The following is a 54,882-nucleotide window of genomic DNA, read 5'->3' on the forward strand; positions in this document are numbered from 1 at the left end:
GAATCCGAAGGAATTCGAGAGTGCAACATTGATTTCTCGCTGACGAGCCTTGTGCGGGACAAGATCGATCGCCGTTTCGCGCTCGGGATTATCGAGATTGAGCGTCGGCGGAGCGACATTGTCGCGGATCGCAAGCGTCGCGAAAATCGCCTCGATGGCACCGGCTGCGCCCAGCAGATGGCCGGTCGCCGACTTGGTCGAAGACATCGAAATCTTCGATGCCGCATTGCCGACCAGACGCTCGACGGCGCCAAGCTCGATCGTATCGGCCATGGTCGACGTGCCATGCGCGTTGATATAATCGACATCTGCAGCCGTCAGACCGGCGCGCTTCAGCGCCATGGCCATGCAGCGCTGCGCGCCGTCACCGTCTTCCGCCGGCGCGGTGATGTGGTAGGCGTCGCCCGAGAGGCCGTAGCCGACGATTTCGGCGTAGATCTTCGCGCCACGCGCCTTGGCGTGTTCCAGCTCTTCGAGAACGATGATACCGGCGCCTTCGCCCATGACGAAGCCGTCGCGGTCGCGATCGTAGGGACGCGATGCTTTCTCAGGATCGTCGTTGTGCTGCGTGGAAAGCGCCTTGCAGGCAGCAAAGCCCGCAAGCGAGATGCGGCTGACCGGCGATTCCGTACCGCCCGCGACCATGACATCGGCATCGCCGAGCGCGATCATACGGGCAGCATCGCCGATGGCGTGCGCGCCAGTCGAGCAGGCGGTGACGACCGAGTGGTTCGGCCCCCTAAGCTTGTGGCGAATCGAGACCTGGCCGGATACGAGGTTGATCAGGCGGCCGGGAATGAAGAAGGGCGAGATGCGGCGCGGGCCCTTATCGCGGAGCGTATAGCCCGCCTCGACGATACCCTCGATGCCGCCGATGCCGGAGCCGATCAGCACGCCGGTCGCGATCTGGTCCTCGTCGTTCTCAGGATGCCAGCCGGCGTCATTCAGCGCCATGTCGGCAGCGGCCATGCCGTAGATGATGAAGGGATCGACCTTGCGCTGTTCCTTCGGCTCCATCCAGTCATCCTGGTTGAATGTGCCCTCTGTGCCATCACCAACCGGAATGCGGCAGGCAATCTTGGCAGGGAGATCATCCACTTCGAATTCGGTGACAAGGCGGGCGCCGCTGCGGCCGGCGAGCAACCGCGACCACGTCACTTCAGTTCCGCATCCCAAGGGTGATACCATACCGGTACCGGTGATGACGACCCGTCTCATCGACAGCTTCCCCGCCTGTTCTTTCGCTAAAGCAATGCACAAACAAAAAGGGCGGACTCATGGCCCGCCCTTTGAAAATCACACAGGATTAAGCCTGGGCCTTTTCAATGAACTTTACTGCGTCGCCGACCGTGAGGATCGAGTCTGCTGCGTCGTCCGGAATTTCTACGCCGAATTCTTCTTCGAAGGCCATGACCAGTTCGACCGTGTCGAGCGAGTCAGCGCCCAGATCGTCGATAAAGCTGGCGCTCTCGACAACCTTCTCGGCATCGACGCCAAGATGATCAATAACAATTTTCTTTACGCGTTCTGCGATATCGCTCATGTCGGTTTCCTCGACCTTATATCCTGATGAGAATGCCTTCCGGCATCCCTACCCTGGTTCAGCCTTCGGCGCCCTCTCGGCACTTTCAGCAAACTCGTTAGCCCGGCTCTCTAAGATGTTCCCCGCTGGCAAAACGCCCGCTGGTCCGCCTTGTTTCCCGGAACGACTGTGACAGTCATGGCCCGCTTAACACGGTTTATGTCTGCCGCAAAGCCTGAAAATCAACCCTGTTCCATTGCTCAACACGCTATTCCGCCGAAAAACGCAAACAGGGCCAGTTTCTGTTTCAGATCATGGCCATGCCGCCGTTTACGTGCAGCGTCTGACCCGTCATATAGGCGGCTTCGGAGGAGGCGAGATAGGCAACGGCGGACGCCACTTCGCCACCCGTGCCCATGCGCTTCATCGGGATTGCGCCCATGATCGCTTCCTTCTGCTTGTCGTTCAGCTTGCCGGTCATGGCGGATTCGATGAAGCCCGGCGCGACGCAATTGACGGTCACGTTGCGGGTCGCGATCTCCTGGGCGAGCGACTTGGTGAAGCCGATCATGCCGGCCTTGGAGGCGCAGTAGTTCGCCTGACCCGGGTTACCGGTGACACCGACCACCGAGGTGATGTTGATGATGCGGCCGTAGCGACGGCGCATCATCGGATGCGTCAGCTCGCGCGTCAGGCGGAACATCGCTGTCAGGTTGACCTCGATGACGTTATCCCAGTCCTCGTCGCTCATCCGGACGAAGAGGCCGTCCTTGGTGATGCCTGCGTTGTTCACCAGAATATCGACGCCCTCGAGCTCGGCTTCGGCCTTGACGCCGAGTGCCTTGACCTCGTCACGGTCGGAGAGGTTCGCCGGGAATATCTTGACGCGGTCGCCAAGCTCGTTTGCCAGCGCTTCGAGCTTTTCGACGCGCGTGCCGTGAAGGCCGACGACGGCGCCCTGTTTGTGGAGAATGCGGGCGATTTCCTCGCCGATGCCGCCGGATGCACCGGTTACGAGCGCCTTGCGGCCGGAAAGATCGAGCATGGATGCGTTCCTTATATCTGGTGAAACCAATCAGGCCATGAGGGCGGCGACGGCCGCGTCGATATCGGCGGGCGTATTGACGGCAATGCCGTTCACCGTCTTGTCGATGCGGCGCGCAAGGCCGGTCAGCACCTTGCCGGAGCCGAGTTCATAAAGCGTCGTGACATTGTTTGCGGCAAACCATTCCACCGTTTCGCGCCAGCGGACCTGGCCGGTGACCTGCTCGACGAGGAGCCTGGCAATCTCATCGGCGTCTGTCACTGGCGCGGCGCGAACGTTGGCGATCAGTGGCACGACCGGGTTGGCCTTTGAAACGCCCGCGAGCGCTTCGCGCATCGCCTCGGCAGCCGGCGCCATCAGTGAGGAGTGGAAGGGAGCGGAAACCGGTAGAAGGATCGCACGCTTGGCGCCCTTCTCGGTTGCCAGTGCCGCGCCCTTTTCGACCGCGGCCTTTTCGCCGGAGATGACGATCTGGCCGCCGCCGTTATCGTTAGCGATCTGGCAGGCACCAGCGGCCGAAGCAGCTTCGCAAACGGCCACGACATCGGCATGTTCGAGCCCGATGATCGCCGCCATGGCACCAACGCCGACAGGAACGGCAGCCTGCATGGCGTTGCCACGAATACGCAGTAGACGCGCGGTTTCGGCGAGTGAGAAGGTGCCGGCGGCACAGAGTGCGGAATATTCGCCGAGCGAATGACCGGCAACATAGGACACCTTCGACTTGGGGTCGAGACCCTTCGCCTGAAGGACACGGACCACCGCAAGCGATACCGCCATCAGCGCCGGCTGGGCATTGGCCGTCAGCGTCAGCGTATCTTCCGGCCCTTCGAACATGATTGTTGAAAGCTTTTCGCCGAGCGCATCGTCAACCTCTTCGAAGACGGAACGGGCCTCGGAAAAATTTTCCGCGAGTTCCTTGCCCATGCCCACGGCCTGGCTTCCCTGGCCGGGAAATGTGAAAGCGACGGTCATCTAATGTCCCTTATTATGTCAATTTGGACTATTTCGCCTCCAATTGACGTTCTTGCGGGCAGAGTCAATAGCGCTGCCAGGGTCTCCAGAGCCGTTGCAGGCGCGAAAAGCCGCGATTTTTTCCTTGCGCTTGCGCAATTCGCGCCTAAATTTGCGCCGCCCTCCCCGGCTACCTCCGCTCATCTGTTTTCAAGGTTCCAATGAAGTTTAATAGATTAGGCCGCACCGATATTTCCGTTTCGCAAATCTGCCTCGGCACCATGACGTGGGGCACGCAGAACACCGAAACCGAAGCGCACGAGCAGATGGATTACGCCGTCGAGAAAGGCGTCAACTTCTTCGATACCGCCGAACTTTACCCGACAACTCCCCTTTCAGCGGAAACACAGGGGCGCACCGAGGATTATATCGGCAGCTGGTTCGCAACGACCGGCAAGCGCAACGACATCGTGCTGGCGACAAAGGTCGCGGGGCCTGGACGCTCCTATATCCGGGGCGGCGAAGGTGCCGACGCCAAGAATATCAAGCTTGCCGTCGAAGCGAGCCTCAAGCGGCTACAGACCGATTACATCGATCTCTACCAAATCCATTGGCCGAGCCGTGGGCATTTCCACTTCCGGCAGAACTGGCATTACGACCCCTTCAAGCAGGATCGGGCAAAGGCGGTCGCCAACATCACCGATATCCTCGAAACGATGGATATGCTCGTGAAGGAAGGCAAGGTGCGCGCCGTCGGCCTGTCCAATGAAACTGCATGGGGCACGCAGAAATACCTGACGCTCTCCGAGCACAAGGGCCTTCCACGTGTCGCCAGCATCCAGAACGAATACAGCCTGCTCTACCGCCACTTCGACCTGGACATGGCGGAACTGTCGCATCACGAGGATGTCGGCCTGCTCGCCTATTCACCGCTTGCGGCTGGCCTGCTCACCGGAAAATATCTCGATGGCGTCAGGCCAGAAGGATCGCGCGCTACGATCAACGGCGATCTCGGCGGCCGGTTGCAGCCGCTGCAGGAAGCGCCCACCAGGGCCTGTGTCGAGATTGCAGCGAGGCACGGGCTTGATCCGGCAGCCATGGCGCTTGCCTTCTGCCTCACCCGCCGCTTCATGACCTCCGTCATCATCGGCGCAACGACGATGGAGCAGCTGGAGGTCGATCTGAGCGCCGTCGAGGTGAAACTCTCGAGCGACGTCCTCTCCGAGATCGAAAAGGTCCACCGGCAGTATCCGATGCCGCTGTGACGAGCGCTACGGACTTCGGATAAACCAAGCCCGGAACATCTGTTTCCAGCGCTGCGGAGAATCAAAGGTCTATACCCTTGTGAGGACTGCGCCCTTCCTTGATGACCGCTTTCAGGTCGGTGTCTGTCGCATGCCTTTCGGCCAAGCGCTTATAGAAAGCCGGGCCGGGTCCCCGGCTCGCCTGTCGGATCTCATCGAATTCGAGAGCGCTCACGACTATATCGGCGATAGAACGGTTTTCACGGTGCGCAAGCCTGTGGACAAGATTATGGGCTTGGCGCTGCGAGCGAAAAGCCGAGGTTCGGCCGCGGATAACTCCTTTCTGGCATATGCAGAATTTGCCCTCAAGATGACTGTAAACGGCAAGATGGCCCTGCTTAATTGTATCCGAACGCTTGCCTTTCGCCGAAAAATCCGTATAAGCGCCCCTGTTCGCAAACCCGGTCTTCTGGCTGGTGGCTGAACGGAGGGCCGGTTTCTTTGGAAATCGTTCGGAACGGAAGCGTTCCAGCCTCCCGTGTCTCCGCTCTCGACCGTCTCGGAAACGCTTTTCTTGCCTGGGTTCAGCCCAATCAGGAGCAGTCGTTGAGGCTTAGCCGCCGAATATCGGGTTGAACCAACGCAAGAAAGGCAAAGCTGTCATGGCTCTTTATGAACATGTATTCCTTGCCCGGCAGGATATTTCCGCTCAGCAAGTCGATGCCCTCGTAGAACAGTACAAGGGCGTGATCGAAGCTAACGGCGGCAAAGTCGGGCGCATCGAAAACTGGGGTCTTAAGTCCCTCACCTACCGCATCAAGAAGAACCGCAAGGCTCACTACGCCCTGATGGACATCGATGCACCGCCAGCTGCCGTCCAAGAAATGGAACGCCAGATGCGCATCAGCGAAGATGTTCTGCGTTACATGACGCTCGCTGTCGAAAAGCACGAAGAAGGCCCGTCTGCCATGATGCAGAAGCGCGACCGCGACGACCGTGGCCCGCGTGACGGCGCCCGTGGCCCGCGCGAAGGCGGTTTCGACCGTGGCCCGCGCCCGCCGCGCGAAGGTGGCTTCGGCGACCGTGAAGACCGTCCGCGCCGTCCGCGCGAAGACCGCGTATAAGGAGATTTGAGATATGTCTGAAGCTTCCTCCGCTCCGGTCCGCCGCCCGTTCCATCGCCGCCGCAAGACCTGCCCGTTCTCGGGTGCGAATGCTCCGCGGATCGACTACAAGGACGTCCGTCTTCTGCAGCGTTACATTTCCGAGCGCGGCAAGATCGTTCCGTCCCGCATCACGGCTGTTTCGCAGAAGAAGCAGCGCGAACTCGCCCAGGCGATCAAGCGCGCCCGCTTCCTCGGCCTGCTGCCGTACGTCGTAGCCTAATTTGCTATCGCGACCCTCTGGTCCCGAACCAGAGGGTCGCATCCCTTCCGCGGTGGGCGCGGATCGGAACCCTGAAAACCCATGTTGAGGCGGGTTTTTCTGAATTTGATTCAGGAGACATCCTCTAACTGCTTGATGAAGCAGGACAGCGACGTGACCAAAATGAACTTCAAGAGGCTGCTGACCGGCGCGCTCGCCGGATTGACCGCCGCGCTCCTGGCGCTCGGCGCGAGCGTCCAGTTGTCGTTCAGCGCCCTGCTCTACGCCGCTTCCGCCCTGCCCATCCTTCTCGTGGGTCTTGGCTGGGGCAATGCCGCGGCAATCTCTGCCGTCGTCACCGCTGCCGCCTTCGGCGCTGTCGCCGCCTCTCCGGCTTTCGCGCTGATGATGACGCTGGTGACGCTGATTCCCGCCGGCTGGATCAGCCACCTGGCAAACCTTGCCCGCCCCGCCGCCGAGCTCGGCGGCCCGGAACACCTGACGGCCTGGTATCCGCTCTCCGACATCCTGCTGCATCTCTGCGGCCTGGTGACGCTCGCCGTCATCGTGACCGGCTACATGATCGGCTATGGCCCGGAACTTATCGGCCAGATGGTCGATGCACTTTTCGGTTCCTTTGCGCAACAACAGCCGGATTTCACATTCAATGACACGGCCACTGCGCAGACCAAGTCGCTGCTGCTCCTGATGCTGCCCGCCATTCAGGGCGCGATGTGGGTGCTGATGCTGTTTGCGGCCTACTATATCGCGGCACGCATCGTGAATGCGTCCGGCCGCGCGCTCCGCCCGCGCGAGGACATTCCGTCCGCGCTGCGCATGAACCGCAACGCGATCTTCGTCTTCCTCGCTGGTCTTGCCGCCACCTTCTTCGGCGGCGTTCCGGCGATGATCGGAGCAACTGTCGTCGGCACCTTTGGCGCCGGCTTCCTGCTTTCCGGCTTCGCCGCGCTGCATTTCCGCACGCGCGGCAAGGACTGGCGCCTGCCGGCGCTCGTCCTCTGCTACCTGGCATCGCTCGTTCTGATGCTGCCAGCTTTTTTCATTCTTGTCGTCGGTCTGTCCGATACGCGCAAGGCGATTGCCCTGACCCCGAACAAGAATGCCGATGCCCCTCAATCCACAGATAAGAAAACCTAGAGACACGAAAGGAAAACGAAGATGGAAGTCATTCTTCTCGAACGCATCTCCAAGCTCGGCCAGATGGGCGAAACCGTCAAGGTTCGTGACGGCTTTGCACGCAACTACCTCCTGCCGCTCGGCAAGGCACTGCGCGCCAACGCCGCCAACAAGGCCCGTTTCGAATCCGAACGCGCAACGCTCGAAGCCCGCAACCTCGAGCGCAAGTCGGAAGCCCAGAAGGTCGCCGACGTCCTTAACGGCAAGTCCTTCATCGTCGTTCGCTCTGCCGGCGAAACCGGCCAGCTCTACGGCTCGGTTGCTGCCCGCGACGTCGTTGAAATCCTGGCCGCCGAAGGCTTCAACATCGGCCGTAACCAGGTTCACCTGAACACGCCGATCAAGGCGATCGGTATCCACAAGGTCGAACTGCAGCTTCACGCCGAAGTCGAAATCCACGTCAATCTCAACGTTGCCCGCTCCGCCGACGAAGCCGAGCGCCAGGCAAAGGGCGAGACGCTCACCTCCGTCGACGCGATCTACGGCGTTGATGAAGACGCCCTTCGTGCGGAAGACTTCTTCGATCCGGATGCCGACGGCAACGCCGAAGACGAAGCATAAGCTTCGCACGCTTACTTCACAAAGCAGAAGCCCGGCTCCAGGCCGGGCTTCTTGCGTTTGTCAGTTGGCCGCGGTTCTCATTGCCCCCGAACTGCCAGCAGGTTTGCCTGCATGGCGCGGATGACGCTCAGCGTCGTCCTCAAGTCACTTTCGGAAATGCCGGCGACGACCCGGGCGCGCACGTCTGCGGCAAGATCCTCGACCTCGCCGGCGACGACCCTTCCCGCATCCGTCATGTAGATCTCCTTGGCGCGGCGATCGGAACCAGCGACACGGCGTTCCAGGAAGCCTTGCGCCTCCATTGCGTCCAGGATCCGGACCAGCGTCGGCGTTTCGAGTTCCAGCCGTTCGGCCAGTTCTCGCTGATTGATGCCGTCCTTCTTGTTGAGCGTAAAAAAGACTCGCGCGCGCGGCAGTGTCATGTTTCTCTCACGCACCAGGGAATCGAACGTCGCTCTCAATTTTCGGGTAAACGCAGCGATGTCCTCAATGAGTTGCCGCCTGAGAAGTATATTCCCCATAGATTCCCCATTATTTAGTTAGCGCACTAATTATATTTCCTCTGTCTAATTGAGTTCAGACGTCTTTTCAAGTGCCACGCTCAAGGCATTCAGGCTAAAATATTATCGGTTGGAATGAGTCGCGGTCTTCATGCCGTGTCCTCAAGGTGACATCGGCAATATTTTCTCCCTGGCGGCCATCAGCGCTGTGGAGAAGTCGAACAATGTGCAAAGCGTTACAGATTTCACGACAGGCCCAAGGCTGTTGCTGAGCTGCACTTGCATTTGCCCTGGCGAGCCTTCAAATCCGGGAACGGAAAAGACAGAACGGATCAAGATGAACGACGCCGCGCGAAAGATTGCCGCCGTTGCTCCAGCAGAGCAGCACTACCGCGAAGCACCCAACAACATCGAAGCCGAGCAGGCGCTTCTGGGTGCCATCCTAATGAACAACGACGCCTATTACCGGGTGTCCGACTTCCTGAAGCCGATCCATCTCTATGAACCGCTCCACCGCAAGATTTTCGAGGTCGCGGGCGACATCATCCGTATGGGCAAGATCGCCAATCCAGTGACGATCAAGACCTTCCTGAAGGCCGACGAGAAGGTCGGCGACATGACGGTCTCCGAATATCTCGCGCGCCTTGCCCGCGAAGCCGTGACAATCATCAACGCCGAGGACTACGGGCGCGCGATCTACGATCTGGCGCTGCGCCGGGCGCTGATCACCATCGGCGAGGACATGGTCAACATCGCCTACGACGCGCCGCTCGACATGCCGCCGCAGACGCAGATCGAAGATACCGAACGCCGCCTCTTCGAGCTTGCCGAAAACGGCCGCTACGACGGCGGCTTCCAGGCCTTCAACGACGCCGTGGCGCTGGCGATCGACATGGCGGCAGTCGCCAAGGAGCGCGACGGCGGCCTCTCGGGCATTTCGACCGGCATCCATTCGCTCGATTCGAAGATGGGCGGACTGCAGCGCTCCGACTTGATAATCCTTGCCGGACGTCCGGGCATGGGCAAGACCTCGCTTGCAACCAATATCGCCTACAATATCGCCGCCGCCTATGAGGGCGAAGTCCAATCCGACGGCAGCATGAAGGCGAAGAACGGTGGCGTCGTCGGCTTCTACTCGCTCGAAATGTCGTCGGAACAGCTCGCCACCCGCATCATCTCCGAGCAGACGGAAGTCTCCTCCTCGAAAATCCGCCGCGGCGACATTAACGACGCGGACTTCGAAAAACTCGTCGCCTGCTCGATGATGATGCAGAAGGTGCCGCTCTACATCGACCAGACCGGCGGCATCTCGATCGCCCAGCTTGCCGCCCGCGCACGGCGGCTCAAGCGCCAGCGCGGCCTCGACGTGCTGGTCGTCGACTACGTGCAGCTGATGACCGGCTCGGGTAAGTCGAACGAGAACCGCGTCCAGGAAATCACCCAGATCACCACCGGCCTGAAAGCCCTCGGCAAGGAACTGAACGTTCCGATCATCGCGCTCTCACAGCTTTCGCGTCAGGTCGAAAGCCGCGACGACAAGCGCCCGCAGCTCTCCGACCTGCGTGAATCGGGCTCGATCGAGCAGGACGCCGACGTCGTGCTCTTCGTTTTCCGCGAGGAATATTACGTCAAGAACATGGAACCCCGCGATCCTGCCGATCCGAAATATGCGGAGTGGGAAGCGCTGTTCGACAAGGTGAAGGGCACGGCGGACGTCATCATCGCCAAGCAGCGTCACGGACCGACCGGCACAGTAAAGCTTGCCTTCCAGGCGGAATTCACGCGCTTTGCCGACCTCGCCGACCCGTCCTTCATTCAGTACGAGGAACACTGAGCAGTTCCGATTTCTTGCTGCGGTGCGGGGCGGACTTCCTATTGACCAAATTGACCTTTAAACTGGCCGGAGACTCATCTCCGGCCATTTTTTTATGTGGATTCATGACTGAAATTTCCGCCGCCTCCGAAGAAGACAGGTTTGCTTCCGCCGGCGTGCGACTGACTGTCGACCTGACTGCGCTGACGGAAAACTGGCGGGACATGGCACGGCGCTCCAAAAGGGCGCGCGCATCCGCGGTCGTGAAGGCCGACGCCTATGGCATGGGCATCGAGGACGCTGGGGAAGCGCTCTACATCGCGGGTGCCCGCGACTTCTTCGTCGCAACGGTCGATGAAGGCGTGACGCTGCGCCTCTACGCGCCTGATGCGCGCATCTTCGTGCTCGCCGGCATCTGGCTAGGCACTGAACGACGTTTCTTTGAAAACGACCTCGTGCCGGTCATCTCCTCCGAGGAGCAGCTCGCCTTTTGGATGGCGGTGCTTTCGGAGTATGGCGATTACCCTTGCGCGCTGCATGTCGACACCGGCTTCAACCGGCTCGGCCTTCATATCGACGAAGCGCTTGCGCTGGCTGATGACGTCTCCCGCCCGGCCAGCTTCGCCCCGGTTCTGGTCATGAGCCATCTCGCCTGCGGCGACGATCCTTCATCGCAGATGAACAAGCAGCAGCTCGAATCATTCCGCAAGGTTAGCGCCGCATATGAAGGTATCGAATCAAGCCTCGCAGCATCCGGCGGCATCTTTCTTGGCGAGGATTATCATTTCGACCTGACGCGCCCCGGCATTGCCATCTACGGCGGCGAAGCGGTGAGCGGCATGGCGAACCCCATGCGGCCGGTTGCGACCGCGGAGGCCCGCGTGATCCAGGTCCGCACCGTGCGCGCTGGCGAATCCGTGAGTTATGGCCGGGCGCTGAAGCTTGACCGCGATAGCCGCCTCGCCATCGTTTCCGCCGGCTATGCCGACGGCTACATGCGCAGCCAGTCGAGCGGCGGCGTCCCGCTTCGCCAAGTCGTGCCGCAGGGCGGCCAAGGCTTCTTTGAGGGCTACACCGTGCCGGTCGCCGGGCGCATCACCATGGACCTTTCCATCTTCGATGTGACCGACCTACCGGAAAACCTCATCCGTGCCGGCGATTACATCGAGCTCTTCGGCAGGAACATCCCCGTTGACGATGCGGCACGGGCGGCAGGCACGATCAGCTACGAGATGCTGGCAAGCGTCGGGTTGCGGTATGAGCGAAAATACGCCAGCGAAGAATGAGGTCCGGCTCAGCGGCTTGTCAGGGCCAGCCGCACGCCGAGGGCAACGAACAGCGCGCCAAGCCCGCGATCGAGCCAGAGGCCGACCCTCCTGTTGCGTTTGATCAGATCGGCAAGCCGCCCTCCGGCTAGGATCAGCGGCGGCTCTATGAAGGCGGCCACGACGATAATCAGCCCACCGTGCACGGAAAGCTGTAGCCAGGCAGGCCCAGCGCCTTCGACGACGAACTGCGGCAGGAAGGCGAGAAAGAAGATCGCAACCTTCGGGTTAAGCAGCGAAACGAGCAAACCCTGCCGGTAGATCCGTCCTGAGTGCAGCCTTTCGCCTGTCGCCTTGACGAAGCCGCCCTCGCCGCTCGACCGCAGGGCCTGGATGCCGAGCCAGACGAGATAGATCGCACCAATCCACTTCGCTGCCGAGAAGGCAACGGCAGAGGCGGCAAGGACCGCCGAAAGGCCGAAGGCTGCGAGAAGCGCGTGCAGGCATGCGCCGGTCCAGATGCCGAAGACAGCCGAAAAGCCGGCACGCGTGCCGCTCTTGATCGTATGGCCGAGGATAAAGGCCATATCCGGACCCGGCGACAGGTTCAGAAGCACGGCGGCGGTGAAGAAGGCGATCCAGTGGGCGAGCGAATAATCGAGCATGGGCGATCCGTCGGATGATCCCGCCAGGCTGCCACTTGGGCGCCTGATGGGAAAATCATTAGTTTTGATCGGTCCCGCAGGCCATTATCTAGGGCAAATCTGATTCGGGCGCGCCGGCGCTCATGGACGAAAGCATCATTGATGGCCAAGGCCAGGACACAATTCATCTGCCAGAGCTGCGGCACGATCCACAACCGCTGGGCGGGCAAATGCGAAAACTGCGGCGAGTGGAACACCATCGTCGAAGAAGATCCGATGGGCGGGATTGGCGGCGGACCGGCAAGGACGCCGAAGAAGGGCCGCCCGGTGACGCTGACGGCGCTTTCCGGCGAGATCGAAGAAGCGCCGCGCATCCATACCGGCATCTCGGAACTCGACCGGGCGCTCGGCGGCGGTTTCGTGCGCGGCTCGGCGGTGCTCGTCGGCGGCGATCCCGGCATTGGCAAGTCGACGCTGCTGATGCAGGCGGCGGCAGCGCTTTCGCGCCGCGGCCACAAGATCATCTACGTCTCGGGCGAAGAGGCCGTGGCGCAGGTGCGGCTGCGCGCCCAGCGCCTGCGCGCGGCCGATACCGACGTCATGCTTGCCGCGGAGACCAATGTCGAGGATATCCTCGCGACGCTCGCCGACGGCAAGCGGCCGGACCTCGTCATCATCGACTCGATCCAGACGCTCTGGAGCGAACTGGCCGAATCGGCGCCCGGAACGGTCACGCAGGTGCGCACCGGCGTGCAGTCGATGATCCGCTTCGCCAAGCAGACGGGAGCGGCCATGGTTCTCGTCGGCCACGTCACCAAGGACGGCCAGATCGCCGGTCCGCGGGTGGTGGAACACATGGTCGACGCCGTGCTCTACTTCGAAGGTGACCGCGGCCATCACTACCGCATCCTGCGCACGGTCAAGAACCGCTTCGGGCCGACCGACGAGATCGGCGTCTTCGAAATGTCCGACGGCGGCCTGCGTGAGGTCGGCAATCCATCTGAACTTTTCCTCGGCGAGCGCAATGAAAAGTCGCCGGGAGCGGCGGTCTTCGCCGGCATGGAAGGAACGCGCCCGATCCTCGTCGAAGTGCAGGCGCTGGTGGCGCCGACATCGCTCGGAACGCCGCGCCGCGCCGTGGTCGGCTGGGATTCCGCCAGACTTTCGATGATCCTTGCGGTGCTCGAGGCCCATTGCGGCGTTCGGCTCGGCCAGCATGACGTCTATTTGAATGTCGCCGGCGGCTATCGTATCAGCGAGCCGGCCGCTGATCTCGCCGTCGCATCCGCATTGGTTTCCTCGCTTGCCGGTATTGCTCTGCCGGCCGATTGCGTCTATTTCGGCGAAGTCAGCCTGTCGGGGGCCGTCCGTCCGGTTGCGCATACCCCTCAGCGCCTCAAAGAAGCCGAGAAGCTGGGATTTTCTGCAGCGCTGCTTCCGTCAGCATCCGTCGATTTGCCGAAGGGTTCGGGCGGACGCTGGAGCGAGATCGACAGCCTGCCGGATCTGGTCGTGCGCATTGCCGGATCCAAAGGTGCGCTACGACGTGTGGAAGACGAGGTTTGATCCTTTCATTGCCATAAACGGTGATGATATAGGATGCACACGAATGAGGCCCGACCGAACCGCATCACCGCGGCGGTCCTGGAGTTGAATTTATATGCCCATCACGATTTTCGACGGTATTGTCATCGGCGTCGTCCTATTCTCCGCCGTTCTGGCGATGGTCCGCGGCTTTTCGCGCGAGGTGCTGTCGATCGCAAGCTGGGGCGGCTCGGCTGCCGCTGCCTACTACCTCTATCCGTACCTCGTGCCTTACGCGAAGAGGTACACCGATGATGACCGCATCGCGATCGTCGGCTCCGCCGCCGTCGTGTTCCTGATTGCGCTGATCGTCATCTCGTTCATCACCATGAAGATTGCCGATTTCATCATCGACAGCCGGATCGGCGCGCTCGACCGCACTTTGGGCTTCCTCTTCGGCGCGGCACGCGGCATACTGCTTCTCGTCGTGGCAGTGGCCTTCTGGAACTGGCTCGTCGATGCCGATCACCGGCCCTCTTGGGTGAACAACGCCAAGTCCAAGCCGTTCCTTGACTCGATGGTCGTAAAGCTGCAATCGGTCCTGCCTGAGGAATTCGCACAGATGGTGAAAGCCAGCGTGCTCGAGAAGGTTCAGCCGCCGGCCGAAGGCACGCAAGGCAGCAATGCACCGGCCGGCGAACAGGCCCCGGCGGATGATACAGCGCCTGCAGGTGGCGCAGCCCCATCGGGCGGCGCGCAGCCGCAGTCGAATTGACACAGTGTTCAACAGCTTGACCTGCCGCGTGGCAATTGCCATTTGAGCGGGACGTGACATAAGGGTCCGGCCGGGCATTTGCTCTGCCGGGCCGCCGCCGTTTAAAATGCCTGAATCCGGCATCATGCTATGGAAAAGCCGATCCATTCTTGTGAGAGCAAAGGCCCGCATCAATGAACCAGTCCCATTCCTCCACGCTCAACGATGAACTCGATGGAGATACACTCCACGAGGAATGCGGCGTCTTCGGCATTCTCGGCCATCCCGATGCAGCAACGCTGACGGCTCTCGGGCTTCACGCCCTCCAGCACCGTGGACAGGAAGCGGCCGGTATCGTCACCTTCGACGGCCGCCAGTTCCATACCGAAAAGCGCATGGGGCTCGTCGGCGACCACTACACCGATCCTGCAACGCTCGCGAAGCTGCCAGGCTTCATCTCCATCGGCCACACGCGCTATTCGACGACGGGTGAGGTGGCACTCCGCAACGTCCAGCCGCTCTTTGCCGAACTGGAAGTCGGTGGCATCGCTGTCGCCCATAACGGCAACTTCACCAACGGCCTGACGCTTCGCCGTCAACTGATTGCCGACGGCGCCATCTGTCAGTCGACCTCGGATACCGAAGTCGTCCTCCACCTGATCGCCCGCTCCAAACAGGTCTCCTCCTCCGACCGCTTCATCGATGCGATCCGCCAGATGGAAGGCGGTTATTCGATGCTGGCCATGACCCGCACGAAGCTGATCGCCGCGCGCGACCCGATCGGCATCCGTCCGCTCGTCATGGGCGAGCTCGACGGCAAGCCGATCTTCTGTTCGGAGACCTGTGCGCTCGACATCATCGGCGCCAAATACATCCGCGACGTCGAGAACGGCGAAGTCGTCATCTGCGAAATCCAGCCGGACGGCTCGATCACCATCGATGCCCGCAAGCCCGAAGCGCCGAAGCCGGAGCGTCTCTGCCTCTTCGAATTTGTTTACTTCGCTCGCCCTGACTCCGTCGTCGGCGGCCGCAGCATCTATGTCGCCCGCAAGAACATGGGCATCAATCTCGCCAAGGAAGCCCCGGTCGATGCCGATGTCGTCGTGCCGGTTCCCGACGGCGGTACGCCGGCAGCGCTCGGTTACGCTCAGCAGAGCGGCATTCCTTTCGAATACGGCATCATCCGCAACCACTATGTCGGCCGTACCTTCATCGAGCCGACGCAGCAGATCCGCGCCTTCGGCGTCAAACTGAAGCATTCGGCCAACCGGGCGATGATCCAAGGCAAGCGCGTCGTCCTCGTCGACGATTCGATCGTGCGCGGCACCACCTCGCTGAAGATCGTCCAGATGATCCGCGACGCAGGCGCGAAGGAAGTCCATATCCGCGTCGCAAGCCCGATGATCTATTTCCCGGACTTCTACGGCATCGATACGCCGGACGCCGACAAGCTGCTTGCCAACCAGTACAACAGCCTGAAGGCGATGTGCGATTACATCGGCGCGGATTCGCTCGAATTCCTCTCGATCGACGGGCTTTATCGTGCGGTCGGCGGGGAAGATCGCAACAACGAGAATCCGCAGTTCACCGACCACTATTTCACCGGCGACTACCCGACGCGCCTGCTCGACAAGGAAAGCACGAGCAACGTGCGCAAGCTCGCCGTGATGGCCAGCAACGGCTAAGGGACTTCATAAACCTGAATGAACGCCGGCGCCTCCTCTTCCCCTCATTAGGTGGGATGCGTTTGCGCGCAACCGACACGGACCACACGATCATGACCATCGACCTCAAAAACCGCATCGCACTCGTCACCGGTGCATCGCGGGGCATCGGCTATTTCACGGCGCTGGAACTGGCAAAGGCCGGAGCCCACGTGATCGCCTGCGCCCGTACGGTCGGCGGCCTCGAGGAGCTTGACGACGCGATCAAGGCTGCGGGCGGCAGCGCCACACTCGTGCCTTTCGATCTTGCGGATATGAACGCCATCGACGCGCTCGGCGCCTCGATTTTCGAGCGCTGGGGCAAGCTCGACATCCTCGTTGCCAATGCCGGTGTGCTCGGCGTCATCTCGCCGATCGGCCATATCGAGGCAAAGACCTTCGACAAAGTGATGAACATCAACGTCACGGCCACCTGGCGGCTGATCCGCTCCGTCGATCCGCTGCTGGCGCGCTCGCACGCCGGCCGCGCCGTGATCATTTCTTCGGCTGCCGCTCACAAATGCCGGCCTTTCTGGGGGCCTTACTCCGCGTCGAAAGCCGCGGTCGAAGCGCTCGCCCGCACCTGGGCCGGCGAAAGCCGGTCGACGGCTCTTCGCATCACCAGCGTTGATCCCGGCGCCACCCGCACCGCCATGCGCGCCCAGGCCGTGCCCGGCGAAGATCCCGCGACGCTGCCGCATCCTTCCGAAGTCGCCAAGGCGATCCTGCCGCTCGTCGGCCCGGATGTAACCGAGACAGGCAAGCTCTTCATCGTCCGCGAGAACAGGCTTGTAGATTACCGGCTGCCGGAATAAGGGCTACCGGCCGGCTTTTTCAGCAAACAGCGCCGCAAGGCCCGTTTCCGTAGGGCAGAGCGCGTTGAGGTCAACCGGCCCGTCGATGCCATCGACTTTGCCGTTGTCGGCAAACTGCCATATCGACCAGCGGCCGCATTTTTCCTGCTCTGGTTCTTTGAATACGCTGCGCAACCAGAGATAATGATCCGGGAAGCTGGATTCGTTGCCTTTCAGATATTGGTCGAAGAATTCCTGCGTGACGTAGAATATTGGCTTTTCCGGATATGTGCTCTTGATCTCGGCCAGGAAGGCATTGACCTCGGCGGTCAGCTGCTCGACCGTCGGAACTTTGTCGCAGTTGCCGACAAATTCGAGATCAATCGCAATGGGCAGCGTGCCCTGCTCTTTGGGAACTGTCGCCAATACGTTCTGCGCCTGCTCACGGCCGGGACGGCAAAAGGTGAAGAAGTGATATGCCCCGCGCACGATGCCGGCCTCTTTTGCGGCCTGCCAGTTCCGGGCAAATCGCCTGTCCTTATGATCCCCGCCCTCTGTCGCCTTGATGATGGCGAAGCGGACATTCAGTTGAGCGGCGAGCTTCTTCCAGTCGATGTCGCCCTGATGGTGGCTAACGTCGATGCCCTGGATCGGATAGTCCTTGATGGATGGATGATTGAAGCGGATCATGCCGAAATCGTAAGCCAAATAGGAAGCGGATGCGACCGCTAGAATCGCCGCGCTGATGACGGCTCGTTGAACTGCTTTCTTCACTGATGCTCTCTCGCTCCACCGCTTCCGCCTTTGGCCAGGAAAGCCTTGCGCCGGAAAGATGGCGAATCATTCGCCATGCCAGCCCTGCACTTGCGTTCGCGACGCTCGTCTCTTACGCACCACTTGACCAAACATCGTTCCCGCGCCATAAAACCCGCCATGAAAACGGTTACCTGCATTATCTGCCGGATTATTCGCTAGCGCGCTCGCTGGCCTGGCCGTTTTCGTCTCCCAAATACCCAAAGATGAGAAACGCCCCGGCCCGCCGGCGGCGGTATTTTTCGGATCATTGCATTTTGGGAGAATAGACATGGCCGGCCAGCCGGAACTGAAGAAGCCGGAAATCAAGCTATACAATACGCTGACGCGCGAGGAGACGGTCTTCAAGCCCATCGATCCGCTCAACGTCCGCATGTACGTCTGCGGGCCGACGGTTTATGACTACGCCCATATCGGCAATGCGCGGCCCGCCATCATTTTCGATGTGCTGTTCCGGCTGCTCAGGCACGTCTATGGCGCCGAGCACGTCACCTATGCGCGCAATATCACCGACGTCGACGACAAGATCAACCTGCGGGCTCTGCGCGACCACCCCGGCTTGCCGCTGAACGAGGCGATCCGCCTGGTCACCGAAAAAACCGAGACGCAGTATCTCGAAGATGCCACGGCTCTCGGCTGCCTTGATCCGACCATCCAGCCGCGCGCGACCGAAAACATCGCGCAGATGATCGAGATCATCGAAAAGCTGATTGCCAAGGGCCACGCCTATCAGGCGGAGGGCGAAGTGCTGTTCGACACGAAATCCATGGCGGATTACGGCGCGCTTTCGAAGCGCAATCTCGATGAGCAACAGGCCGGCGCGCGCGTCGCCGTCGATGCGCACAAGAAGAACCCCGGCGACTTCGTTCTCTGGAAGCTTTCGAGCCATAACGAACCGGGCTGGGAAAGCCCCTGGGGCCGCGGCCGTCCGGGCTGGCATATCGAATGCTCGGCGATGAGCCAGCGCTATCTCGGCGAGGTCTTCGATATTCACGGCGGCGGGTTGGACCTGATCTTCCCGCACCACGAAAACGAGATCGCCCAATCCCGTTGCGCCCACGGCACGGATGTGATGTCGAATGTCTGGATGCACAACGGCTTCCTGCAGGTCGAGGGCCGCAAGATGTCGAAATCCGAGGGCAACTTCGTCACCATCTACGAGCTGCTGCACACCGAAAAATTCGGCGGCCGGAAGTGGCCGGGCGAAGTTTTGCGGCTTGCGATGCTGATGACGCATTACCGCGAGCCGATCGATTTTTCGATCAAGCGGCTAGAAGAGGCCGAACGCCTGCTGGCGAAGTGGCCAGCGGCGGATGCCGGCGACGCGTCGCCGGACGAGGCAGTACTGAACGCGCTTGCCGATGACCTGAACACCGTCGCCGCCGTTCAGGCGCTTCATGCCCTGGCGCAGTCCGGCAACGCCGCCGCCTTCGCGGCGAGCGCTGCCCTTCTCGGCGTGGAGCCGAAGGAAACGGAAGTGGATGAGGCGGTCGCCGCCGAGATCGACAGGCGGGTGCGCGCCCGCCTTGAACTCTTGAAGGCAAAAAACTTCAATGAGGCCGACAAGATCCGCGAGACGCTGCTTGCCGAGGGCATCCAGCTCAAGGACGGCAAAGATGCGGTCACCGGCGAGCGCGTGACGACCTGGGAGGTGAAGCGGTGAGGTCAGTGCTATCGAAAAATGCCTCTCCCCAACCCCTCCCCACAAATGGGAGGGGCTACTGCGTCACGCCGCTTCGGAACAACACCCCTGTCGAGCATGCAGCATCCGCCGAGATTGGCGCTGACAATGCCCGCGGCGGCGCGAACCAGGCCTCCGCCTTGTGGGGAGGGTTGGAAGAGGTCTTTTTACCCATGCCAAACGGGAGGAAGTGTCGATGACTGTCTACACCGGCGGCTGCCAGTGCGGTGCGATCCGATTCCGGGTGGAAGGCGAGCTTTCGCATTCGTCGATCTGCCATTGCCGCATGTGCCAGAAGGCGTTCGGCGGCTATTATGCGCCGCTTGTTTCCGTGCGCGGGGCTGATTTCGAGTGGACGCGCGGCGAGCGGAAGACATTCCGTTCCTCCAATTTCGCCGAGCGCGGCTTCTGCGGCGATTGCGGCACACCGCTGACCTATGAGGCACCGGATGGGATGGCGATTGCAGCGGGCGCGTTCGATGATCCGGCTCTTCTGCCGCCGACGATCCAGTATGGCATCGAAGGCAAGCTGCCGTTCACGGACAAACTGCATGAGCTTCCCGGCACACGGACGGAGGACGACGTCGAGACGGCCGCATTCACCAGTGAGATCGTCTCCTATCAGCATCCAGATCACGACACGACAGAATGGCCAGAGGAGCGCAAATGACGGCGGGAACAAGCCATAGCGGCGGATGCCAATGCGGCGCAGTGCGCTTTCGCGCTGCGGGCGAACTCGGCTATCCGCATATCTGCCATTGCCGCATGTGCCAGAAGGCGGCGGGCAACTATTTCCTGCCGCTCGGAGCGGTCATGCGAGCGGATTTTGCGTTGACGCGCGGAAAACCGAAGTGGTTTCGCTCTTCCGATCTCGTGCGCCGCGGCTTCTGCGGCGATTGCGGCACGCCACTCTTCTACGACATACCTCGTGCCGAGTCCGTCAACATTACGCTCGGCTCGCTGGACGATCCCGATGCGGTCAGGCCGGTGATGCAATCGAATACCGGTCGCAAGATGAGCTGGTTTCACGCGCTGGACACCCTGCAGGTAGAGCCCGCCGCCGGGAGCTCGGAGCGCGAAGACGCGATCGCAGCCAGCAATCATCAGCATCCCGATCATGATACGAACCACTGGCCATCCGGAGCCCAGACATGAGCGAACCTATCAGAACAGGCGGGTGCCAATGCGGCGCCATACGCTTTCGTATCAGCGGCAAGCTGGGGCGTCCGTCTATCTGCCATTGCCGCATGTGCCAGAAGCAGTTCGGCGGCTTCTTTTCGGCGCTCATTACCGCGCCGGAAGAGGGCGTGGAGTGGACGCGCGGCGAGCCGAGCTATTTCCAGTCCTCGATCAATATCGACCGCGGTTTCTGCAGCAGTTGCGGCACGCCGATGACCTACCGGCATCCCGGCGGGCTGGAGCTTGCGATCGGCACCTTCGACGACCGCAGCGATCTCGCGCCGCAGATCCAGGTGAATTACGACTCGCGTCTGCCCTGGGTCGAAACGATCTTCGACACACCGGTTCACCGGGATCCCGATTACTATGCCCGGCAGGAGCAGATCATCTCCTTCCAGCATCCCGACCACGATACCGACATATGGCCCGCGAAAGGCTTGAGGATATGACCGAAGTGCTGCGTACCCTCTATCCTGAAATCGAACCCTATGCTTCGGGCCATCTCGATGTCGGCGACGGCCATGTGATCTACTGGGAACGCTGCGGAACGCCGGGCGCCAAACCCGCCGTATTCCTGCACGGCGGTCCTGGCGGCGGCATTTCGCCCGTGCATCGCCGCCTCTTCGACCCGGCGCTCTACGACGTGACGCTGTTCGACCAGCGCGGCTGCGGTAAATCCACGCCGCATGCGGATCTGAACGCCAACACGACATGGCATCTCGTTGCCGACATCGAGCGTCTGCGCGATATGACTGGCGCCGAGAAATGGCAGATCTTCGGCGGCTCCTGGGGCTCGACGCTGGCGCTCGCCTATGCCGAAAAGCATCCCGATCGGGTCTCCGAACTCATCGTGCGCGGCATTTATACGCTCACGAAAGCGGAACTCGACTGGTACTATCAGTTCGGCGTTTCGGAAATGTTCCCGGACAAGTGGGAACGCTTCATTGCTCCCATTCCGCCGGAAGAGCGTCACGAGATGATGCAGGCCTATCACCGCCGCCTGACGAGCGACGACAAGGCAACCGCGCTCAAAGCCGCGCATGCCTGGAGCATCTGGGAAGGCGAGACGATCACGCTACTGCCCGAGCCGTCGACTAGCGGCAAGTTCGAGGAGGCCGAGTTCGCCTATGCCTTCGCCCGCATCGAGAACCATTTCTTCGTCAATGCCGGCTGGCTGGAGGAAGGCCAACTGATCCGCGAGGCGCACAAGCTCAAGGATATTGCGGGCGTCATCGTGCACGGTCGCTACGACATGCCCTGCCCCGCCCGCTTCGCCTGGGCGCTGCACAAGGCCTGGCCGAAGGCGGAATTCCACCTGATCGAAGGTGCAGGCCATGCATTTTCCGAACCCGGCATCCTGGATCAGCTGATCCGGGCAACGGACAAGTTTGCGGGGAAATAAGGCAAATGATGCGCGTCGTGGATACCCCCCTCTGCCCTGCCGGGCATCTCCCTCACAAGAGGGGAGATCGGCTGTCCGCACCCACTCGTGCAACCATCGATGCAGCGGGCGAGAGCCGCCGCATATTCCCAATCTCCCCCCTTGCGGGGGAGATGTCGGCTCTGCCGGCAGAGGGGGGTGAGGCGCACGGCATAAGATCAAATGCTTCGGAGGCACCTCGGTGACCAGAGAAAAAATCTACCTCTTCGACACGACGCTGCGCGACGGGCAGCAGACGCCCGGGATCGACTTCTCGGTCGAGGACAAGATTGCGATTGCGACCATGCTGGACGAGTTCGGCCTCGATTATATCGAGGGCGGATATCCGGGCGCGAACCCGACGGACACTGCCTTCTTCGCAGAGAGGCGCACCAGCCAGGCAGCATTCGTCGCCTTCGGCATGACGAAGCGGCCGGGCGTTTCAGCCTCCAACGATCCGGGCCTCGCAGCGCTGTTGCAGGCAAAGAGCGACGCGATCTGTTTCGTCGCCAAGAGCTGGGACTATCACGTCAAGGTCGCGCTCGGATGCACCAACGAGGAAAACCTCGCATGCATCGCCGAGAGCGTGAAGGCAGCCGTCGCCGCCGGCAAGGAGGCGATCGTCGATTGCGAGCATTTCTTCGATGGATACAAGGCCAATCCCGCCTATGCGCTCGCCTGCGCGAAGATCGCCTATGAAGCGGGTGCCCGCTGGGTCGTGCTCTGCGACACCAACGGCGGCGCGCAGCCGCCCGAGATCCACGCCATCGTCGAGGCGGTGATTGCCGCAGGCGTTCCCGGTCACTGTCTCGGCATCCATGCGCATAATGATACGGGTCAGGCAGTCGCCAATTCGCTTGCGGCCGTCGAGGCCGGCGTGTGCCAGATCCAAGGGACGCTCAACGGCATCGGCGAGCGTTGCGGCAATGCCAACCTGGTGACGCTGATCCCGACGCTGGCCCTGAAGGACACCTACAGCACCCGCTTCGAAACCACCATCGATGCGGAGCGGCTGGTGAACCTCACCCGCCTTTCCCATGCCTTTGACGAGCTTCTGAACCGCTCGCCAGATCATCAACTGCCCTATGTCGGCGCTTCTGCCTTCGCCACCAAGGCAGGCATCCATGCCTCCGCACTGCTCAAGGACCCGCGCACCTACGAGCATGTGCCGCCGGAAAGTGTCGGCAATTACCGCAAGGTCATGGTCTCCGACCAGGGCGGCAAGGCGAATTTCATCAATGCTCTGAAACGCCGGGGCATCGAGGTCGCCAAGGACGATCCGAAGCTCGACCGGCTGATTTCCATCGTCAAGGAGCGCGAAGCTTCCGGCTACGCCTATGAGGGGGCGGATGCGAGCTTCGAGCTGCTGGCCCGCCGCACGCTTGGCACCATCCCGGAATTCTTCTCGATCGAAGGCTTCCGCGTAATGGTCGAGCGCCGCTTCGACTCGCACGGGCGGGTGAAGATCGTCTCGGAAGCCGTCGTGAAGATGGTGATCGACGGCCACACGATCATGTCGGTGGCGGAAGGCGACGGCCCGGTCAACGCGCTCGACCTGGCCCTACGCAAGGATTTCGGCAAGTATCAGCACGAAATCGACGACCTGGTTCTCGCCGACTTCAAGGTGCGTATCCTCAATGGCGGCACCGAAGCCATCACGCGCGTGCTGATCGAATCCACCGACAGCGACGGCCTGCGCTGGTGGACGGTGGGCGTGTCGGAAAACATCATCGACGCCTCGTTCCAGGCGCTGATGGATTCCGTGATCTACAAGCTGATGAAGAACCGTCAGCTGGCGGGCAAGATCGCGGCGGAGTGAAGATCACGGCTCCTCGAAAGAAAGCCCCCAGTCCTCCTCGCCGTAGCACTCTTCGCCTTGGGCCGCAGTCCGCCAGCGGAAACTGCGAACCTGGAACAGCCGGCGGCTGCGGAAGGCTTCCGCCAGACCCTCGTGGCGACTGGCCGGCGGCGGTTCTTGACCCTCCGCCCAGACGAAGGAGACCGGCTGAATGAAGCGGGCGCCAAAACCTCGGGCGCGACGGTCTATAAGCAGGAAGCCTGCCGAACGGGTGAAGCCGGTCGCCCTGCCATTTTCGACTGCCGGGATCCCGAGCGGAAACAACAGCCGCCCACTGACGCCCAGGTTTTCGATCCAGGCAGCCGGCGGATGGTCGAGCGCGAAATTGGCGTATATGACGTCGGCGTCTTCCTTCGGCCAATCGGCCGCATCGCCCTGGACTACCTCGACATTGGGATAACCGGAAAGGTTTTCCCGCGCCTTTTCGGCCAGCGCTTCGTCGTATTCGACGGCGACGACCTTGCCAGAGGAGCCGACGAGTCCGGCAATGATCGCAGTGTAATAGCCGGTCCCGGCACCCAGATGGGCAACCGTCTCGCCCTCCCGAATTCCAAGCGCATTCAGGGCGGACGCGTGAAGGGAGGGCATGCCGTTGTTGACCCCACGCCTGGTATTAAGACCGATCAACAAGTCCTGATAAAGTACGACCGGATCGGTGGAAGCCATTTCCCGATAATGGCGGAAGTCGTTGTAGACCCACGGCGGCGGACCGACGAATTTTTCGCGCGGCACTTTGGCAAGGGCTGCAAGTAGCCTGTCGTTCTTCGCAACACCTGCCTTCGCCAGTATCTGGCGGGCATAAATCTGCCGGTATGGCGGCTCATCCTCGAAAGCCATGCAAGTCCTCCGCCTCAAATCCGCTGACAATCCATTCACCGAAATGAATTGGTCTATTCACGGCACTTAAGCTAATCGAGATCAGAAGAAGAACAAAGCTGGAAACACCTGATGTCTGCCGAAGCGAGCCCTCCTGCCATCAAAAACGAAGATAGCGCGCGCGGCTTCGCCTTTGCGCTGACCGCTTATCTTCTATGGGGATTCCTGCCGATCTACATGAAGGCGCTGGCGCATATTTCTCCGGCCGAGGTGATTGCGCATCGCGTTCTCTGGTCCCTTCCGATTGCCGGCCTCGTGCTGGTCGCGCTCGGACGTACGCAGGAAATCCGCGACGCGCTGCGCTCGCCGCGCATGCTCGCAATGGCTGCGCTGACGGCGGCACTCATCACCGTCAACTGGGGTACCTATGTCTGGGCGATCGGCGCCGGACATTCGCTCGATGCCGCCATGGGCTATTTCATCAACCCACTGATCAGCATCTTCATGGGCTCGGTGCTGCTCAAGGAGAAGCTGCGCCCGGCTCAGATCGTCGCAATCGGCCTGGCGGCCATTGCCGTTGTCGTTCTCGCCGTCGACGGCGGCGGGCTTCCGTGGGTAGCGCTGACCCTCGCCTTCAGCTGGGCCTTCTATGCCTTCTTCCGCAAGACATTGCCGCTCGGCCCCAACCAGGGCTTCCTGCTCGAGGTCCTGATTCTCAGCGTTCCGGCCGTCCTCTACATCGTCTATCTGGAGTTCTTCAGTGGCGAAGGCCACTTCGTTCAGACTGGCTTCAGCGATACAGCACTGCTCTTCGGCTGCGGTATCGTCACTGCCGCACCGCTGATGATCTACGCCAACGGCGCAAAGCTTCTGAAGCTCTCGACGATCGGCATCATGCAGTATATCGCGCCGACGATGATCTTCCTGATCGCGATCTTCGTCTTCCACGAACCGCTGGATACAGCGCGCATGATCGCCTTCCCGCTCATCTGGGCAGGCCTCGTGCTCTACACGTGGTCGATGCTGAACGCAACGCGCGGGCGCTGAGCGCCTGCCTCACATCTTCGAAATCACGGCATCCTCGCCCTCACGGTCGGCAGCGAGTTCCGCTGCCTGCGCCATGATGGCTGGAATGATGCCGGAGACGTCGTCGATGACGAGCGGCTGCACCCGATGGGCGGTGTGCACGAAACCCTCATCCGTCATGTGCTTCATCAGTTCCATCATCGGGTCCCAGAAGCCCTTGATGTTGGCGAAGACCATCGGTTTTTCGTGACGGGCAAGCTGCGCCCAGGTCATGATCTCGACGATTTCCTCCAGCGTGCCGATCCCGCCCGGCAGCGCCACGAAGGCGTCGGAACGCTCGAACATCAGGTGTTTGCGCGCATGCATGTCCGGCGTTACAATGAGCTCGTTGAGCTGGCCGAGGGAATGGCGCGTCGCCTCCATGTCGATCAGGAATTCGGGGATGATGCCGGTCACCTGCCCCCCATTGGAAAGCACGCCGCTCGCAACAGCACCCATGATGCCTTTGGTGCCGCCGCCATAGACGAGCCGCAGGCCGTATTCGGCGATTTCTTTGCCGAGCGCGCGCCCGGCGGCCATGTATGCCGTATCCCGTCCGGGCCTCGACCCGCAGTAGACACAGATGGACTGAATTGAATGAGATTGATCGCTCATATGGGAAAACAACTATTCCATGCCTGCGCAGTCAAGAAAAATGACAGAAAAGCTGCGCGTTGAGCCTGCGTCATTGCTTTGAATGCTTGTGAAAAGCAACGGGAATCGCTAGCAATTTTTAGTACTACGGCACATTTGCCGTCTGGGGAGAGTGAATGATGAGAAATCGTGCCGGCTTGCTGGCTTTCGCAGTGCTTGCAGTTGCGATCCTTCTGATGGTCTTCGTGGTCATGCCCCGGATCGGCGAAGACGCGTCGAAAATCGGCGATGCCATCAATCAAGCAGGCTCCGAGGTCAAGAACACGGTTGAAGAAGCCGGCAAGAGCGCGCAGAACGCGGCTGCCGACGCGGCGGCTACGACCGAGAAGCTCGGCCGTCTTTCGGCCGATGCAGGTCAGTCTCTCACGCAACTTAAGGCGCACTTTGCAGACGGCAAGGGTCCGACGAGCGAAGCATTCGATGCCGCCAAGACGAAGGCGGCGGGCTCGCTGAAGGCGCTCGCCGACTTCGCAATCCCCGAAGGCACCGATCCGGCGACCGCGGCCGCCGCTACGAAAGCCAAGGACGGCGCGGCAAAGGCGCTGGCAATCGTCCGGGCCCTGCCGGAAAACATCGCCGACGCGCTTGCCGCCATTACCAAGGCCGAGGCGGAGCTGTCCGGCGCGATGGGAAGCCAGCCTGCGTCGACCCCACCGGCGACCGATGCAAGTATCGGATCGAAGCTCCCGGCTTTCGACGTTCTGCGTGTAGAGCCGGACGGGTCCACCGTCATCGCCGGTTCGGCCACGCCCAACAGCAAGCTCGAAGTCATGGACGGAGACAAGGTCGTCACTACGACGAATGTCGGCCCGACCGGCGATTTTGCCGCCGTCCTCGACAACCCGCTGCCGCCCGGCGACCACCAGCTCGTGCTCAAGACGACCGGCAAGGACGGCAAGAGCCTGACTTCCGAAGAAGTCGCAACCGTTTCCGTGCCGAAGGACGGCAGCGGCTCCGAGCTGCTCGCCATGGTTTCCAAGCCAGGCGCAGCGAGCCGCATCATCACGGCACCGACGGCCGGCACGCCGGCTGCTCAGCCCGCAGCAGACGAACAGGCTTCCGCTCAGCCGGGCCTGCCAGCCGGCTCGCCCGAGATCGCCAATACCGCACCGGCAGTTCCGGGTGCACCGCAGGCAGGCGCAAGCGATGCAGCCTCGGCACCGGCCGAGGTGATGGTCAACGCAGTTGAAATCGAAGGCAAGAAGATCTTCGTCGCTGGCACCGCCAAGCCGAACGCCAACGTGATCGCCTATGCGGACGACGCCCTGATCGGCAAGGCGACAGCAGGCGCCGACGGCCATTTCGTCATCGACGGCGTGATGGATCTTTCGGTCGGCGACCACAAGATCCGCGTCGATGTCGTCGATGGCAGCGGCAAGGTGCTCATTCGCGCCTCCGTCAACTTCACCCGCCCGGCAGGCGACCAGGTCACCGTAGCGGCGCAGCCCGGCAACCCGCCCGCAAACGACGCTGGTGCCGCGATGGTTCCCCTCGATGAAGGTGAATTCAGCAAGCTGAGAGCCGATGCGGGTAAGGCGTTTGGGCTGCTGAAGGGCCTTTTCGCCGACGGCAAGCTTCCTGGCGCCGAGCAGCTTGCGGCAGCGCGTTCGGCAACCGAATTCGCGCTTCGCTCGATCGCCGAATTCCGTCCGGCAGCAGAGGCAACACCTGCCTTCAAGCAGACGGCAGGCGCAGCCTCGCAGTCGGCCTCAAGCGCGCTCGCCATGCTCCAGGCACTGCCGAAGGATACAAAGTCCCTAGGCGACGCTCTCGGCAATCTTGGGACGACGATCGATGGTCTTACAGCCACGCCCGCGCCAACGGTAGCCGGCACACCGGCTTCAAACGAAGCAGCGGCCGACCCGAGCCAGCCGAAGACGATCGAGCAGGCGCCACTAACGGCGAACAACACCGCCGTCATCATCCGCCGCGGCGACACGCTGTGGCAGATTTCGCGCCGCTTCTACGGCCTCGGCGTCCGCTACACGACGATCTACATGGCGAACGAAACCCAGATCAACAATCCGGACCGCATCCTGCCCGGACAGATTTTCGGCCTGCCGAAGGAAGCCCTGCCGAACGCCGAAGAGCTTCATCGCAAGCGCCTTTCCGGCGAGCACTTCTAAGCCGAACAAGGTGATGGAAGGCCGGGCCGATATAGCGCCCGGCCTTTGTCTTTCCCCGGCTTTTCACATGTTGCATTCGCACGTCGCGCACCCTATGTGGCGGAGACGGCGGATCCTGTCTGCGGAGGCTCAATCGGGCATCTCCGCTTTTTGCACTTTTGCCGTATCGAAACGCCGCATCCGCGGCCGAGCCCGACCGGGCTGGAGATAGGCATGGCAAACGGCAAGACGGTTTCGGAATCCAACCTCCTGCGGACGCTCTTCAATCTTTGGCCCTACATGTGGCCTTCCGGACGGACGGACCTGAAGATGCGCGTCGTCTGGGCAACGGTCTTCCTGCTCGTCTCCAAGTTTGTGCTGCTGCTCGTTCCCTATTTCTTCAAATGGTCGACCGATGCCCTGAACGGCCGCGTGGATCTCGCCGGAACCCTGCCGCCGCTCCTCGTCGGCGCGACCGTACTGGTCATCGCCTATAACCTCACACGCCTGATCCAGCTTGGCCTCAATCAACTGCGCGACGCACTCTTTGCAAGCGTCGGCCAATATGCGGTGCGTCAGCTCGCCTTCCGGACTTTCGTGCATATCCACGAACTGTCGCTGCGTTTCCATCTGGAGCGCAAGACCGGCGGCTTGTCGCGGATCATCGAGCGCGGCACGAAGGGCATCGAGACGATCGTGCGCTTCACGATCCTGAACTCGGTTCCGACCGTCATCGAATTCCTGCTGACCGCCGTGATCTTCTGGTGGGGCTACGGTTTTTCCTATCTCGCAGTGACCGCCTTCACCGTCTGGGCCTATATCTGGTTCACGATCCGCGCGTCGGACTGGCGCATCGCCATCCGCCGGACGATGAACGACAGCGATACCGACGCCAACACCAAGGCGATCGATTCCCTCCTCAACTTCGAGACCGTCAAATACTTCGGCAACGAGGAGATGGAGGCCAGACGCTTCGACAGGTCGATGGAACGCTACGAGAAGGCAGCGACCGATGTCTGGACCTCGCTCGGCTGGCTGAACTTCGGCCAGGGCGTCATCTTCGGCCTCGGCACGACAGTCATGCTTTTGCTTTCAGCCTTTGCCGTCCAGCGCGGCGAGCAGACCATCGGCGACTTCGTCTTCGTCAATTCCATGCTGCTGCAGCTTTCCGTGCCGCTGAACTTCATCGGCTTCGTCTATCGCGAAATCCGCCAGGGACTTACGGATATAGAGCAGATGTTCGACCTGCTCGACGTGACGCCCGAGGTAACCGATGTGCCGGACGCCGCTCCGCTCAAGATCGGTCAGGGCGCGATCAGCTTCAAGGACGTGCATTTCTCCTACGATCCGGTGCGGCCGATCCTTAGGGGAATTTCCTTCGAAGTCCCGGCCGGCAAGACCGTCGCGGTCGTCGGCCCGTCCGGCGCCGGCAAATCGACGCTTTCGCGCCTGCTCTACCGTTTCTACGACATCCAGAGCGGCGCGATCACAGTCGACGGCCAGGATATCCGCCACGTCACGCAAAAGAGCCTTCGCTCGGCGATCGGCATGGTTCCGCAAGATACCGTGCTCTTCAATGACACAGTCGCCTACAATATCCGCTATGGCCGCCCATCGGCCGGCGATGCCGAGGTGAAGACGGCTGCGGAAATTGCCCAGATCGCGCATTTCATCGAGTTGCTGCCGGAGGGCTTCGAAACCAAGGTCGGCGAGCGCGGATTGAAGCTTTCGGGCGGGGAGAAACAGCGCGTTGCCATCGCCCGCACGATCCTGAAGGCGCCGCCGATCCTGATCCTCGACGAGGCGACCTCGGCGCTCGACACGACGACGGAGCGGGAAATCCAGGCGGCCCTCGACGTCGTTTCGAAGAACCGCACGACACTCGTCATCGCCCACCGCCTGTCGACCGTCATCGGCGCGGATGAGATTATCGTCTTGAAAAGCGGCGAGATCGCCGAGCGTGGAACGCATGCGGCGCTGCTCGAGAAAAATGGCCTCTATGCCTCGATGTGGAACCGCCAGCGCGAAGCAACGCAGGCGGAGGAACATCTGAAGCAAGTGCGCGAAAGCGACGACCTGGGCATTGTTGCCCGTCTCGCGCCGGCAAATTGAGCGTTCGAACCAAAGGGCCGCTCTGTCGTTTTGCTGTTTAGAACCATGCCATAAGGTCGGGCGGAAGCGGCACGGCATTGCTCCCGCAGGACTTTTTCTATAACCAGCGGGAACGAAAAAGCGCGAGGAGACCAGCGTCGATGAGCTTGCTCAATATCGTTCGAAACACCATCGTTCCGGTGCACAAGGAAGGCTATGTATTCGTCGCCGCGTTCTTCGTAGCTTCGCTGATCCTTGGCTGGATATTCGAGCCGCTCTTTTGGGTCGGCCTCGTCCTGACCCTCTGGTGCGCTTACTTCTTCCGCGATCCCGAGCGCATGACACCGCAGGATGATGACCTGGTGATCTCGCCGGCCGACGGCAAGGTCTCTTCGATCCAGATGGTAACGCCGCCCGCCGAGCTGAACCTAGGCAACGAGCCGATGCTGCGCATCTCCGTCTTCATGAACGTCTTCAACTGCCATGTAAACCGCGCGCCGATGCGCGGCCGCGTCGTGAGCATCAACTACCGGTCTGGCAGCTTCGTGAATGCCGAGCTCGACAAGGCCAGCGAAGACAACGAGCGCAACGGGCTGGTGATCGAGACCGTCCACGGCCAGATCGGCGTCGTGCAGATCGCCGGCCTCGTCGCCCGCCGTATTCTGTGCTGGGCCAATAGCAACGAGCCGCTGGATGCCGGCGAGCGTTTCGGCATTATCCGTTTCGGCTCCAGGCTCGACGTCTTTCTGCCGGCCGGCGCGGCAGCACGTGTTTCGCTCGGCCAGACGGCGATTGCCGGCGAAACGGTACTTGCTGAATTCGGCTCCCCCAAGGGACCCGTCATCAGCCGCCGCAGCTAGAACGAATGGAGCGTGCTATGGAGACGCCTTTTCCGCCCTTCGAACCGAACGGCCCGAACGATGCGGCGCGCGGTCCGCGGCTCCGCGAAATTCCGCTACGCCTCGTCGTTCCCAATCTCATCACGATTCTGGCGATCTGCGCGGGCCTCACCGGCATCCGCCTCGCTTTCGAGAGCCGCTACGAGCTGGCGGTGATAATGGTGCTGCTGGCCGCCTTTCTCGACGGTATCGACGGGCGCATCGCCCGCCTGATGAAAGCAACCTCCAAGTTCGGCGCGCAGATGGATTCGCTCGCCGACATCGTCAATTTCGGTGTCGCGCCCGCTCTCGTCGTCTATGTCTTCGCGCTGGACAGCGCGCGCTCCATCGGCTGGATCGCCGCGCTGATCTATGCGATCGCCGCAGGCCTCCGCCTCGCCCGCTTCAACGTCATGGCGGAACGGGAAAATCGCGCGCCCTGGCAATCCGAATATTTCGTCGGCGTGCCTGCGCCCGCCGGTGCCATGCTGGTGCTGCTGCCCGTCTATCTCGGCTTCCTCGGCCTCACCGAAGACCGCACCTTCGCCTATATCTCTTCGGCCTATACGGTTCTGATCGCTTTCCTGCTCATCAGCCGCCTGCCCGTCTGGTCCGGCAAGTCCGAAGGCAGCCGCTTGCGGCGCGATCTGGTGCTGCCGCTGATGCTCGGCGTCGTGCTCTATGTCGCTCTCCTGATGAGCTTTACCTGGGAGGTCATGGTGTTCACCGTCATCGTCTACCTGCTGTCGCTGCCCTTCGGAGCACGTAAGTGGCAATTGAAGTACGGCACGCTCACGATCGAAGAACCGGGCGACGGCGACGACGATATCGGCCGCCACATCTGATTTCGTACTCTCCCGGTAAGCCCCGACGAACGCGAGGCTTCGCATCAAGCCTCGCGCAATGTGCATTGCGTACACAATTCCTGATAAACCATGCCTCTATTTTGTCGTTTTTGGCGACAAAAGAGCAGAACAATAAAAAGTCTAGGGAAGCGTGTAAGGAGAGTATCGTGACCTCGAAGAAAACAGACCAGGCGGAACAAGCGGCAAAGCCGGATCTGAGCACACATTACCGCCCGCTCGGCCTCAAGGCCGTTCTGGCCGCCGCGCTGATGCTGAAGAGCAAGCCGGCCCTCGTCAAGAAGATCGCCTAAGCCGGACGGAAGAAGCGAACGAGCAGGCTGATCGCCAGCAAGCTCATGACGATACCGATGATGACATCGAGAACCCGCCACGCGGCGGGTTTTGCGAATGCCGGCTGCAGTAACGCGCGCCATATCCCAAGCCAAAAAATCAGAGGAACGACGCGACGGCGGCCCCCATAGGCGATCCTGTCCGAACCCCAAACCCGAAAGGGCAGCCTCGATCAAGAACTTTGGGTTTCAGGAAAATGCTGAATGATATGGGGTTTTAAAAGAAGCTGAGCTGGCCGTCGCCAGCTTTCTTGCCGGGCGGTTTCGGCGGCGTCTTGACCACCAAGGGCGTCTGCAGGTCGGCTCCCATGTTGGCGACCTTGTTGACCTTGTCTGCGACGGGGATCGCTTCGAAGAAATCCTCGTCCGTCGGCTGCATCAGGCCGGCGACGTCGCGCGGTTCCTGCGCCTTGCAATCGAGCCAGCGGGCGAAATCCTCCGGCTTGATGACGACCGGCATGCGGTCATGGATCGTTGCGATGGAAGCGTTGGCGGCCGTGGTCAGGATCGCGCCCGTATCGACTTCCGAGCCGTCGGCCGACGACCAGGTCTCCATCAGGCCGGCGAACGCAACCACGCCGCCGCGGCGGGGCCTGATCCAATAAGCCTGGGGTTTCTCGCCGCTTTCTTTCGAGGGACGATGCCATTCGTAGAAGCCGGAAGCCGGGACGAGCACACGACGATGGCGCATCGCGGCGCGGAAGGATGCCTTGCCGATTGCGGTTTCGGCGCGCGCATTGATGAGCAGCGGAAATTCCTTCGGATCCTTGACCCAGGACGGCGTGAAACCCCAGCGCACCAGCACGGCGCGGCGATCTGGAAGATTGCTGCCGCGCTCCTGCGCTTCGCCGGAAACGACGACGAGGATCGGCTGCGTCGGCGCGATATTGTAGCGCGCGGGAAAGTCCCCGAGCTCCAGCAGCCCAAGTATCTCCTTCAACTCCTCCGGGGTCAGCGTCAAGGCATAGCGTCCGCACATGAATTTGTTTTTGCACCCTGTTTCGCAACCGTCAAGGCGCAACCCTAGCTGCGCGGCCCGAAGAGAATGATCGCCGTTCCGGCAAGGCAGACGGCCGCCCCGCCGATATCCCAACGGTCCGGAACACGGTTTTCTGCAAGCCACAGCCAGACAAGCGATGCGACGATGTAAATGCCGCCATAGGCCGCGAAGGTGCGCCCGGCCGCCTCGCTCGGCACCAGCGTCAGAAGCCAGGCGAAGAGGGCAAGCGAGACCATGCCCGGCGCGAGCCAGCCAATCGGCTTGCCCAACCTCAACCAGGCCCAGAAGGCAAAGCAGCCCGCGATTTCGAAGAGTGCTGCAAAAGCGTAGATGATATAGGTCAGGGTGCCCCTTCCCTTCGAATCGGCGATTGAATATTCAAAACGAGAATACGCAAATCCCCGGCTGAGAGTAGAGACGGCAGGTCATGACTTCAAAACCAAGAGCAGCGTCTTCAGCGATCCTCGAGCGCGACGGCCGCTTTCTCCTCGTGCTCCGCCGCAACCCGCCGTCTGCGGATATGTACGCCTTTCCCGGCGGCCGGGCGGAGGATGGCGAGACGCCTGATCAAACGGCGCTGCGCGAATTTGAGGAGGAGACCGGCATCCGCGCCTATAGTCCGCAGCTCTTTGCGTCCTACGACCTGACGGCCCATGCCGCCGACGGCAGCGTCAGCAGCCACTTTCTCCTTTCGGTCTTCACCGTGGAGGCTGACGGGGACGCGGTGGCGGTGGCGTCGGACGACGCAGCGGCTCTCGGCTGGTACACCGTCGAGGAAATCCGCCGCTTGCCGGTGCCGCAGTCGGTGCTTGAATGTGCCGAACGGCTCTCCGTGCAACAATAACGGCGTGGATAGTCATCAGCCTGCCTTGTTCCGGTCACGGCGCAGGTATCTTCTATCAATATGATTCCCGTGCGACGCGTTTTTCTGCCTCTCCTTGTCTGCGCCGGTTCGGCAATAGCGGCTGCGGCATGGGCGCAGGACAAGGCTCCGCCGGCGGTTCCCGAAGCCGTGCCGGCAGCGCCCGTGGTCGTGCCTTATGACGACAAGCTCTCGCGGCTGGCGGAGGTGATCGGCTCGGTCCACTACCTGCGCACGCTCTGCAAGGCGCCGGGCGGCAGCGAATGGCGAAGCGACATGCAAAAGCTGCTGGATTCGGAAACGAAAGACGAACCGCAGCGGAAGGAAAGGCTGACGGCGGCGTTCAACCGCGGCTACCGCGCTTTTGCTTCGGTCTACAACGATTGCACTCCATCAGCCATCGTGGCAGAAGAGCGCTACCGTAACGAAGGTGCAACACTCGCCACAGAAATTACCTCACGCTTTGGAAATTAGGGATAAATTAACCTGTTTTCACTCGCGCACGTGTCGTTTTGGGAAAAGGCTGATAGAGTTGTTAACCAGGCAGTAAGGCATGCAATTTGAGGAAGAGATGATGGAACCAAGCCTCAATGACATCGACGACATGATCGTCCACGAAAAGATGCAGGCGGCTCTGGAGTACCACAACGAAGCCTGGGCCGACGGTATGGCTGACGGTATCGAGCCAGAGATTATTGCCGACACGGCAATCGTTCAAGCGCTGCGCGAAACGATCCGCCGCCATGGCGAAAAGGGTGCAGAGGCGCTGCTTGATTCGTTGCGCGAACGTATGCTGGGTGGCGAATTTTCTCCGAACCGCACCCTGCAATAATAGAGAGTCCCATGCGTACCGGTAAGGACACCGAACCGCGGCTTTCGATCGCGCCGCTCCTGCTCGCTGTTTGTCTCAGCGCCGGCATTCTGGCGGCTCCTTCGGCAAATGCTCTTTCTGAACTCCAGAAGATTCCGGGCCAAGCCGATCCGCAGGCGGCCGATCAGAAAAATTCCGGACAGTCCCAGACACCGCCTTCAACGTCTCCGGGCGTGCCGATGCCGGATCCCCTCGTCAGCAAGGACAGCAGCCAAGGCAGCGACACGACGCCCGGCGCGAGTGACGATTCGAAGCCTGTCGAAGTAATCTACGACATCAGCAAGGTGCCGGAGCCGGTGCGCCGCATGCGCGAGCAGATCGTAGAAGCCGCAGCATCCGGCGACCTGGAGCGCCTGCGGCCGCTCTTCGGCAGCGGTGCCGAACAGACGCAAGTGTCAGTGGGCGAACCGACGGACGACCCGATCGGCACGCTGAAAGACCTATCGGGCGACCCGGACGGCGACGAGATCCTTGCAATCATGCTCGACGTGATCTCGACCGGTTTTGTGCATGTCGGCGCAGGCACGCCGAACGAGATGTATGTCTGGCCTTATTTCGCCGAGAAGGATTTGAAGGCTCTGACCCCGCCGGAACGCGTGGAACTGTTGCGCATCGTCACTGCGGGCGACCTTTCCGACATGCAGGAATTCGGCGGCTACACTTTCTACCGTCTCGGCATTACGCCCGCCGGCAAATGGAAGTTCTTCACGGCCGGCGACTGAGCTTGGCCTTTCAATCCCGCTTGCAGCCAGCGCACGGAAGACTTACTTCTGAGCGATAACGAACGCGACAGGTTCCGCCATGCCAGCCGTCTTTCTGAAGGATCGCGCGCTTATCCGCGTCAGCGGGGCCGACGCCGAAGCCTTTCTGCACAATCTCATTACGACCGACATCGTCTCGCTTTCCGCAAGCGAAGCCCGGCCGGGCGCGCTGCTGACGCCGCAGGGCAAGATCCTGTTCGACTTCATGATCTGGCGCGACGGTGCCGATTTCATCATCGAGACGGACGCCGGCCAGCGGGATGCATTCTTGAAGCGGCTGGCCATGTACAAACTGCGCGCCGCTGTGACACTTGAACCGGTCGAAGAGCAAGGCGTTACCGTGTCCTGGGACGAAGTGGCCGCGGAAGGGGTGGCCGACAGCCGCTTTGCGAAGGCCGGGGAGGTGCTTCTGCGCTGCCGCGGCAATCATGGCACGGCGGATGCCATGCTTTATGATGCCCTGCGCGCCGCGCACGGCGTTGCGATTTCCGGTGCGGATTTCGCCCTCCAGGACGCGTTTCCGCATGACGTGCTGCTGGATCTGAACGGTGGTCTTTCCTTCAGAAAGGGATGCTATGTCGGTCAGGAGGTGGTTTCCCGCATGCAGCATCGCGGCACCGCGCGCCGGCGTGTCGTTTCAGTCAGCGCCGATGCCGATCTGCCCGCCACAGGGACCGAGATCACCGCTGCCGGAAAGCCGGTCGGCGCTTTGGGCACCGTCGTCGGCAAAAATGGGCTTGCGATCGTCCGCATCGATCGCGTCGGCGAAGCCATCGCAAGCGGTATTTCGCTGCTGGCGGGAGAGACGACCGTTTCGCTAAGACTGCCGCCCTGGTCCGGCCTCACCTTCCCTGCGAGCCCCGACGAGGCGAGCGCGTGAGCAAGGAGCCACGCGCATGGCAGCGCATGCTGTCTGGCCGACGCCTGGATCTGCTCGACCCCTCGCCGCTCGATGTCGAGCTCAGCGATATCGCCCACGGCCTGGCGCGTGTCGCGCGTTGGAACGGCCAGACCTGCGGGAACCATGCCTTCTCCGTCGCCCAGCACTGCCTCGTCGTCGAGGACATTTTCCGGCGGTTCAACCATGCGACGCCGGACGATTGCATGATGGCGCTGCTGCACGATGCCCCGGAATATGTGATCGGCGACATGATCTCGCCGTTCAAGTCAGTCGTCGGCGGCGGCTATAAGGCCGTGGAGAAGCGTCTCGAGGCGGCGGTTCACCTGCGCTTCGGCCTGCCGCCGCACCCATCACGGGAACTCAAGGATAAGATCAAGAAGGCCGATACGATCGCGGCCTATTTCGAGGCGACCTGCCTGGCCGGTTTCACGCCTGTCGAAGCCCGGAAATTCTTCGGCCAGCCGCGCGGCATCAGCAAGGACATGTTGTTGATCGAGCCGCTTCCGGCGCTGGAGGCACAGCGGCTCTTCTGCGAGCGCTTCGAGGCGATCGAGACGATGCGGAGGAGTGCGAAACCATGACGAGGATCGTCGTCTCGCCGCTTTTCCGGATCGCCGAAATGGCGGTGCGCCACGGCGCGCGGGAAATGATCAGCCTGATGGCAAAGGAACAGGCCTTCCACCGGCCCGGCGTGATTGCCGCCGACCGCCACCTGCTCCTATACATGAACGACATCGCCTTCAAGGGAACAGGAAATCTCGTCGCACCTGAGGAGGCGCATGTGCGCCAGCTGATCGATTTTGCCGCCGCCTGGGATCAGCGCTCGCCTCTGCTGATCCATTGCTGGATGGGAGTTTCCCGCTCCCCCGCCGCCGCCCTGATCGCCGCGCTTTCGCTTGCGCCGGACCAGGACGAGATGGCGCTGGCAAAGCGCCTGCGCAGCGCCTCGCCCTATGCGACGCCCAATGCCCGAATCGTCGAAATCGGCGATGTGCTGCTCCAAAGAAAGGGCCGTCTGGTGGATGCCGTCCGCGCCATCGGACGCGGTGCTGATGCCGAGGGCAATGCGCCTTTCGTGTTCTCGGTGACGACAGAATTTGACGGTTGACGCTTCTGCCGCCTGCCCCATCTAGCCTTGGCATGGAGCAGGCAACGGACGTCATCGCGGCAACCCGCACCGCGCTCAACGAGGCAAGCGCGCTTGCCGTGCAATACTCGTTCTCGATCCTCGGAGCGATTATCCTTCTGATCGCCGGCTGGGTCATGGCGAGCTTCGTGAGCCGTTGGGCCTATGAAGGCATGTCGCGGGTGCGTGGCATCGACGAAACGCTGGCGCGTTTCTTCACGAATGTCTTGCGCTATGCTCTGCTAATCCTCGTTTTTGTCACGGTTCTTGCCCAATTCGGCGTTCAGACGGCGTCGATCATCGCTGCTCTTGGCGCTGCGGGCCTGGCGATCGGCCTGGCGCTGCAGGGAACGCTGCAGAATATCGCGGCGGGTATCATGCTGCTCATCCTGCGCCCCTTCCGGGTCGGGGAATATATCGAGACGAGCAGCGTCTCGGGCACCGTTCGCGAGATCGGCCTCTTCGCCACGGAGTTCAAGACATTTGACGGGCTCTATCGGCTCGCTCCGAATTCGATCCTCTGGAACACGCCGATCACCAACTACAGCCGGGAACCAACGCGCCAGAACGAGTTGAAGATAAGCCTCGCCTATGAAGACGATGCCGATGCCGCCATGGAGCGATTGCTCGGCTTTGCCACGGCCGACCCGCGCATCCTGAAAACGCCAGCCCCTGCCGTCTTCATCGACAGCATGAGCGGCGCAACGATCGGTCTCACGCTGCGCTATTGGGCCAAGACCGGGGATTGGTGGGGTGTGAGCCGCGACATGATCAAGCGTGCCAAGCTCGCCATCGATCAGGCCGGGCATCTCATTCCCCTATACGGCGCCGACGCGCAGTCCGGGCCGACGGCGGTCGCCGATGCCGAAATGATAGCCGGAGAGCCTGCGATGCCAGAACGAAAAAGCCGCCGGTAGGCAACCGGCACTCCGGCACGGAACGTTTTGACTCTCCATCGGTTAACCTCCCAAGGAGATGGACCGATGCCGCTGCCGAACTACCGCGATACGTTTCTGCAGTGCCTGCAGACCCTGAAGGACCTTATGGGGCCGTCGGAGGCATATGTCCGGTTTCGCTGGCAGGCGATCTATCTGACGCGCGGGCGCTTCTCCTATTTCTTCCGAGGCGCGCTCGACGGTCAGGTCAGCGGCTTTTCTGGTCAACAGATCGATCTGACGAACGGCGAAATCACCATCATTCCCGCCCGCTCCACTGCTCTTTACGGGGCGACCTTCGGACTTAACGAGGCGATCACGGCCTATAATGGTCCGGCGAAGTCGGTCATCGACGTCGCGCATGCCTTCAACGAGGCAAGCGGGATGAGCTACCATCCGGAATTCTTCTATGTCCGGATGGACCTGCTTCACAGCGCCAATGACAGCCGGATGGGCTTTACGCTCGATCCGCGCCTCAGGGAAAATACCAATCTCATCTTTGTCGGCGTTGAAGATCAGGTGACGGCGGATTTGCTGGAGGAAAGCGATATCGCCCGCTGGGTCGCGCAGGAAAAGCCGATGGCTTCGACGGACTGGTACGCCGAACGCTTCTACTACAGTTGAGAAGACGGCGCGCCCCACCCATCATTCGATAACGCCGCAAGCGAGCCTTGCGCCTGCATCGCCCGCCGGCTGACTGCGATAGTCATCCGAATTTGCGTGGATCATCAGCGCACGGCCGCGAACGCCGTCCTCCTTGCCGTCAAGCGTCGCCATGGTGTTGAAGACCTGGGCGCGCAGCACGCCGTGTTGGTCGACAAATTGATTCGGCATATCGCCGGCATGCGGACCCTTGGCTGTCAGGATGCCGTGCTCGGCCTCCGTCGGATTGAAATGCTTGCCTGCCGATTCATGATGGGTGGCCGGGTCGCATTTGCCGACTTCGTGGACATGGAACCCCACCCATCGGTTTGACGGAAGGCCGGAGACCTCGAGTTCGATTAGTACGCCGCCGCTGGCCGCAGCCGTCAGCGTCGCACGGCCGTTCTCCTTGCCGTCCGCGCCGACAAAATTTGCAACCGCTGTCTGCTTATCCTGCGCAAATGTTATCGAAGCCGTTGCGGCAACGGCGAATGCCGCGATTGTGACTATCCTTGCCATGCGGATTCCTTCCATTTTTGAGAGCTTATTGTTCCCAACGCCTCATAGAGGAAGGTGTTCCTGCTGCAGATCAGGCAAACAAAAAGCCGGCCATTCGAGGCCGGCTTCATCGATTGCTGCAGGTCAAGCTCAGGGCGCGATGTCGAGGTCGTACTGGCCGTATGTATTGCGGTAGAGTTCGGAGGCGTGATCGCTCTCGCCTGCCGCATCCTGAGAATTCGACGCCACGCTCCCGGCGCCGCTATCGCCAAGTTCGATCATCAAGGCGAGAACATTGTCGCCAGCTGTGGAGCGCGGCTGGCGTCCTGCATGGTCTTCACTGAACCGCTTGAAAATGCCGGGCTTTTCATCAGCTGCACGCTCCCCGCGGCTCAATACGCCATCACCATTCGCGTCCAGCCGCGAAAGGGTCGCCAAGTAGGCATAAGACGTTTCTGAAACAGATGAAACATGAGTCATACAAACCTCCGTTCACCGCCTTTTTTCCGGTGATGTCTGTACGCAATACGATGGGGGAAAATCAAAACTGACTCGGTGGATAAACTGATTTGCGAGTCGGGTCAATAAGTTGTTAACCTCTCATTAATCAAGGTTGACAAAGCTTTTACACGAAGCTTGCCGCCTTGCATCCTGAGCGTGCACGTGGCATGGTTGAAATATACGATTTCTCATATACTTCGCAGGCAACCGATTGTTAATTCGGCCCACAGATAATGATTGCAACGGGTTGCCGCAGCAGAACCGGTCGTTCCGGTATTGTTTAAATCGAATATTTTAAAGATTTTCAGAAAGGCCTTTGCATGCCCGGTGCGAAGCGCGGCGTTTCCTGCTCGGATTTGAGCTATGGGGATCAGCGGTAATTCGCAGCGGCCTGCATGCAGGATAATTGCCCTCATGGATGCTGATACGCTCTTTTGGCAGCAATGCACCCAAGCCGCAAACAACGACGGTTCAGTCGATGCGAAGCGCCTCATGGCGCTGGTCATCGAGACCTATCGAAGCCATGGCCGCAACCATGCCCTTTTCGCCCTCGTGCTCGATAACCTGCCGCTCGGTCTCAGCGTCTTCGATTCGGCACAGCGCCTGATCCTCTGCAACGACCGGTTCCGCCAGCTCTTCGGTTTCTCCGCCGATCAGGCAGTCCCTGGAGTTTCTGTGCGGGCTCTCAGCACCAGGATCCCCGGAAAAGAGAGGAAGATGGTTCGATCCGCTTACCGCTCCAAAGAGGCGTCTGCAATGCCGCCCGGCCAAGGTAAAATCCGCCGGCGCGAATGGCTGATGGACGACGGCCGCATTATCTTCAGTGTTGTGACCGTCTTACCGGATGGCAGCAATATCGCGATCCATTCAGACATCACCGAAGAGCGGAAGGCCGCCGAGCGGATCGCCCACCTCGCGCATCACGATCCGCTGACCGGCCTGCCGAACCGCATCCGTTTTCGCAACCAGGTCGATGCCGCCCTTTCCGAGCGCGCGCCAAACGAGCAGATCGCGCTCGTGCACCTGAACCTCGACCGCTTCAAATCTATCAACGATACAATGGGCGTTTCGACCGGCGACGCCATCCTTCGCCAGGTTGCAGAACGCATCCGTGCATCGGCTAGCAGCGAGAATATGCTGGCCCGCCTCGGCTCCGATGAATTCGCGATTCTTCAACGTGGAAGGCAGCAGCCGTGGAATGTCACGGCGCTTGCCGACCAGATCCGCCGCGAGCTTTCAGAGCCCTTCTTTCGCGGCGACAAGCAGATCGAGCTCAGCGTCTCGATGGGAATTGCACTCGCGCCCGAAGATGGTGCCGAGACCGACGTATTGCTCCGCAACGCCGGTGTCGCGCTCTCGCAGGCCAAGGCGGACGGACGCAAGCACGAGCGCTTCTTCACGAGCGAGATGGCATCCCGCATCCAGGCCCGCCACGCGCTCGAAGCCGACCTTCGGCTGGCGTTGCACAGCGACGAATTCGAACTGCACTACCAGCCGCTCTATGACCTGCGTCAGCAGCGCATTTGCGGTTTCGAAGCCCTTGTACGCTGGAACCATCCAACGCGCGGCCGCGTGCCGCCGATGGAGTTCATCCCACTTGCCGAAGAGGTCGGCCTCGTCGTCGATATCGGGCGCTGGGTCCTGAGAAAGGCGTGCCGCCAGGCCGCATGCTGGCCGGAAGACATCAAGATCGCCGTCAACGTCTCGGCGATCCAGTTCACCAGCAGCAATCTGCTGGCCGATGTCGATGAGGCGATTGCGCAGGCTGCGATATCCCCGGCGCGGCTGGAACTGGAGATCACCGAAAGCGTGCTGATGGAAAATCTCGACGATACGCTGCCGATCCTTCATGCCTTAAAGGAGCGCGGCATCCGGATTTCCATGGATGATTTCGGCACCGGTTATTCGTCGCTGAGCTACCTGAGCAGCTTTCCCTTCGACAAGATCAAGATCGACAAATCGTTCGTCTGCGGAATCGCCGAAAACAAGGAAGCCTATGCCATCATGCACGCAATCATCCTGCTCGGCGACGCGCTCGGCATGCGCGTCACCGTCGAGGGCGTCGAGACGGCCGAACAGAAGAGCCTGCTCGAAAGCGAGGAATGCGACGAGATTCAGGGCTACTACATCAGCCCGCCGGCACCTGCCGCTGACGTCGCGCGGCTGCTTTCAGCATCACGCTCCGGATCCATGGCGAAGGCGAGCTGAGAGCTTCATTGCGACTCGTGTCCGGAAGCTTTATGCGAAAGTCCGAGCACTCCTAAAAATCCGGTGACAGGCATGTTCGAAGCCAAGGCCTTTTCTCCTTTTGAAAGTCTCGCGGCCAAACTCACTCCCTACGCCGCGGAGGGCGATGACGGGTCGCATGACCTTGCCCATATCCTGCGCGTCTTCCGCAATGCGATGCGGATACACGCAACAGAGGGCGGAAACGGTCGGATCCTAGCCGCCGCCGTTCTGCTCCATGACTGCGTCGCGGTCGAAAAGAGCTCACCGTTGCGCTCCAAAGCTTCGGCACTCGCCGCAGAGAAGGCATCCGGCATCCTGAAGAAACTGGGCTGGGCGGCAGATGAGATCGCGGCCGTTGCGCATGCGATCACCACCCACAGCTTTTCTGCCAACATCACCCCGGAAACCCTGGAAGCGCGAATATTGCAAGACGCCGACCGCCTCGACGCAATCGGCATGGTGGGCGCGGCGCGCTGTTTCTATATCGGCGGCCGCATGGCGTCGGGCCTTTATGATCCATTCGATCCGGCTGCCGAACGTCGCCCCCTCGACGACCGGCGCTATGCCATTGACCATTTTCAGACAAAGCTGTTCAAACTTGCCGACGGATTTCAGACGGTGGCGGGTCGCGCCCTTGCCGCCGAACGCGACAAGCGTCTGCGCGACTTCCTCACGGCATTCATGGACGAGATTTAGGAGAACGAAATGCGCGTCAGCGATCTTTTTATCTATCCGCTCAAGAGCGCCCGCGCCATCGCCATCCCTTTCTCGGCGGTAGACGCCTTCGGCCTTCCCGGCGACCGGCGCGCGATGGTGACGGATCCTGACGGTCATTTCATCACGCAACGCGAATTGCCGGCACTCGCCCGGATCGAAGTCCAGCCCGAGCCGGAGGCTTTCCGGCTGGTGATGACGGGGAAGCCGGATATCGCCGTCCCGCCGCCGCAGCCGGACCGCCGCATGGATGTCGTCGTCTGGAAATCCCTGGTGAATGCCGCAGTTGCTGACGACGAAAGCAATGCTCGGCTTTCCGAATGGCTCGGACGGGACGTGAAGCTGGTCTTCTTCGATAGTCAGGCGCAGCGCATCGCCAACCCCGAATGGGCAGGCGGTGAGACCCCCATGACATTCGCGGACGGCTATCAGATCCTGGTGACAACGACCGGCTCGCTGAAAGCGCTCAACGCCAACCTCGCCTCGCATGCGGAGGGCAGCGTCGGCATGGAGCGCTTCCGGCCGAACATCGTTATCGATACGGACGAAGCCTGGCCGGAGGACCGCTGGGCGGCAATCGAGATCGGCGGCATCCGTTTCGATCTCGTGAAACCCTGCGCGCGCTGCATCATGACGACGCAGGACCAAATGACGGGCTCGCGCGAGATGCCAAACCCGATGCCTGCCATGGGGCCGCATCCGCATGTCGGCAGACCGCCGCGTGCGCGGCGCGATTTTCGGCTGGAATGCCGTACCGCGCGGCACCGGCCGGATCGCCATCGGCGATGCCGTCACCATCATCGAGGAACGGCCGGAAGGCTGGGCTTTCAAGGTGCGCGCGGCGGGTTAGCGGCCGGCTAGCGCCGCATCGATCCGTGCCATCACATCCCGTGGCAGCGGTCCCTTTTCCAAAGCGCCGGCGTTTTCCTCAACCTGGGCGACTGTGCGAAAACCGGGAATGGGCAGCGTGCGCGGCGAGCGTGCCCATAACCACGCAAGAGCGCCTTGTGTCAGCGTGCGGCCGCCGGTGGTCAGCAGGTCGCGAACGGCTTCCAAACGGGCTGCGAATTCCGGCGCGATGCGCCCATCCTTGAAATAAACCATCCAGTCGAGGCTCGTGGCGCGGACATCCTTGGCGCCGACTGTCTTCTCCGGCGTAAACTTGCCGCTCAGAAGCCCCATCGCCAGCGGTCCGCGGTTGATCGACAGCAGGCCGTTCTTTTCGACTACATCGACCATGGCCGGCACCGGCTCAAAGACATTCATCGTGTGCTGTATGGATACGAAGCCCTTGCAACCTGCGTGGCGGGCGGCGCGATCCGGGAAGTCCGTGCTCCAACCGAAGGCGTCGATCTTACCCTCTGCCTTGAGTGCCTCGAGTACATCGAAAACTTCGTCCGACGCTTCCAGCGGGAAATGGTTCAGGTGGAACTGCAGGAGATCGAGCCGCTCGCGCTTCAGCCGGCGCAGCGACGTTTCCGCCGATTGGCGGATGAAGGCTGGATCGGCAAAGGCGCCCGTTGCCTGCTTCGTTTTCTCGTCGGTGGCAAAACCGAATTTCGTGGCAATAACGATATCGTCGCGATTGCCGATCGCGCGGCCAACGACTTCTTCCGAATGCCCGGCGCCATAGTTCGAAGCCGTGTCGAAAAAGCGGATGCCGAGATCGACGGCGCGATGAATGGCCTCGATCGACTCGTCATCGTCGACCTCCCCCCAACCGAGTGGAACGTCGCCTGCGAAGAACGGCCCTCCGATCGCCCAGCAGCCCATGCCGAGCCTCGGGATTTCGCGGCCATTCCAGAGCGTGATCGTTGTCGCATTATCTGTCTTCGTCAGCATGAAAGTCCTCCAAAGCAATATGAGCAGACATAGGCAGGACGCCGGAACGGATAAACCTCCAATTCCGCAGCATGTTTTTCAGCAGTGAAAAACCACCCTCAGGCCGAGAGCTCGTCCGGCGCTGGAGGAACGGCCCCGAGAGACGAATTGAGTGCCTTCAGGGCTGCCTGAATGAAGCCGTCGCGGGCTGCAGTCGCTTCGATCCCGCGCGGCTCGTAGACGTGGCGATGCAAGAAAAAGCCCGTCAGGCGAAAGGCCGCGCTCAGACTGTCGAAGTCTGCGGCATCATTGCCGTCGGCGCGGAGAAAGCCCGGAAGCACGAACATCTTGTCCGCCCAGGGGGCACCGGCTGACCGGCTGACCGCCCGGCCGGATTTCGGCGAGACATAGGCAAGATCGGTCCGCGCGCCCGTTGCGGCGCATTCGGCAAGGTCAAGGCCGAAGCCGAGGTCGTTGAGGACGGCGAGCTCGAAGCGGACGAAAAGTTCACCGGCATCCGCCGGATTGTGGAGATTGTCGAGGATGACTTCGAGCGCATCGTAAAGATGCGGATGCGGGTCGCGCTCCGGCAAAAGCCGCAAAAGAGCGCCCATCGCCTGCACCCCATAGACGGCGGTGGCTGTTTCCATGAGCTGTGCTGCGCGCAACCGCAGCGGCTCGACGCGGAATTCGCCGAGATGCTCGTCGAGGCGCGCGCGCCAGATGACATCCACCTCATTGCCGGGCTGCAATACCGGCTGCATCGCGCGCGAACGGCCGGAACGCACCAGCCCGAGATGCCGGCCCCGAGCACGCGTCATCACCTCGGCAATGACGCTGGTCTCGCCGTGGCGTTTGACGCCAAGAATGATTGCATGATCCTGCCACTGCATGGCGAACGACCCTCAAGCTTGCGGAATTGATCCTAAAGCAAGCACAGCCCTATGTCATGAAGCCGGGTCCAATTCGGCAGTAGGAAAGAGCTTCTCGAGGAATTCGCGCATCGCACCTTCGTCGAAGGGCTTTACGAGAAGCGGCACATCCTGGAGGTCCGGTGGGAAGTCCCGCGTATCGGAATAGCCGCTGACGAAGCCGAAAGGGATGCCCGTGTCATTCAAATGCCGGGCAAAGCCGAAGCTCATCGCCTCGCCGAGATTGACGTCGAGTAGCGCGAAATCATAGGTTTCCGACTTCACGGCATCCATCGCCTGATCGAGGCCGCTTGCGATATCGATGGCCCCCACGCCGACGGCGCGGAGCATATCTTCCGCTTCCATCGCGATGATGAGACTGTCTTCAAGGACCAGAACACGGCTTGCGTTCATGATCTCCGCGCCCTTCGCTGAACGCCGTTTACGGCGCACACCGTCTGCATAACCCGCATCTCTACCTCTGGTACCCCCTTATGCCCGGTTAGCGGGCTATAGGCCATGCGACCTGAGTGAGCCGCTTTTCCGATTCTGTCGATAAGAAGCAAAATCGGAGGAAAAGTGGCATCACCGACCTTATTTTCTGTTTGACCGATTTGCATTCAAAAAAGACATGGCCGCAGAAATTTTATGAGCAGCCGCCTGGTTTCGCCAAGCCATTCGAGCTGCCGGTCTTTCTCAATCGGTCAACGCGGAAAGTCGAGCCCCATTTCCCGGAACCGCTCCGGGTCATCGCCCCAGTTCTCGCGAACCTTGACGAAGAGGAACAGGTGCACCGGCTGTTCAAGGATTTCGGCGAGTTCCTTTCGGGATGCCGAGGAGATCGCCTTGATCGTCTCGCCACCCTTGCCAAGCGTGATCTTCTTCTGGCTGTCGCGCTCGACATAGATCACCTGCTCGATACGGACCGAGCCGTCCTTGCGCTCTTCCCATTTTTCCGTTTCGACGTGGGAGGAATAGGGAAGCTCCTGGTGCAGACGCAGGAAGAGTTTTTCGCGGGTGATCTCGGCGGCGAGCTGGCGCATCGGCAGATCGGAAATCTGATCTTCCGGATAGTACCATGGGCCTTCGGGCAGGGTCTTGGTCAGATAATCCATGACGTCGTCGCAGCCGGAGCCGTTCTCCGCCGAGATCATGAAGGTCTGCTCGAAGGCGATCTTCTCGTTCGCGGCAGCGGCCAGCGCCAGCAAGTCTTCGCGCTTGACGCGGTCGATCTTGTTGAGCAGGAGTATCTTCGGCTGTCGCACCTCCTTGAGCCCTTCCAGGATCGCCTCCGCGTCGCCGCGCAGGCCGCGCTCGCTGTCAATCAGCAACATGATGAGATCGGCATCCTTGGCCCCGCCCCAGGCCGACGTGACCATGGCGCGGTCCAGTCTGCGGCGCGGCTTGAAGATGCCGGGCGTATCCATGAAGACGATCTGCGCATTGCCATGGATCGCGATGCCGCGGACAATGGCGCGCGTCGTCTGCACCTTGTGGCTGACGATCGACACCTTGGCACCGACAAGGCGGTTTACCAAGGTCGATTTTCCGGCATTGGTCGGGCCTATCAGGGCGACGAAGCCGGAATGCGTTTCGCCATTGGTTTCAGCGGCGACTTCATGCGCCATATCGTTTTCTTCCGTCATTGTCCCGTCAATTTCCGGCAGAGGCTTTCAGCCAAATGCCTTCGCGTTCCAGCATCTTTGCTGCGGCGACCTGTTCGGCCGCACGCTTCGAGCGCTCGACTCCCGTTTCCGGCTTCACGCCGACCACTTCCACCGTCACCGTGAAGCGCGGATCATGATCCGGCCCGGTGCGATCTTCAACCCGATATTGCGGCGTGACGCCGAATTTCGCGTGCGCCCATTCCTGCAGTTCGGTCTTGGCGTCCCGCTTTGCGCCGTCGGCGCGGGTCGCCCGCTTTTCCCAGTATTTCAGGATGAAGCGGCGGGCGACCTCAAGACCGCCATCGAGATAGAGTGCCGCGATCAGGCTTTCGACTACATCGGCGCGCACGTTCATCATGCGCTTGCCGGTGAGCTTCTTGACGTCGGAGCCTGTGCGGACAAAAAGGTGCAGACCCAGTTCGTCGGCCACTTCCGCGCAGGTCTCGGCGCTGACCAGCTGGTTCAGGCGCACCGACAGCTCGCCCTCCCCGGCCGTCCCGAAAGTGCGAAAAAGCAGTTCGGCGATGCACAGGCCCAGCACACGGTCGCCCAGGAACTCCAGACGTTCGTAATTGGCGCCCTTCTGCGTGCGGGCGCTCGCATGCGTCAAAGCCCGGTCCAGGCGCTCCTTCCCGGCGAACTCGTGGCCGATCAAGGCTTCAAGCCTCGTCCGGTCCGCCGCCGAAAGCGTCTGCACTTTGCTCATTCAACAACCTTGAAGAGGCGGTCCCACCGCATGTTGGCCGGCCATTTCCAGATTTCGCGGAACGACGTGTCGTTGCCGAGCGAGAAGAAGATGACGCTGGCGCGGCCGACGAGGTTTTCCGCCGGAACGAAGCCGACGTCGAAACGGCTGTCGAGAGAATTGTCGCGGTTGTCGCCCATCATGAAGTAATGGCCTTCCGGCACGACGAAATCCTGGGTGTTGTCGCCGCGCGAAACGGGCGACTGGTCCAGCGTGTCGTAGGTCTTGCCATCGTCGAGCGTTTCGCGGAACACCGGCACGTCTTCGCCCGGATCGAGCTTGTAGTCCGAGGTAAAGGCGCCGTCGGCCACCTTCGGAACCGGCTTCCCATTGATATGGAGCACGCCATCCGTCACCTGGATATGGTCGCCCGGCAGGCCGACGACGCGCTTGATGTAGTCGATGTCCGGGTTCGGGGGGAAGCGGAAGACGACGATATCGCCGCGATTCGGCTCGGAGCCGAAGATGCGGCCGCTGAAAAGGTTCGGCGAAAAAGGCAGCGAGTATTTCGAATAGCCGTAAGCGAATTTGTTGACGAAGATGTAGTCGCCGACGAGCAGGGTCGGCATCATCGATCCGGATGGTATCGTGAACGGCTGGAAGAAGACCGTCCGGATCACCATCGCCAGCAACAATGCCTGAATAATGACTTTAATATTTTCCCAAAGGGCGTTCGGCTTAGTATCGGCTTTTTCGGACACGCAGTCTTGTTCCTTAAAGGCGCCGCAGCGGCGCATTCTCTGTTTGCTTCTCTCTAGCGGCTTCGGCGGGTGGCGGCAATGCCGCGAACATTAAAAGCGACCACACGCCGCTCCTCACGCGCTTTCCGGCAGGGCTTCAATGATCACGAATGCCTGAGCAAGCGGATAATCATCGGTTATCGTCAAATGCACCATCGCCCTGTGTCCGGCAGGCAGCATGGACTGAAGCACGACAGCGGCGCCGCCCGTCAGCTGCATCGTCGGCTTGCCGCTCGGCAGATTGACGACACCCAGATCCTTCCAGAAAACGCCCTGCGCCATGCCCGTGCCGAGCGCCTTCGAACAGGCTTCCTTGGCGGCGAAACGCTTCGCATAGGATTCGGCGCGGTTGGCGCGGCGGTCGGAGCGCGCCCGCTCGATCTCGGTGAAGCAACGGTGGGTGAAGCGCTCGCCGAAGCGCTCAAGCGACTTTTCGACACGGCGGATGTCGATGAGATCGCTGCCAATGCCGATGATCATGCGATGCCTCTCTGTCGAAACGAAATCATACAGTCGGAATATCCTGCGTGGGATGGGCAAGGTGAAGGCGCGCCCGCTCCATCAGCCTCTCGCGGCGGCGGACCTGAAAACCCTTCACGGTGTAGAACGTCAGAATATAAAGCACAACGGAGCTGATGGCGGCCGGAGGAATGGCGCCGATCAGCATGGGCTCGAGCACCGGCTTCCAGAGCTCGGTGAAACGGAGCTTGTGAAAAAGCTCCATCAGATCGACGGACTGCCCGGTCATCGCATTTTCGCGCATGAGCAGCAGATGACCGATTTCCCAGGTCGCCGCCCAGATGAAGGGATATGTGAGGGGATTGCCGAAGGCCGCCGTGCCGAGCGCGGCCGCAACCATGTTTCCGGAGAGGAAATAGGCAAGCACGAAGGCCATGATGAAATGCACGCCGATGAACGGCGTCCAGGATACGAAGACGCCGGCTGCAACGCCCATTGCCACGGCGTGCGGCGAAGCCGTCAGGCGCAGGATGCGCATCTTCAGATAGCGCAGCGGACGCAGAAAGCCCTTGCGGGGCCAGAACAACTCTCGCGTCCTTTCACGAAATCCTGCAGGTTTTCTACGGCGAAACAGCATGGCAGCTATTTAGGGCAGCGCAGGTCGCCATGACAAGAGCAGTCAAAAGTCTCGGGGCTCGCCTCAGCCGCCGCCGAAGCTCTTCACCGAAGGGCGCGCGTCATGCATGGCGCCCATTTGCATCCTTGGAAGTCTAGACCCGCAATCAACGGCTACGGAACAGGCCCCGGTCAACCTGGCGCTGACGGTATTCAAGATCAATACGGTCATACGAACCGTTGAGGTATGCCATTTCACGTTCCTGTACGCTTGGAACGCGAAGAGCGCGGGCGATTTTCTTGATCGGAGTAAACATAGCGTTGGCTCTTTCTTTCGTTCATTCTCTGATGACCGGAAGATAGGTGCTGCAGCGCACAATTACCAACGCTCTAATATAGGCACAGCCATGCAAGACGTGCATGCCTTGCCTTTTCGGTACGCGAATTCTGCAACAAAGCGATTATAAAATGTGCAGACGCCTCAGTCGTAGAGGCGCCGCACCGTCGCAATGCAATCCAGATCCTTCAGTTGCGCGAGCAGCTGGTTGAGCTGGCGGAGATCCCATACTTCGACATCGACCGCCATTTCGGTGAAGTCGGCGGCGACGCGCACCGTGTTTAAGGAACGGATATTTACGTCAAGGCCTGCAACGGATTGCGCCACCTTGGCCAGCGTGCCAGGCTCGTTCAATGCGTTGATGAGCACACGCGCCATGAAGCGCGACTTGTTGGCCTCGTCCAGGTCCCACCGCACATCGATCCAGCGATCGGGCTGATCATCGAAACGTTGCAGCGCGGACGACTGGATCGGGTAGATGGTGATGCCCTTCCCCTTCTCCATGATGCCTACGATGCGATCGCCGGGCACGGCGCCTGCGGGTGCGAACTGCACGGCGATATTGCCGGAAATGCCGCGGATCGGACCCATATCGGCATCCGTCTCCGCCTCCGTCTTGGCCTTGTCTGGAACCTTGAAGATCATGCCAGAGGCGCTGCGGACATTGAACCAGCCGTCGTCGCCGCTCGGCTTGACGGTGACACGCTCATCCTGATGGTCAGGATAGACAGCGCGCAGGACATCGAGCGACGACATCTCGCCCCGGCCGACGGCGGCGATCGCGTCCTCGACATCCTTCTGGCCGAGGCGGTGCAGCGCCGGCTTCATCGCGTCCCGGGAAAATATCTTCCCCGCCCGCTCGAAGGTGCGCTCCAGAATGCGATGGCCGAGGCCGGCATATTGCTTGCGAATGGCCAGGCGCGTGGCACGGCGGATTGCGGCACGCGCCTTGCCGGTCACGACGATCTCCTCCCACGCAGCTGGCGGCACCTGCACGCCGGAGCGGATGATCTCGACCTCGTCGCCATTCGCAAGTCTTGTCACCAGCGGCATGATGCGGCCGTTGATCTTGGCGCCAACCGTCGTGTCGCCGATATTGGTGTGAACGGCATAAGCAAAGTCGATCGGCGTTGCGCCGCGCGGCAAGGCGATCAGTTTGCCCTTCGGCGTGAAGCAGAAGACCTGGTCCTGGAACAGCTCAAGCTTGGTGTGTTCGAGGAATTCCTCGGGGCTATCGCCTTCGGCCAGCGCCTCGATCGTGTGGCGGAGCCATGAATAGGCATTGGACTCGCGCGAGAGAATATCGCCCTCGGTATTGGTCGCGCCGTCCTTGTAAAGGGCGTGCGCGGCGATGCCGTATTCGGCGATCTCATGCATGCGCTTGGTGCGGATCTGCAGTTCGATGCGCTGGCTGGAGGGGCCGACGATCGTCGTGTGCAGCGAACGGTAGTCGTTCTGCTTTGGCGTTGAGATGTAATCCTTGAAGCGGCCAGGCACGACGCGCCAGCGCATATGAACAATGCCGAGCGCGCGATAGCAGGCTGGAACATCCTCGACGAGGATGCGGAAGCCATAGACATCCGAAAGCTGCTCGAAGGAAAGCGACTTCGATTGCATCTTGCGGAAAACCGAGTACGGCTTCTTCTGGCGCCCCTTGACCTTAGCCGTCGTCAAGCCGTTGGCCACCAGCAGATCGCGCAGTTCCGTTTCGATCTTCTTGACCAGGCCCTCGTTGCGCTGCGAGAGTTCCTGCAGACGCTTCGTGACGGTTTCGTAAGCCTCCGGGTTGATATGGCGGAAGGAAAGCTCCTCCAGCTCATCGCGCATGTCCTGCATACCCATGCGACCCGCAAGCGGCGCATAGATCTCCATCGTCTCCTCGGAGATACGGGCACGCTTGTCAGCCGACATATGGTCGAGCGTTCGCATATTGTGCAGGCGATCGGCCAGCTTGACGAGCAGCACGCGGACATCGTCGGAGATCGCAAGCAGCAGCTTGCGCAGGTTCTCCGCCTGCTTGGCCTTTTTGGTGACGAGATCGAGCTTCTTGATCTTCGTCAGGCCTTCGACCAGCCGGCCGATATCTTCGCCGAAGAGCTCGTCGATTTCGGCGCGTGTCGCCGTCGTATCCTCGATCGTATCATGCAGCAGAGCGACGGCAATGGTCGACTCGTCGAGATGCATGTCCGTCAGAATCGCGGCGACTTCGAGCGGATGGGAGATATAGGGATCACCACTGGCGCGCTTCTGCTGTCCATGCTTCTGCATGGCATAGACATAGGCCTTGTTCAGCAGAGCTTCATTGGCGTCGGGCTTGTATTTCTGCACCCGCTCCACGAGCTCGTACTGCCGCATCATCCCGGAACTACTCCAATAAAAACAAAAGCGCGCCAATCACCGATTGGCGCACGCACTGGTCATAATATGCCTTAGCAATAAAGGCGCAAGATTGACGATTGGTAATCGTCTCGCGACGTATCAGTAGTCGTCGCTCTTTTCCGGAGGCACAAGACCCTCGATGCCGGCCAGAAGCTCTTCTTCCGACATCTGGTCGAAAGTGATCGTCTCGGGCTGATCGTCCTGCTCCTCGCCTTCCGCAGCCGCAACGCCACCAGCGGCAATGAGGCTTGCCGGATCGGGCTCGGGCTCGTCGACTTCGACGTGCTTCTGCAGCGAGTGGATGAGGTCTTCCTTCAGATCGTCGGGAGACAGCGTTTCATCGGCGATTTCGCGCAGCGCCACGACGGGGTTCTTGTCGTTGTCGCGATCGATGGTGATCGAGGCACCCTGGGAAATCAGCCGGGCGCGGTGGCTGGCAAGCAGAACCAGCTCGAAGCGGTTCTCAACTTTGTCGATGCAATCTTCAACTGTGACACGGGCCATTGCCTGTCCTTTACGGTCGTGATTTCGGGATTAGAACGCCCGATACAATTAAAAGCCGACGAATTCAAGTTTTTCATGCACCGCCCCGCCGTTTATGGGTCGTCCTGCTAAAATTTTCGAGTGAATGTGACAATTCCACCGTTAGTTGCTTGGAATATGCCGAATCGTGCCCTAAATCTCCCTTATATGAATAATTCATAAATTAAGAATTATTCTTTCTTCGTTAACTAAGCCATTGTTTTTATGGAATTTTGACCGAAGAAGATTTGGATTACTCTAATTGGATTGGCAAGCGATGTTCGACCCACGCGAAAAAATTGCACTCTTCATAGACGGCGCCAACCTCTACGCTGCATCCAAGAGCCTCGGCTTTGATATCGATTATCGCAAGCTGTTGAAAGCGTTCCAGAAACGCGGTTACCTGCTGCGCGCCTACTATTACACCGCGCTGATCGAGGATCAGGAATATTCCTCCATCCGCCCGCTGATCGACTGGCTCGATTACAACGGATACAAGGTCGTCACCAAGCCTGCCAAGGAATTCACCGACTCCATGGGCCGCCGGAAGATCAAGGGCAACATGGATATCGAACTGGCGATCGACGCCATGGAGCAATCCGAAACCGTCGACCACCTTGTCATCTTTTCCGGCGACGGCGATTTTACCACCCTTGTGGAAGCCCTTCAGCGCAAGGGCCGCAAGGTGTCGATCATCTCCACGATGGCGACGCAGCCGCCCATGATCGCCGACGACCTGCGCCGCCAAGCGGATCACTTCATCGATCTGCTGTCGCTGAAAAGCGAGATCGGCCGCGACCCGTCCGAACGTCCGCAGAAGCCTGTCGAGATCGCCCCGGCGAGCGACTTCGAGGAGTAATTCTCAATCCAAAGCCTCAAACAGGATCGGCTGGGCGCCTTTCCAGAGCACCAGTTTGCCCATGTCATCGAGTTGTTCGCAGCCTTCGACGATCGTCAGGAAATGATTGCCGGCAAGAGCGCCCATCTTGCTCGCAAATGACGAGCT

At 60.9% G+C, this 54,882-nt stretch carries 59 protein-coding genes and 4 pseudogenes (2 of these 63 running past the window's edge); 36 read left to right on the forward strand and 27 right to left on the reverse strand.

The genetic code is table 11. The annotated features are described in order from the left end of the window. The 4 genes from fabF to fabD form a co-directional block, all read right to left on the reverse strand. Window positions 1–1,218: the 5' portion of a beta-ketoacyl-ACP synthase II gene (gene fabF, locus ACZ9DP_RS28155; protein WP_039844456.1), read on the reverse strand. The gene continues 45 nt to the left of window position 1, outside the view; only the first 1,218 of its 1,263 coding nucleotides appear in the window; its start codon is at window positions 1,216–1,218; the stop codon falls past the left edge of the window. Window positions 1,219–1,306: 88 nt separating this feature from the next. Next, window positions 1,307–1,543: an acyl carrier protein gene (locus ACZ9DP_RS28160; protein ID WP_022714691.1), complete on the reverse strand. Its 237-nt coding sequence runs from the start codon at window positions 1,541–1,543 to the stop codon at window positions 1,307–1,309. A gap of 286 nt (window positions 1,544–1,829) precedes the next feature. Then, on the reverse strand, window positions 1,830–2,567 hold the full coding sequence (gene fabG / locus ACZ9DP_RS28165; RefSeq protein ID WP_039844455.1) for a 3-oxoacyl-[acyl-carrier-protein] reductase: 738 nt from the start codon (window positions 2,565–2,567) through the stop codon (window positions 1,830–1,832). Window positions 2,568–2,597: 30 nt separating this feature from the next. After that, window positions 2,598–3,542 carry an ACP S-malonyltransferase gene (gene fabD, locus ACZ9DP_RS28170; protein ID WP_476204219.1) on the reverse strand — a complete coding sequence of 315 codons (945 nt, stop codon included), beginning with the start codon at window positions 3,540–3,542 and terminating at the stop codon, window positions 2,598–2,600. Between the two features lie 200 nt (window positions 3,543–3,742). On the opposite strand from fabD, the gene ACZ9DP_RS28175 reads away from it, so the two are divergent. Continuing rightward, on the forward strand, window positions 3,743–4,786 hold the full coding sequence (locus ACZ9DP_RS28175) for an aldo/keto reductase (RefSeq protein ID WP_476204220.1): 1,044 nt from the start codon (window positions 3,743–3,745) through the stop codon (window positions 4,784–4,786). Window positions 4,787–4,847: 61 nt separating this feature from the next. On the opposite strand, the pseudogene ACZ9DP_RS28180 reads toward ACZ9DP_RS28175, so the two are convergent. Next, window positions 4,848–5,134, reverse strand: a pseudogene (locus tag ACZ9DP_RS28180) (plasmid stabilization protein). 293 nt (window positions 5,135–5,427) lie between these two features. Between ACZ9DP_RS28180 and rpsF the strand changes: the two are divergent. The 4 genes from rpsF to rplI all read left to right on the forward strand — a co-directional run bounded on the left by rpsF (window position 5,428) and on the right by rplI (window position 7,888). After that, window positions 5,428–5,889 (forward strand): 30S ribosomal protein S6, encoded by a 462-nt coding sequence (gene rpsF / locus ACZ9DP_RS28185; protein WP_039844451.1) that lies wholly within the window; start codon window positions 5,428–5,430, stop codon window positions 5,887–5,889. Between the two features lie 13 nt (window positions 5,890–5,902). Then, on the forward strand, window positions 5,903–6,151 hold the full coding sequence (rpsR, locus tag ACZ9DP_RS28190; protein WP_004680498.1) for a 30S ribosomal protein S18: 249 nt from the start codon (window positions 5,903–5,905) through the stop codon (window positions 6,149–6,151). A gap of 162 nt (window positions 6,152–6,313) precedes the next feature. Continuing rightward, entirely contained in the window at window positions 6,314–7,288 is a 975-nt protein-coding gene (locus ACZ9DP_RS28195; RefSeq protein ID WP_476205492.1) for a DUF2232 domain-containing protein, read from the forward strand. A gap of 21 nt (window positions 7,289–7,309) precedes the next feature. Next, window positions 7,310–7,888: a 50S ribosomal protein L9 gene (gene rplI, locus ACZ9DP_RS28200; protein WP_039844450.1), complete on the forward strand. Its 579-nt coding sequence runs from the start codon at window positions 7,310–7,312 to the stop codon at window positions 7,886–7,888. Window positions 7,889–7,965: 77 nt separating this feature from the next. Here the strand turns inward: rplI and ACZ9DP_RS28205 are convergent, their stop codons facing one another. After that, entirely contained in the window at window positions 7,966–8,409 is a 444-nt protein-coding gene (locus tag ACZ9DP_RS28205) for a MarR family winged helix-turn-helix transcriptional regulator (protein WP_476204221.1), read from the reverse strand. Between the two features lie 316 nt (window positions 8,410–8,725). Between ACZ9DP_RS28205 and ACZ9DP_RS28210 the strand changes: the two genes are divergently transcribed. Further along, on the forward strand, window positions 8,726–10,222 hold the full coding sequence (locus tag ACZ9DP_RS28210) for a replicative DNA helicase (RefSeq protein WP_074060728.1): 1,497 nt from the start codon (window positions 8,726–8,728) through the stop codon (window positions 10,220–10,222). A 104-nt stretch (window positions 10,223–10,326) separates the two neighbouring features. Beyond that, window positions 10,327–11,487, forward strand: a complete 1,161-nt coding sequence (gene alr / locus ACZ9DP_RS28215) for an alanine racemase (RefSeq protein ID WP_476204222.1) — start codon at window positions 10,327–10,329, stop codon at window positions 11,485–11,487. Window positions 11,488–11,495: 8 nt separating this feature from the next. Here alr and ACZ9DP_RS28220 read toward each other — a convergent pair whose 3' ends face one another. Next, window positions 11,496–12,131, reverse strand: coding sequence for a LysE family translocator (locus ACZ9DP_RS28220; protein WP_476204223.1), 636 nt, complete (start codon window positions 12,129–12,131; stop codon window positions 11,496–11,498). A 141-nt stretch (window positions 12,132–12,272) separates the two neighbouring features. Here ACZ9DP_RS28220 and radA point away from each other — a divergent pair, with 141 nt between their 5' ends. The 4 genes from radA to ACZ9DP_RS28240 all read left to right on the forward strand — a co-directional run bounded on the left by radA (window position 12,273) and on the right by ACZ9DP_RS28240 (window position 16,906). Continuing rightward, a complete protein-coding gene (gene radA / locus ACZ9DP_RS28225) occupies window positions 12,273–13,676 on the forward strand; it encodes a DNA repair protein RadA (protein ID WP_194729337.1) in 1,404 nt (467 codons plus the stop codon). Between the two features lie 94 nt (window positions 13,677–13,770). Then, window positions 13,771–14,409 (forward strand): CvpA family protein, encoded by a 639-nt coding sequence (locus ACZ9DP_RS28230; protein WP_039844445.1) that lies wholly within the window; start codon window positions 13,771–13,773, stop codon window positions 14,407–14,409. Window positions 14,410–14,582: 173 nt separating this feature from the next. After that, complete coding sequence (gene purF / locus ACZ9DP_RS28235; RefSeq protein ID WP_074067213.1) at window positions 14,583–16,073, forward strand: amidophosphoribosyltransferase; 1,491 nt, start codon at window positions 14,583–14,585, stop codon at window positions 16,071–16,073. A 92-nt stretch (window positions 16,074–16,165) separates the two neighbouring features. Then, window positions 16,166–16,906, forward strand: a complete 741-nt coding sequence (locus tag ACZ9DP_RS28240) for an SDR family NAD(P)-dependent oxidoreductase (RefSeq protein ID WP_074070214.1) — start codon at window positions 16,166–16,168, stop codon at window positions 16,904–16,906. A 3-nt stretch (window positions 16,907–16,909) separates the two neighbouring features. On the opposite strand, the gene ACZ9DP_RS28245 is transcribed toward ACZ9DP_RS28240, so the two are convergent. Beyond that, window positions 16,910–17,659 (reverse strand): glycoside hydrolase family 25 protein, encoded by a 750-nt coding sequence (locus ACZ9DP_RS28245; protein ID WP_476204224.1) that lies wholly within the window; start codon window positions 17,657–17,659, stop codon window positions 16,910–16,912. Between the two features lie 310 nt (window positions 17,660–17,969). On the opposite strand from ACZ9DP_RS28245, the gene cysS reads away from it, so the two are divergent. From cysS to cimA, 6 genes are all read left to right on the forward strand, one after another. Continuing rightward, the gene (gene cysS, locus ACZ9DP_RS28250; RefSeq protein WP_194729336.1) at window positions 17,970–19,361 is read left to right on the forward strand and encodes a cysteine--tRNA ligase; all 1,392 of its coding nucleotides are present in this window, start codon (window positions 17,970–17,972) and stop codon (window positions 19,359–19,361) included. Between the two features lie 214 nt (window positions 19,362–19,575). Next, a complete protein-coding gene (locus tag ACZ9DP_RS28255) occupies window positions 19,576–20,049 on the forward strand; it encodes a GFA family protein (protein WP_194729335.1) in 474 nt (157 codons plus the stop codon). Beyond that, window positions 20,046–20,534 carry a GFA family protein gene (locus ACZ9DP_RS28260; RefSeq protein WP_476204225.1) on the forward strand — a complete coding sequence of 163 codons (489 nt, stop codon included), beginning with the start codon at window positions 20,046–20,048 and terminating at the stop codon, window positions 20,532–20,534. The genes ACZ9DP_RS28255 and ACZ9DP_RS28260 overlap by 4 nt, the downstream gene beginning before the upstream one ends. Next, the gene (locus tag ACZ9DP_RS28265; RefSeq protein WP_476204226.1) at window positions 20,531–21,007 is read left to right on the forward strand and encodes a GFA family protein; all 477 of its coding nucleotides are present in this window, start codon (window positions 20,531–20,533) and stop codon (window positions 21,005–21,007) included. Before ACZ9DP_RS28260 ends, ACZ9DP_RS28265 begins: the two co-directional genes overlap by 4 nt. After that, on the forward strand, window positions 21,004–21,960 hold the full coding sequence (gene pip, locus ACZ9DP_RS28270; protein ID WP_476205493.1) for a prolyl aminopeptidase: 957 nt from the start codon (window positions 21,004–21,006) through the stop codon (window positions 21,958–21,960). Before ACZ9DP_RS28265 ends, pip begins: the two co-directional genes overlap by 4 nt. A gap of 220 nt (window positions 21,961–22,180) precedes the next feature. Beyond that, the gene (cimA, locus tag ACZ9DP_RS28275) at window positions 22,181–23,797 is read left to right on the forward strand and encodes a citramalate synthase (RefSeq protein ID WP_194729333.1); all 1,617 of its coding nucleotides are present in this window, start codon (window positions 22,181–22,183) and stop codon (window positions 23,795–23,797) included. Between the two features lie 3 nt (window positions 23,798–23,800). Here the strand turns inward: cimA and ACZ9DP_RS28280 are convergent, their stop codons facing one another. Further along, the gene (locus ACZ9DP_RS28280) at window positions 23,801–24,673 is read right to left on the reverse strand and encodes a protein-L-isoaspartate O-methyltransferase family protein (protein ID WP_476204227.1); all 873 of its coding nucleotides are present in this window, start codon (window positions 24,671–24,673) and stop codon (window positions 23,801–23,803) included. A 111-nt stretch (window positions 24,674–24,784) separates the two neighbouring features. Here ACZ9DP_RS28280 and rarD point away from each other — a divergent pair, with 111 nt between their 5' ends. Continuing rightward, complete coding sequence (rarD, locus tag ACZ9DP_RS28285; RefSeq protein WP_074067190.1) at window positions 24,785–25,699, forward strand: EamA family transporter RarD; 915 nt, start codon at window positions 24,785–24,787, stop codon at window positions 25,697–25,699. A 9-nt stretch (window positions 25,700–25,708) separates the two neighbouring features. Here rarD and ACZ9DP_RS28290 read toward each other — a convergent pair whose 3' ends face one another. Beyond that, on the reverse strand, window positions 25,709–26,332 hold the full coding sequence (locus ACZ9DP_RS28290; protein ID WP_063855986.1) for an LOG family protein: 624 nt from the start codon (window positions 26,330–26,332) through the stop codon (window positions 25,709–25,711). Between the two features lie 155 nt (window positions 26,333–26,487). On the opposite strand from ACZ9DP_RS28290, the gene ACZ9DP_RS28295 reads away from it, so the two are divergent. The 5 genes from ACZ9DP_RS28295 (at window position 26,488) to ACZ9DP_RS28315 (ending at window position 32,601) form a co-directional block, all read left to right on the forward strand. After that, on the forward strand, window positions 26,488–28,497 hold the full coding sequence (locus tag ACZ9DP_RS28295; RefSeq protein ID WP_476204228.1) for a LysM peptidoglycan-binding domain-containing protein: 2,010 nt from the start codon (window positions 26,488–26,490) through the stop codon (window positions 28,495–28,497). Between the two features lie 213 nt (window positions 28,498–28,710). Beyond that, on the forward strand, window positions 28,711–30,588 hold the full coding sequence (locus ACZ9DP_RS28300; RefSeq protein ID WP_476204229.1) for an ABCB family ABC transporter ATP-binding protein/permease: 1,878 nt from the start codon (window positions 28,711–28,713) through the stop codon (window positions 30,586–30,588). A gap of 77 nt (window positions 30,589–30,665) precedes the next feature. Continuing rightward, window positions 30,666–31,427: a phosphatidylserine decarboxylase gene (locus ACZ9DP_RS28305; protein WP_476204230.1), complete on the forward strand. Its 762-nt coding sequence runs from the start codon at window positions 30,666–30,668 to the stop codon at window positions 31,425–31,427. 17 nt (window positions 31,428–31,444) lie between these two features. Further along, window positions 31,445–32,290 carry a CDP-diacylglycerol--serine O-phosphatidyltransferase gene (gene pssA / locus ACZ9DP_RS28310; RefSeq protein ID WP_476204231.1) on the forward strand — a complete coding sequence of 282 codons (846 nt, stop codon included), beginning with the start codon at window positions 31,445–31,447 and terminating at the stop codon, window positions 32,288–32,290. A gap of 167 nt (window positions 32,291–32,457) precedes the next feature. Further along, a complete protein-coding gene (locus tag ACZ9DP_RS28315; protein WP_022714660.1) occupies window positions 32,458–32,601 on the forward strand; it encodes a hypothetical protein in 144 nt (47 codons plus the stop codon). Here ACZ9DP_RS28315 and ACZ9DP_RS28320 read toward each other — a convergent pair. The 3 genes and pseudogenes from ACZ9DP_RS28320 to ACZ9DP_RS28330 all read right to left on the reverse strand — a co-directional run. Continuing rightward, window positions 32,598–32,770, reverse strand: a pseudogene (locus ACZ9DP_RS28320) (LysE family transporter); the annotation flags it as partial. The gene ACZ9DP_RS28315 and the pseudogene ACZ9DP_RS28320 sit on opposite strands and share 4 nt — an antisense overlap. An 87-nt stretch (window positions 32,771–32,857) precedes the next feature. Further along, entirely contained in the window at window positions 32,858–33,619 is a 762-nt protein-coding gene (locus ACZ9DP_RS28325) for an SOS response-associated peptidase (RefSeq protein ID WP_476204232.1), read from the reverse strand. A gap of 44 nt (window positions 33,620–33,663) precedes the next feature. Continuing rightward, window positions 33,664–33,984: a YnfA family protein gene (locus ACZ9DP_RS28330; RefSeq protein ID WP_183924802.1), complete on the reverse strand. Its 321-nt coding sequence runs from the start codon at window positions 33,982–33,984 to the stop codon at window positions 33,664–33,666. A gap of 83 nt (window positions 33,985–34,067) precedes the next feature. Here ACZ9DP_RS28330 and ACZ9DP_RS28335 point away from each other — a divergent pair, with 83 nt between their 5' ends. The 9 genes from ACZ9DP_RS28335 to ACZ9DP_RS28375 all read left to right on the forward strand — a co-directional run bounded on the left by ACZ9DP_RS28335 (window position 34,068) and on the right by ACZ9DP_RS28375 (window position 39,720). Further along, window positions 34,068–34,484 (forward strand): NUDIX hydrolase, encoded by a 417-nt coding sequence (locus ACZ9DP_RS28335; protein ID WP_239594797.1) that lies wholly within the window; start codon window positions 34,068–34,070, stop codon window positions 34,482–34,484. 60 nt (window positions 34,485–34,544) lie between these two features. After that, entirely contained in the window at window positions 34,545–34,976 is a 432-nt protein-coding gene (locus ACZ9DP_RS28340; RefSeq protein WP_239594799.1) for a TIGR02301 family protein, read from the forward strand. 100 nt (window positions 34,977–35,076) lie between these two features. Beyond that, window positions 35,077–35,334, forward strand: a complete 258-nt coding sequence (locus ACZ9DP_RS28345; protein ID WP_027507415.1) for a hypothetical protein — start codon at window positions 35,077–35,079, stop codon at window positions 35,332–35,334. Window positions 35,335–35,345: 11 nt separating this feature from the next. Beyond that, a complete protein-coding gene (locus ACZ9DP_RS28350; protein WP_194729325.1) occupies window positions 35,346–36,095 on the forward strand; it encodes a hypothetical protein in 750 nt (249 codons plus the stop codon). Between the two features lie 79 nt (window positions 36,096–36,174). Next, window positions 36,175–37,014, forward strand: coding sequence for a CAF17-like 4Fe-4S cluster assembly/insertion protein YgfZ (gene ygfZ / locus ACZ9DP_RS28355; RefSeq protein ID WP_476204233.1), 840 nt, complete (start codon window positions 36,175–36,177; stop codon window positions 37,012–37,014). A gap of 26 nt (window positions 37,015–37,040) precedes the next feature. Next, on the forward strand, window positions 37,041–37,616 hold the full coding sequence (locus tag ACZ9DP_RS28360) for a YfbR-like 5'-deoxynucleotidase (RefSeq protein ID WP_074070213.1): 576 nt from the start codon (window positions 37,041–37,043) through the stop codon (window positions 37,614–37,616). After that, the gene (locus ACZ9DP_RS28365; RefSeq protein WP_476204235.1) at window positions 37,613–38,143 is read left to right on the forward strand and encodes a tyrosine phosphatase family protein; all 531 of its coding nucleotides are present in this window, start codon (window positions 37,613–37,615) and stop codon (window positions 38,141–38,143) included. Before ACZ9DP_RS28360 ends, ACZ9DP_RS28365 begins: the two co-directional genes overlap by 4 nt. A gap of 32 nt (window positions 38,144–38,175) precedes the next feature. Continuing rightward, window positions 38,176–39,078, forward strand: coding sequence for a mechanosensitive ion channel family protein (locus ACZ9DP_RS28370; protein ID WP_476205494.1), 903 nt, complete (start codon window positions 38,176–38,178; stop codon window positions 39,076–39,078). A 66-nt stretch (window positions 39,079–39,144) separates the two neighbouring features. Further along, complete coding sequence (locus ACZ9DP_RS28375; RefSeq protein ID WP_476204236.1) at window positions 39,145–39,720, forward strand: hypothetical protein; 576 nt, start codon at window positions 39,145–39,147, stop codon at window positions 39,718–39,720. A gap of 21 nt (window positions 39,721–39,741) precedes the next feature. On the opposite strand, the gene ACZ9DP_RS28380 is transcribed toward ACZ9DP_RS28375, so the two are convergent. Together ACZ9DP_RS28380 and ACZ9DP_RS28385 are read right to left on the reverse strand one after the other, a co-directional pair. Further along, entirely contained in the window at window positions 39,742–40,257 is a 516-nt protein-coding gene (locus ACZ9DP_RS28380; RefSeq protein WP_476204237.1) for a superoxide dismutase family protein, read from the reverse strand. A gap of 129 nt (window positions 40,258–40,386) precedes the next feature. Next, entirely contained in the window at window positions 40,387–40,716 is a 330-nt protein-coding gene (locus ACZ9DP_RS28385) for a hypothetical protein (RefSeq protein ID WP_283071292.1), read from the reverse strand. A gap of 435 nt (window positions 40,717–41,151) precedes the next feature. Between ACZ9DP_RS28385 and ACZ9DP_RS28390 the strand changes: the two genes are divergently transcribed. From ACZ9DP_RS28390 to ACZ9DP_RS28400, 3 genes and pseudogenes are all read left to right on the forward strand, one after another. Further along, a complete protein-coding gene (locus ACZ9DP_RS28390) occupies window positions 41,152–42,945 on the forward strand; it encodes a putative bifunctional diguanylate cyclase/phosphodiesterase (RefSeq protein ID WP_476204238.1) in 1,794 nt (597 codons plus the stop codon). Between the two features lie 72 nt (window positions 42,946–43,017). After that, window positions 43,018–43,662 (forward strand): HD domain-containing protein, encoded by a 645-nt coding sequence (locus ACZ9DP_RS28395; protein WP_074067158.1) that lies wholly within the window; start codon window positions 43,018–43,020, stop codon window positions 43,660–43,662. Window positions 43,663–43,671: 9 nt separating this feature from the next. Then, window positions 43,672–44,530 (forward strand): annotated as a pseudogene (locus ACZ9DP_RS28400) (MOSC domain-containing protein). Here the strand turns inward: ACZ9DP_RS28400 and ACZ9DP_RS28405 are convergent. From ACZ9DP_RS28405 to rpoZ, 11 genes and pseudogenes are all read right to left on the reverse strand, one after another. Next, the gene (locus ACZ9DP_RS28405; RefSeq protein WP_476204240.1) at window positions 44,527–45,522 is read right to left on the reverse strand and encodes an aldo/keto reductase; all 996 of its coding nucleotides are present in this window, start codon (window positions 45,520–45,522) and stop codon (window positions 44,527–44,529) included. The pseudogene ACZ9DP_RS28400 and the gene ACZ9DP_RS28405 sit on opposite strands and share 4 nt — an antisense overlap. Before the next feature lie 98 nt (window positions 45,523–45,620). Continuing rightward, window positions 45,621–46,394, reverse strand: a complete 774-nt coding sequence (gene recO, locus ACZ9DP_RS28410) for a DNA repair protein RecO (RefSeq protein ID WP_074067155.1) — start codon at window positions 46,392–46,394, stop codon at window positions 45,621–45,623. Window positions 46,395–46,448: 54 nt separating this feature from the next. Then, a pseudogene (locus ACZ9DP_RS28415) lies at window positions 46,449–46,904 on the reverse strand (response regulator); the annotation flags it as partial. A 212-nt stretch (window positions 46,905–47,116) separates the two neighbouring features. Beyond that, window positions 47,117–48,058, reverse strand: a complete 942-nt coding sequence (gene era / locus ACZ9DP_RS28420; protein ID WP_476204241.1) for a GTPase Era — start codon at window positions 48,056–48,058, stop codon at window positions 47,117–47,119. Window positions 48,059–48,065: 7 nt separating this feature from the next. After that, the gene (gene rnc / locus ACZ9DP_RS28425) at window positions 48,066–48,785 is read right to left on the reverse strand and encodes a ribonuclease III (RefSeq protein WP_476204242.1); all 720 of its coding nucleotides are present in this window, start codon (window positions 48,783–48,785) and stop codon (window positions 48,066–48,068) included. Continuing rightward, window positions 48,782–49,525, reverse strand: coding sequence for a signal peptidase I (gene lepB, locus ACZ9DP_RS28430; RefSeq protein ID WP_039846693.1), 744 nt, complete (start codon window positions 49,523–49,525; stop codon window positions 48,782–48,784). Before lepB ends, rnc begins: the two co-directional genes overlap by 4 nt. A 114-nt stretch (window positions 49,526–49,639) precedes the next feature. Then, a complete protein-coding gene (gene acpS / locus ACZ9DP_RS28435; protein ID WP_022714639.1) occupies window positions 49,640–50,044 on the reverse strand; it encodes a holo-ACP synthase in 405 nt (134 codons plus the stop codon). A gap of 25 nt (window positions 50,045–50,069) precedes the next feature. After that, complete coding sequence (locus tag ACZ9DP_RS28440; protein ID WP_028739561.1) at window positions 50,070–50,660, reverse strand: DUF2062 domain-containing protein; 591 nt, start codon at window positions 50,658–50,660, stop codon at window positions 50,070–50,072. A 145-nt stretch (window positions 50,661–50,805) separates the two neighbouring features. After that, window positions 50,806–50,955 carry a DUF3563 family protein gene (locus ACZ9DP_RS28445; protein WP_074067150.1) on the reverse strand — a complete coding sequence of 50 codons (150 nt, stop codon included), beginning with the start codon at window positions 50,953–50,955 and terminating at the stop codon, window positions 50,806–50,808. Between the two features lie 164 nt (window positions 50,956–51,119). Next, window positions 51,120–53,333 carry a RelA/SpoT family protein gene (locus tag ACZ9DP_RS28450; RefSeq protein ID WP_074067149.1) on the reverse strand — a complete coding sequence of 738 codons (2,214 nt, stop codon included), beginning with the start codon at window positions 53,331–53,333 and terminating at the stop codon, window positions 51,120–51,122. A gap of 120 nt (window positions 53,334–53,453) precedes the next feature. Further along, window positions 53,454–53,858 (reverse strand): DNA-directed RNA polymerase subunit omega, encoded by a 405-nt coding sequence (gene rpoZ, locus ACZ9DP_RS28455; protein ID WP_022714636.1) that lies wholly within the window; start codon window positions 53,856–53,858, stop codon window positions 53,454–53,456. Window positions 53,859–54,153: 295 nt separating this feature from the next. Between rpoZ and ACZ9DP_RS28460 the strand changes: the two genes are divergently transcribed. Then, complete coding sequence (locus tag ACZ9DP_RS28460; protein WP_022714635.1) at window positions 54,154–54,735, forward strand: LabA-like NYN domain-containing protein; 582 nt, start codon at window positions 54,154–54,156, stop codon at window positions 54,733–54,735. A gap of 3 nt (window positions 54,736–54,738) precedes the next feature. Here ACZ9DP_RS28460 and ACZ9DP_RS28465 read toward each other — a convergent pair whose 3' ends face one another. Further along, a protein-coding gene (locus tag ACZ9DP_RS28465) for a DUF3830 family protein (protein WP_133939409.1) crosses the window boundary here: on the reverse strand, window positions 54,739–54,882 show its end. The gene runs 273 nt beyond the window's last position; 144 of the gene's 417 nt are visible here — the last part of the coding sequence; its start codon lies off the right edge, out of view; its stop codon occupies window positions 54,739–54,741.

It is taken from the genome of Rhizobium sp. USDA 4016 (assembly GCF_056279705.1).

Bases quoted from the DNA above. Each gene is read 5' to 3' on its own strand.
- ACZ9DP_RS28160 (WP_022714691.1), bottom strand. From the start codon at position 1,543: ATGAGCGATATCGCAGAACGCGTAAAGAAAATTGTTATTGATCATCTT.
- fabG (WP_039844455.1), bottom strand. From the start codon at position 2,567: ATGCTCGATCTTTCCGGCCGCAAGGCGCTCGTAACCGGTGCATCCGGC.
- fabD (WP_476204219.1), bottom strand. From the start codon at position 3,542: ATGACCGTCGCTTTCACATTTCCCGGCCAGGGAAGCCAGGCCGTGGGC.
- ACZ9DP_RS28175 (WP_476204220.1), top strand. From the start codon at position 3,743: ATGAAGTTTAATAGATTAGGCCGCACCGATATTTCCGTTTCGCAAATC.
- rpsF (WP_039844451.1), top strand. From the start codon at position 5,428: ATGGCTCTTTATGAACATGTATTCCTTGCCCGGCAGGATATTTCCGCT.
- rpsR (WP_004680498.1), top strand. From the start codon at position 5,903: ATGTCTGAAGCTTCCTCCGCTCCGGTCCGCCGCCCGTTCCATCGCCGC.
- ACZ9DP_RS28195 (WP_476205492.1), top strand. From the start codon at position 6,314: ATGAACTTCAAGAGGCTGCTGACCGGCGCGCTCGCCGGATTGACCGCC.
- rplI (WP_039844450.1), top strand. From the start codon at position 7,310: ATGGAAGTCATTCTTCTCGAACGCATCTCCAAGCTCGGCCAGATGGGC.
- ACZ9DP_RS28205 (WP_476204221.1), bottom strand. From the start codon at position 8,409: ATGGGGAATATACTTCTCAGGCGGCAACTCATTGAGGACATCGCTGCG.
- ACZ9DP_RS28210 (WP_074060728.1), top strand. From the start codon at position 8,726: ATGAACGACGCCGCGCGAAAGATTGCCGCCGTTGCTCCAGCAGAGCAG.
- alr (WP_476204222.1), top strand. From the start codon at position 10,327: ATGACTGAAATTTCCGCCGCCTCCGAAGAAGACAGGTTTGCTTCCGCC.
- ACZ9DP_RS28220 (WP_476204223.1), bottom strand. From the start codon at position 12,131: ATGCTCGATTATTCGCTCGCCCACTGGATCGCCTTCTTCACCGCCGCC.
- radA (WP_194729337.1), top strand. From the start codon at position 12,273: ATGGCCAAGGCCAGGACACAATTCATCTGCCAGAGCTGCGGCACGATC.
- ACZ9DP_RS28230 (WP_039844445.1), top strand. From the start codon at position 13,771: ATGCCCATCACGATTTTCGACGGTATTGTCATCGGCGTCGTCCTATTC.
- purF (WP_074067213.1), top strand. From the start codon at position 14,583: ATGAACCAGTCCCATTCCTCCACGCTCAACGATGAACTCGATGGAGAT.
- ACZ9DP_RS28240 (WP_074070214.1), top strand. From the start codon at position 16,166: ATGACCATCGACCTCAAAAACCGCATCGCACTCGTCACCGGTGCATCG.
- cysS (WP_194729336.1), top strand. From the start codon at position 17,970: ATGGCCGGCCAGCCGGAACTGAAGAAGCCGGAAATCAAGCTATACAAT.
- ACZ9DP_RS28255 (WP_194729335.1), top strand. From the start codon at position 19,576: ATGACTGTCTACACCGGCGGCTGCCAGTGCGGTGCGATCCGATTCCGG.
- ACZ9DP_RS28260 (WP_476204225.1), top strand. From the start codon at position 20,046: ATGACGGCGGGAACAAGCCATAGCGGCGGATGCCAATGCGGCGCAGTG.
- ACZ9DP_RS28265 (WP_476204226.1), top strand. From the start codon at position 20,531: ATGAGCGAACCTATCAGAACAGGCGGGTGCCAATGCGGCGCCATACGC.
- pip (WP_476205493.1), top strand. From the start codon at position 21,004: ATGACCGAAGTGCTGCGTACCCTCTATCCTGAAATCGAACCCTATGCT.
- ACZ9DP_RS28280 (WP_476204227.1), bottom strand. From the start codon at position 24,673: ATGGCTTTCGAGGATGAGCCGCCATACCGGCAGATTTATGCCCGCCAG.
- rarD (WP_074067190.1), top strand. From the start codon at position 24,785: ATGTCTGCCGAAGCGAGCCCTCCTGCCATCAAAAACGAAGATAGCGCG.
- ACZ9DP_RS28290 (WP_063855986.1), bottom strand. From the start codon at position 26,332: ATGAGCGATCAATCTCATTCAATTCAGTCCATCTGTGTCTACTGCGGG.
- ACZ9DP_RS28295 (WP_476204228.1), top strand. From the start codon at position 26,488: ATGATGAGAAATCGTGCCGGCTTGCTGGCTTTCGCAGTGCTTGCAGTT.
- ACZ9DP_RS28300 (WP_476204229.1), top strand. From the start codon at position 28,711: ATGGCAAACGGCAAGACGGTTTCGGAATCCAACCTCCTGCGGACGCTC.
- pssA (WP_476204231.1), top strand. From the start codon at position 31,445: ATGGAGACGCCTTTTCCGCCCTTCGAACCGAACGGCCCGAACGATGCG.
- ACZ9DP_RS28325 (WP_476204232.1), bottom strand. From the start codon at position 33,619: ATGTGCGGACGCTATGCCTTGACGCTGACCCCGGAGGAGTTGAAGGAG.
- ACZ9DP_RS28335 (WP_239594797.1), top strand. From the start codon at position 34,068: ATGACTTCAAAACCAAGAGCAGCGTCTTCAGCGATCCTCGAGCGCGAC.
- ACZ9DP_RS28340 (WP_239594799.1), top strand. From the start codon at position 34,545: ATGATTCCCGTGCGACGCGTTTTTCTGCCTCTCCTTGTCTGCGCCGGT.
- ACZ9DP_RS28345 (WP_027507415.1), top strand. From the start codon at position 35,077: ATGGAACCAAGCCTCAATGACATCGACGACATGATCGTCCACGAAAAG.
- ACZ9DP_RS28350 (WP_194729325.1), top strand. From the start codon at position 35,346: ATGCGTACCGGTAAGGACACCGAACCGCGGCTTTCGATCGCGCCGCTC.
- ygfZ (WP_476204233.1), top strand. From the start codon at position 36,175: ATGCCAGCCGTCTTTCTGAAGGATCGCGCGCTTATCCGCGTCAGCGGG.
- ACZ9DP_RS28360 (WP_074070213.1), top strand. From the start codon at position 37,041: ATGCTGTCTGGCCGACGCCTGGATCTGCTCGACCCCTCGCCGCTCGAT.
- ACZ9DP_RS28365 (WP_476204235.1), top strand. From the start codon at position 37,613: ATGACGAGGATCGTCGTCTCGCCGCTTTTCCGGATCGCCGAAATGGCG.
- ACZ9DP_RS28370 (WP_476205494.1), top strand. From the start codon at position 38,176: ATGGAGCAGGCAACGGACGTCATCGCGGCAACCCGCACCGCGCTCAAC.
- ACZ9DP_RS28375 (WP_476204236.1), top strand. From the start codon at position 39,145: ATGCCGCTGCCGAACTACCGCGATACGTTTCTGCAGTGCCTGCAGACC.
- ACZ9DP_RS28380 (WP_476204237.1), bottom strand. From the start codon at position 40,257: ATGGCAAGGATAGTCACAATCGCGGCATTCGCCGTTGCCGCAACGGCT.
- ACZ9DP_RS28385 (WP_283071292.1), bottom strand. From the start codon at position 40,716: ATGACTCATGTTTCATCTGTTTCAGAAACGTCTTATGCCTACTTGGCG.
- ACZ9DP_RS28390 (WP_476204238.1), top strand. From the start codon at position 41,152: ATGGATGCTGATACGCTCTTTTGGCAGCAATGCACCCAAGCCGCAAAC.
- ACZ9DP_RS28395 (WP_074067158.1), top strand. From the start codon at position 43,018: ATGTTCGAAGCCAAGGCCTTTTCTCCTTTTGAAAGTCTCGCGGCCAAA.
- ACZ9DP_RS28405 (WP_476204240.1), bottom strand. From the start codon at position 45,522: ATGCTGACGAAGACAGATAATGCGACAACGATCACGCTCTGGAATGGC.
- recO (WP_074067155.1), bottom strand. From the start codon at position 46,394: ATGCAGTGGCAGGATCATGCAATCATTCTTGGCGTCAAACGCCACGGC.
- era (WP_476204241.1), bottom strand. From the start codon at position 48,058: ATGACGGAAGAAAACGATATGGCGCATGAAGTCGCCGCTGAAACCAAT.
- rnc (WP_476204242.1), bottom strand. From the start codon at position 48,785: ATGAGCAAAGTGCAGACGCTTTCGGCGGCGGACCGGACGAGGCTTGAA.
- acpS (WP_022714639.1), bottom strand. From the start codon at position 50,044: ATGATCATCGGCATTGGCAGCGATCTCATCGACATCCGCCGTGTCGAA.
- ACZ9DP_RS28440 (WP_028739561.1), bottom strand. From the start codon at position 50,660: ATGCTGTTTCGCCGTAGAAAACCTGCAGGATTTCGTGAAAGGACGCGA.
- ACZ9DP_RS28445 (WP_074067150.1), bottom strand. From the start codon at position 50,955: ATGTTTACTCCGATCAAGAAAATCGCCCGCGCTCTTCGCGTTCCAAGC.
- ACZ9DP_RS28450 (WP_074067149.1), bottom strand. From the start codon at position 53,333: ATGATGCGGCAGTACGAGCTCGTGGAGCGGGTGCAGAAATACAAGCCC.
- rpoZ (WP_022714636.1), bottom strand. From the start codon at position 53,858: ATGGCCCGTGTCACAGTTGAAGATTGCATCGACAAAGTTGAGAACCGC.
- ACZ9DP_RS28460 (WP_022714635.1), top strand. From the start codon at position 54,154: ATGTTCGACCCACGCGAAAAAATTGCACTCTTCATAGACGGCGCCAAC.